The sequence below is a fragment of the Paenibacillus sp. FSL M7-1455 genome (assembly GCF_038004655.1).
Taxonomy (GTDB): Bacteria; Bacillota; Bacilli; order Paenibacillales; family Paenibacillaceae; genus Paenibacillus_AQ; species Paenibacillus_AQ cookii.
Window position 1 is genome coordinate 4,098,467 of sequence record NZ_JBBORO010000001.1, and the last position, 57,671, is coordinate 4,156,137.

Annotated in this window: 54 protein-coding genes and 1 other RNA gene (2 of these 55 running past the window's edge); 6 read left to right on the top strand and 49 right to left on the bottom strand. The window is 54.4% G+C overall.

What is annotated here, in order from left to right; translation table 11 throughout:
- From bshC to NYE48_RS19010, 9 genes are all read right to left on the bottom strand, one after another.
- On the bottom strand, positions 1-1,619 hold the 5' portion of the coding sequence (gene bshC / locus NYE48_RS18970; RefSeq protein ID WP_340999700.1) for a bacillithiol biosynthesis cysteine-adding enzyme BshC. Its footprint begins 13 nt before the window's first position; the window shows 1,619 of its 1,632 coding nt (coding positions 1-1,619); its start codon is at positions 1,617-1,619; the stop codon falls past the left edge of the window.
- Positions 1,620-1,869: 250 nt separating this feature from the next.
- The gene (locus NYE48_RS18975) at positions 1,870-2,799 is read right to left on the bottom strand and encodes an ABC transporter ATP-binding protein (RefSeq protein WP_036713511.1); all 930 of its coding nucleotides are present in this window, start codon (positions 2,797-2,799) and stop codon (positions 1,870-1,872) included.
- On the bottom strand, positions 2,796-3,791 hold the full coding sequence (locus NYE48_RS18980; protein WP_036713512.1) for an ABC transporter ATP-binding protein: 996 nt from the start codon (positions 3,789-3,791) through the stop codon (positions 2,796-2,798). The genes NYE48_RS18975 and NYE48_RS18980 overlap by 4 nt, the downstream gene beginning before the upstream one ends.
- Positions 3,792-3,805: 14 nt before the next feature.
- Positions 3,806-4,753 carry an ABC transporter permease gene (locus NYE48_RS18985; RefSeq protein ID WP_340999701.1) on the bottom strand — a complete coding sequence of 316 codons (948 nt, stop codon included), beginning with the start codon at positions 4,751-4,753 and terminating at the stop codon, positions 3,806-3,808.
- A 2-nt stretch (positions 4,754-4,755) separates the two neighbouring features.
- A complete protein-coding gene (locus NYE48_RS18990) occupies positions 4,756-5,688 on the bottom strand; it encodes an ABC transporter permease (RefSeq protein ID WP_212947170.1) in 933 nt (310 codons plus the stop codon).
- A gap of 211 nt (positions 5,689-5,899) precedes the next feature.
- Positions 5,900-7,555: a peptide ABC transporter substrate-binding protein gene (locus NYE48_RS18995; RefSeq protein ID WP_212947171.1), complete on the bottom strand. Its 1,656-nt coding sequence runs from the start codon at positions 7,553-7,555 to the stop codon at positions 5,900-5,902.
- Positions 7,556-7,698: 143 nt separating this feature from the next.
- Positions 7,699-8,088: a DUF3397 domain-containing protein gene (locus tag NYE48_RS19000; RefSeq protein ID WP_212947172.1), complete on the bottom strand. Its 390-nt coding sequence runs from the start codon at positions 8,086-8,088 to the stop codon at positions 7,699-7,701.
- 5 nt (positions 8,089-8,093) lie between these two features.
- Positions 8,094-9,071 carry a ketopantoate reductase family protein gene (locus tag NYE48_RS19005; RefSeq protein ID WP_340999702.1) on the bottom strand — a complete coding sequence of 326 codons (978 nt, stop codon included), beginning with the start codon at positions 9,069-9,071 and terminating at the stop codon, positions 8,094-8,096.
- A gap of 226 nt (positions 9,072-9,297) precedes the next feature.
- Positions 9,298-9,945 (bottom strand): RsfA family transcriptional regulator, encoded by a 648-nt coding sequence (locus tag NYE48_RS19010; protein WP_036713520.1) that lies wholly within the window; start codon positions 9,943-9,945, stop codon positions 9,298-9,300.
- Positions 9,946-10,303: 358 nt separating this feature from the next.
- Here NYE48_RS19010 and NYE48_RS19015 point away from each other — a divergent pair, with 358 nt between their 5' ends.
- Positions 10,304-10,540 carry a DUF2626 domain-containing protein gene (locus NYE48_RS19015; RefSeq protein ID WP_036713522.1) on the top strand — a complete coding sequence of 79 codons (237 nt, stop codon included), beginning with the start codon at positions 10,304-10,306 and terminating at the stop codon, positions 10,538-10,540.
- Between the two features lie 239 nt (positions 10,541-10,779).
- Complete coding sequence (locus NYE48_RS19020) at positions 10,780-11,880, top strand: coiled-coil domain-containing protein (protein ID WP_246536514.1); 1,101 nt, start codon at positions 10,780-10,782, stop codon at positions 11,878-11,880.
- Between the two features lie 15 nt (positions 11,881-11,895).
- Here NYE48_RS19020 and NYE48_RS19025 read toward each other — a convergent pair whose 3' ends face one another.
- Positions 11,896-13,143, bottom strand: a complete 1,248-nt coding sequence (locus NYE48_RS19025) for an extracellular solute-binding protein (RefSeq protein ID WP_212947174.1) — start codon at positions 13,141-13,143, stop codon at positions 11,896-11,898.
- A 183-nt stretch (positions 13,144-13,326) separates the two neighbouring features.
- Positions 13,327-14,658: a PhoH family protein gene (locus NYE48_RS19030; protein ID WP_036713526.1), complete on the bottom strand. Its 1,332-nt coding sequence runs from the start codon at positions 14,656-14,658 to the stop codon at positions 13,327-13,329.
- A 108-nt stretch (positions 14,659-14,766) separates the two neighbouring features.
- Here NYE48_RS19030 and NYE48_RS19035 point away from each other — a divergent pair, with 108 nt between their 5' ends.
- A complete protein-coding gene (locus NYE48_RS19035) occupies positions 14,767-15,339 on the top strand; it encodes a YhcN/YlaJ family sporulation lipoprotein (RefSeq protein WP_052147247.1) in 573 nt (190 codons plus the stop codon).
- 278 nt (positions 15,340-15,617) lie between these two features.
- Here the strand turns inward: NYE48_RS19035 and NYE48_RS19040 are convergent, their stop codons facing one another.
- The 5 genes from NYE48_RS19040 to NYE48_RS19060 all read right to left on the bottom strand — a co-directional run bounded on the left by NYE48_RS19040 (position 15,618) and on the right by NYE48_RS19060 (position 20,482).
- Entirely contained in the window at positions 15,618-16,694 is a 1,077-nt protein-coding gene (locus tag NYE48_RS19040) for an LCP family protein (RefSeq protein WP_340999703.1), read from the bottom strand.
- Positions 16,695-16,789: 95 nt separating this feature from the next.
- A complete protein-coding gene (locus NYE48_RS19045; RefSeq protein ID WP_212947181.1) occupies positions 16,790-17,086 on the bottom strand; it encodes a YlaH-like family protein in 297 nt (98 codons plus the stop codon).
- 51 nt (positions 17,087-17,137) lie between these two features.
- The gene (gene typA, locus NYE48_RS19050) at positions 17,138-18,979 is read right to left on the bottom strand and encodes a translational GTPase TypA (protein ID WP_212947183.1); all 1,842 of its coding nucleotides are present in this window, start codon (positions 18,977-18,979) and stop codon (positions 17,138-17,140) included.
- A 141-nt stretch (positions 18,980-19,120) separates the two neighbouring features.
- Positions 19,121-19,630: a hypothetical protein gene (locus NYE48_RS19055; RefSeq protein WP_036713540.1), complete on the bottom strand. Its 510-nt coding sequence runs from the start codon at positions 19,628-19,630 to the stop codon at positions 19,121-19,123.
- Positions 19,631-19,822: 192 nt separating this feature from the next.
- Positions 19,823-20,482, bottom strand: coding sequence for a TerC family protein (locus NYE48_RS19060; RefSeq protein ID WP_340999704.1), 660 nt, complete (start codon positions 20,480-20,482; stop codon positions 19,823-19,825).
- A gap of 131 nt (positions 20,483-20,613) precedes the next feature.
- Between NYE48_RS19060 and NYE48_RS19065 the strand changes: the two genes are divergently transcribed.
- Positions 20,614-21,306, top strand: coding sequence for a TerC family protein (locus NYE48_RS19065; RefSeq protein WP_340999705.1), 693 nt, complete (start codon positions 20,614-20,616; stop codon positions 21,304-21,306).
- Positions 21,307-21,386: 80 nt separating this feature from the next.
- Here NYE48_RS19065 and thiI read toward each other — a convergent pair whose 3' ends face one another.
- From thiI to NYE48_RS19090, 5 genes are all read right to left on the bottom strand, one after another.
- Positions 21,387-22,616 carry a tRNA uracil 4-sulfurtransferase ThiI gene (gene thiI / locus NYE48_RS19070; RefSeq protein WP_036712283.1) on the bottom strand — a complete coding sequence of 410 codons (1,230 nt, stop codon included), beginning with the start codon at positions 22,614-22,616 and terminating at the stop codon, positions 21,387-21,389.
- Between the two features lies 1 nt (position 22,617).
- Entirely contained in the window at positions 22,618-23,772 is a 1,155-nt protein-coding gene (locus tag NYE48_RS19075; RefSeq protein ID WP_212947191.1) for a cysteine desulfurase family protein, read from the bottom strand.
- A 127-nt stretch (positions 23,773-23,899) separates the two neighbouring features.
- The gene (locus NYE48_RS19080; protein WP_036712285.1) at positions 23,900-24,622 is read right to left on the bottom strand and encodes a lytic transglycosylase domain-containing protein; all 723 of its coding nucleotides are present in this window, start codon (positions 24,620-24,622) and stop codon (positions 23,900-23,902) included.
- A 203-nt stretch (positions 24,623-24,825) separates the two neighbouring features.
- On the bottom strand, positions 24,826-25,215 hold the full coding sequence (locus NYE48_RS19085) for a hypothetical protein (protein ID WP_036712287.1): 390 nt from the start codon (positions 25,213-25,215) through the stop codon (positions 24,826-24,828).
- A 44-nt stretch (positions 25,216-25,259) separates the two neighbouring features.
- On the bottom strand, positions 25,260-25,481 hold the full coding sequence (locus NYE48_RS19090) for a DUF1540 domain-containing protein (protein ID WP_036712290.1): 222 nt from the start codon (positions 25,479-25,481) through the stop codon (positions 25,260-25,262).
- Between the two features lie 235 nt (positions 25,482-25,716).
- Here NYE48_RS19090 and NYE48_RS19095 point away from each other — a divergent pair, with 235 nt between their 5' ends.
- Positions 25,717-26,676: a family 43 glycosylhydrolase gene (locus NYE48_RS19095; RefSeq protein ID WP_340999707.1), complete on the top strand. Its 960-nt coding sequence runs from the start codon at positions 25,717-25,719 to the stop codon at positions 26,674-26,676.
- 82 nt (positions 26,677-26,758) lie between these two features.
- Here NYE48_RS19095 and NYE48_RS19100 read toward each other — a convergent pair whose 3' ends face one another.
- Positions 26,759-27,265 (bottom strand): YpuI family protein, encoded by a 507-nt coding sequence (locus tag NYE48_RS19100; RefSeq protein WP_036712295.1) that lies wholly within the window; start codon positions 27,263-27,265, stop codon positions 26,759-26,761.
- 230 nt (positions 27,266-27,495) lie between these two features.
- Here NYE48_RS19100 and NYE48_RS19105 point away from each other — a divergent pair, with 230 nt between their 5' ends.
- Positions 27,496-29,385 carry a S8 family peptidase gene (locus NYE48_RS19105; protein ID WP_212947195.1) on the top strand — a complete coding sequence of 630 codons (1,890 nt, stop codon included), beginning with the start codon at positions 27,496-27,498 and terminating at the stop codon, positions 29,383-29,385.
- Positions 29,386-29,571: 186 nt separating this feature from the next.
- Here the strand turns inward: NYE48_RS19105 and NYE48_RS19110 are convergent, their stop codons facing one another.
- The 27 genes from NYE48_RS19110 to NYE48_RS19240 form a co-directional block, all read right to left on the bottom strand.
- The gene (locus tag NYE48_RS19110; protein WP_036712301.1) at positions 29,572-29,808 is read right to left on the bottom strand and encodes a hypothetical protein; all 237 of its coding nucleotides are present in this window, start codon (positions 29,806-29,808) and stop codon (positions 29,572-29,574) included.
- Between the two features lie 321 nt (positions 29,809-30,129).
- Positions 30,130-30,540: RNase P RNA component class A (rnpB, locus tag NYE48_RS19115), an RNA gene on the bottom strand.
- Between the two features lie 92 nt (positions 30,541-30,632).
- Positions 30,633-31,754, bottom strand: coding sequence for a Nif3-like dinuclear metal center hexameric protein (locus NYE48_RS19120; RefSeq protein WP_340999708.1), 1,122 nt, complete (start codon positions 31,752-31,754; stop codon positions 30,633-30,635).
- Entirely contained in the window at positions 31,730-32,506 is a 777-nt protein-coding gene (locus NYE48_RS19125) for a tRNA (adenine(22)-N(1))-methyltransferase (RefSeq protein ID WP_036712378.1), read from the bottom strand. Before NYE48_RS19125 ends, NYE48_RS19120 begins: the two co-directional genes overlap by 25 nt.
- Before the next feature lie 288 nt (positions 32,507-32,794).
- A complete protein-coding gene (gene rpoD, locus NYE48_RS19130; protein WP_340999710.1) occupies positions 32,795-33,931 on the bottom strand; it encodes an RNA polymerase sigma factor RpoD in 1,137 nt (378 codons plus the stop codon).
- A gap of 41 nt (positions 33,932-33,972) precedes the next feature.
- Positions 33,973-35,793, bottom strand: coding sequence for a DNA primase (gene dnaG, locus NYE48_RS19135; protein WP_340999711.1), 1,821 nt, complete (start codon positions 35,791-35,793; stop codon positions 33,973-33,975).
- A gap of 49 nt (positions 35,794-35,842) precedes the next feature.
- Complete coding sequence (locus NYE48_RS19140) at positions 35,843-36,301, bottom strand: YaiI/YqxD family protein (protein ID WP_036712307.1); 459 nt, start codon at positions 36,299-36,301, stop codon at positions 35,843-35,845.
- Positions 36,302-36,483: 182 nt separating this feature from the next.
- Positions 36,484-38,559: a glycine--tRNA ligase subunit beta gene (glyS, locus tag NYE48_RS19145; protein ID WP_340999712.1), complete on the bottom strand. Its 2,076-nt coding sequence runs from the start codon at positions 38,557-38,559 to the stop codon at positions 36,484-36,486.
- Positions 38,559-39,440 (bottom strand): glycine--tRNA ligase subunit alpha, encoded by an 882-nt coding sequence (glyQ, locus tag NYE48_RS19150; protein ID WP_212947205.1) that lies wholly within the window; start codon positions 39,438-39,440, stop codon positions 38,559-38,561. The genes glyS and glyQ overlap by 1 nt, the downstream gene beginning before the upstream one ends.
- 371 nt (positions 39,441-39,811) lie before the next feature.
- Complete coding sequence (gene recO / locus NYE48_RS19155; RefSeq protein ID WP_339324076.1) at positions 39,812-40,570, bottom strand: DNA repair protein RecO; 759 nt, start codon at positions 40,568-40,570, stop codon at positions 39,812-39,814.
- A 36-nt stretch (positions 40,571-40,606) separates the two neighbouring features.
- The gene (locus NYE48_RS19160; RefSeq protein WP_212947207.1) at positions 40,607-40,762 is read right to left on the bottom strand and encodes a YqzL family protein; all 156 of its coding nucleotides are present in this window, start codon (positions 40,760-40,762) and stop codon (positions 40,607-40,609) included.
- Between the two features lie 112 nt (positions 40,763-40,874).
- Positions 40,875-41,777: a GTPase Era gene (gene era, locus NYE48_RS19165; protein ID WP_339324075.1), complete on the bottom strand. Its 903-nt coding sequence runs from the start codon at positions 41,775-41,777 to the stop codon at positions 40,875-40,877.
- A 135-nt stretch (positions 41,778-41,912) separates the two neighbouring features.
- Positions 41,913-42,326 (bottom strand): cytidine deaminase, encoded by a 414-nt coding sequence (locus NYE48_RS19170; protein WP_036712313.1) that lies wholly within the window; start codon positions 42,324-42,326, stop codon positions 41,913-41,915.
- Between the two features lie 28 nt (positions 42,327-42,354).
- A complete protein-coding gene (locus NYE48_RS19175) occupies positions 42,355-42,738 on the bottom strand; it encodes a diacylglycerol kinase family protein (RefSeq protein ID WP_036712316.1) in 384 nt (127 codons plus the stop codon).
- Complete coding sequence (ybeY, locus tag NYE48_RS19180) at positions 42,738-43,235, bottom strand: rRNA maturation RNase YbeY (RefSeq protein WP_036712317.1); 498 nt, start codon at positions 43,233-43,235, stop codon at positions 42,738-42,740. The genes NYE48_RS19175 and ybeY overlap by 1 nt, the downstream gene beginning before the upstream one ends.
- A 3-nt stretch (positions 43,236-43,238) precedes the next feature.
- Positions 43,239-45,497 carry an HD family phosphohydrolase gene (locus tag NYE48_RS19185; RefSeq protein ID WP_340999713.1) on the bottom strand — a complete coding sequence of 753 codons (2,259 nt, stop codon included), beginning with the start codon at positions 45,495-45,497 and terminating at the stop codon, positions 43,239-43,241.
- A gap of 14 nt (positions 45,498-45,511) precedes the next feature.
- Complete coding sequence (locus NYE48_RS19190; protein ID WP_036712318.1) at positions 45,512-46,483, bottom strand: PhoH family protein; 972 nt, start codon at positions 46,481-46,483, stop codon at positions 45,512-45,514.
- A 6-nt stretch (positions 46,484-46,489) separates the two neighbouring features.
- Positions 46,490-47,689, bottom strand: coding sequence for a sporulation protein YqfD (yqfD, locus tag NYE48_RS19195; protein ID WP_340999714.1), 1,200 nt, complete (start codon positions 47,687-47,689; stop codon positions 46,490-46,492).
- Positions 47,686-47,979 (bottom strand): sporulation protein YqfC, encoded by a 294-nt coding sequence (yqfC, locus tag NYE48_RS19200; RefSeq protein ID WP_212947212.1) that lies wholly within the window; start codon positions 47,977-47,979, stop codon positions 47,686-47,688. The genes yqfD and yqfC overlap by 4 nt, the downstream gene beginning before the upstream one ends.
- A 206-nt stretch (positions 47,980-48,185) precedes the next feature.
- Complete coding sequence (locus NYE48_RS19205; RefSeq protein ID WP_340999715.1) at positions 48,186-48,737, bottom strand: hypothetical protein; 552 nt, start codon at positions 48,735-48,737, stop codon at positions 48,186-48,188.
- 14 nt (positions 48,738-48,751) lie between these two features.
- Positions 48,752-49,750 (bottom strand): flotillin-like protein FloA, encoded by a 999-nt coding sequence (floA, locus tag NYE48_RS19210; RefSeq protein WP_212947214.1) that lies wholly within the window; start codon positions 49,748-49,750, stop codon positions 48,752-48,754.
- Between the two features lie 97 nt (positions 49,751-49,847).
- Positions 49,848-51,134 carry an NfeD family protein gene (locus NYE48_RS19215; protein ID WP_373316193.1) on the bottom strand — a complete coding sequence of 429 codons (1,287 nt, stop codon included), beginning with the start codon at positions 51,132-51,134 and terminating at the stop codon, positions 49,848-49,850.
- A gap of 304 nt (positions 51,135-51,438) precedes the next feature.
- Positions 51,439-51,882: a GatB/YqeY domain-containing protein gene (locus tag NYE48_RS19220; protein ID WP_036712327.1), complete on the bottom strand. Its 444-nt coding sequence runs from the start codon at positions 51,880-51,882 to the stop codon at positions 51,439-51,441.
- A 16-nt stretch (positions 51,883-51,898) separates the two neighbouring features.
- Positions 51,899-52,072, bottom strand: coding sequence for a 30S ribosomal protein S21 (rpsU, locus tag NYE48_RS19225; RefSeq protein ID WP_036712328.1), 174 nt, complete (start codon positions 52,070-52,072; stop codon positions 51,899-51,901).
- 252 nt (positions 52,073-52,324) lie between these two features.
- Positions 52,325-52,684 (bottom strand): histidine triad nucleotide-binding protein, encoded by a 360-nt coding sequence (locus NYE48_RS19230; protein WP_036712330.1) that lies wholly within the window; start codon positions 52,682-52,684, stop codon positions 52,325-52,327.
- A 941-nt stretch (positions 52,685-53,625) separates the two neighbouring features.
- Positions 53,626-57,039: an SMC family ATPase gene (locus NYE48_RS19235; protein ID WP_340999716.1), complete on the bottom strand. Its 3,414-nt coding sequence runs from the start codon at positions 57,037-57,039 to the stop codon at positions 53,626-53,628.
- Positions 57,036-57,671, bottom strand: the 3' portion of a protein-coding gene (locus NYE48_RS19240; RefSeq protein ID WP_340999717.1) for an exonuclease SbcCD subunit D. It continues 543 nt past the right edge of the window; only the last 636 of its 1,179 coding nucleotides appear in the window; its start codon lies beyond the right edge, outside the window; it ends in the stop codon at positions 57,036-57,038. The genes NYE48_RS19235 and NYE48_RS19240 overlap by 4 nt, the downstream gene beginning before the upstream one ends.

Consider the following 57,671-nt stretch of genomic DNA (forward strand, 5'->3'; position numbering starts at 1 on the left):
ATTTGATGTTCCGCCGCGTAGCGCGTACAGCTGTCCATGAGGTCTTGGATCCATCCGAAGCCGTACCGGTTTATATAGTAGAAAACGTTATAGACCCGCTCCTGGGGTTTGCCGCTCGGGAACAGGGATGCGGCGATCGAGTCCCACTGGCGGAGCGCCGCCTCATGCCGCTTTTCAAGCGCCTGCTTTGTCTTGCGTTCGAGATAGGCGATTTGCTCGAGGATTTTGTCCTTGTTTTTCTCCCCGAGCGGCAGCAGCCCGGACTGGATCGTGCCAAGCTCTTGAATCAGCGGGTCATACAGCTTCTCGAAAGCCGCGCGCGCCTCTTCGAACCTCGGTTCGATATGCAGGTCCGCCTGGGCGTTCAGCCAGCGCTCGCGCGCCTCGGCAAAACGGTGCTGGACGTCCTGGAACGTCAGGCCGAAATGGTCCATGTATTTCCGCACCGATCCGCTAATAAACGTGAAGGACATTCTCGGGAGCAAAATCGGCATCTGCAATCCCAGCCCGGAAAAGGCTCCTTTCGTAATCGCCCAATACGAAATCTCACCCTGTCCGAGCACGGTACACAGCACCGGAAGCAAGGATTCCTGCATGAGCGGCCGCGTCAAAACGTTGTTGCTGAACCGTTCCGGGTGGTTCGCAAGCTCAAGCTCGAGTTGTTCCTTCGTGAAGCTGACGATGCCTTTGCGGTCCGCGAAGGTCCCGTTATGTTTATGCAGCAGCAGCCGGTTTCCTTCATAAACATAAAAAAGATTGGCGCAATCCGCCGTGACGTCGGCCTGAAGCGGATACCCCTTGCCCGTTATGTTCGCGGCGGCGGCTTGATACGTGTCGCCGAGCTCGTCATTGTGCCGGATGATGCGTTCGAAAACGGGGATCTCCAGCCGGCGCAGCTCCGGATCCGCCGAATCCAGCAAAATCAGGCCCCATTCGCCGAACAACCGGCCAAGCAGTTTGGCGAAAGCATCGCTCAAATTGCCGGAGGATTCCGCGGTTTGATGCAGCAGGTCCATGATGGCCGGTTTGTTGACGCTGTCGGGCAGCAGGTTGGCCAAATGGTCCAGCGATCGTTTCCATTGCTCCCCGGTTACCCGGATCTGGCTCACCGGCCCGCGCGGACCTGGAGCCGCGTCCATTTTGATTTTGGCGATTTGAAGTTCCGGCGTCATGACATGGGTATGGTTCACTTCATCCCAGTCATGGTCTTCGCCTGCAATCCAGAATACCGGAACGACGGGACGCTGCAGCCGCTCCGCCGCTTCCCTCGCGGCAAGCACGATGGTCAGCGCCTTATAGACGACAAGCAGCGAACCCGTAAACAGTCCGCTTTGCTGTCCGCCAACGACGGCAAGCGTACCCGCCCGCTCCAGCAAATCGAGCGACTTATGTACCTCTTGATGGTCGTTATGCTTCTTATTGTATTGTCGAAGACAGGCCGCGAGGGCTTTTCTGTCGATGCGGGTTTCTTCGGATGCATCCAGCCATTCCGCGCGGCGCGTCCAGGCCTCTTCGTCGCGGAAATCCGCGCCGTACAGATCCTGTACCTGCGCATAGCGGTTTATATAATCATCTGCAAGAGCCGAGCCGCTCTTCAGCGAATCCGATACTACATTCATGAGGTCTGCCTCCTATTATCGTACCTGTTTGAATCGTTCGTTTAATATGTGCATCCTTGCCAAAAATCTTCCTTGATTGTAACCAAAGATCCAGCATGCGTCAAAGAAATCGGAAGGAAGCTTCCATGCCTCCTGAGCAAATGCTTCCGAAATAGTTACAGTTTCATTATTATAACTCTTCTTTCTCCGGTATGCCATGCCCAAACGAAAAAAAACCGCCGGTTCAAACCGGCGGCAGCCTCATCGAAGCTTAGGCGTAAGGAGCGGCTACCCAATGGCCTTTGGATACTTCCACCAGCCGGGTGTCTTCCTCCGCCGCTGCATTTCCGTCCTTGGCCGAATGGATCGGCCCCGATAATCCGTCGTTCATCACGAGCCGCTTTTTGTTCTCCTCGATTTCCGGATCCGGAATCGGGATCGCCGACAGCAGCGTTTTGGTGTACGGGTGGATCGGGTTGGCATACAGCTCTTCGCTGTCCGCAAGCTCGACCATTTTGCCGAGGTACATGACCGCGACGCGGTCGCTGATATGCTTGACCATGGACAGGTCGTGCGCGATGAACAAATACGTCAAGCCGAGACGGTCCTGCAGCTCCTGCAGCAGGTTGACCACCTGGGCCTGGATGGAGACGTCCAGGGCGGAAATCGGCTCGTCGCAGATGATGAATTTCGGATTGACCGCAAGCGCGCGGGCGATGCCGATCCGTTGGCGCTGGCCCCCCGAAAATTCATGCGGATAACGCGTCGCGTGGTCCGGATTCAAACCGACCATGTCCAGCAGCTCCTCGATCCGCTTCTTCCGTTCCTTGCGGCTTCCCGCCATCTTGTGGATGTCCAGCGCTTCGCCGATGATGTCCGATACGGTAAACCGCGGATTCAGCGATGCATACGGATCCTGGAAAATCATTTGCATGTCGCGGCGCATCGCCTTCATTTTGCTTGGCGACAGCTTGTAGATGTCCGTGCCGTTAAACCGGACGCTTCCGGCGGTCGGCTCGTACAAGCGGAGAATGGTACGGCCGGCCGTCGATTTGCCGCAGCCGGATTCGCCGACCATCCCGAGCGTTTCGCCTTCGCGGATATAGAAGTTGAGATCGTCGACCGCTTTGACGATTTTGCCGTTTCCGACGTTAAAATATTTTTTCAAGCCTTCGACTTCGATCAAATGGTTTTCTTTCATGACGAACGAACCTCCTTCGCCATTTCATGCAGATTCCAGCAGCGCGCCGACTGGGTGTCGCTGAATACCGTTTCGCCCGGGTTGAGGCGCTCGCAGACCTTCATGGCCTCGTCGCAGCGCGCGCAAAACGCGCACCCGATCGGCGGCTTGATCAGATCCGGCGGAGTGCCGATGATCGGAATGAGCGGCTCGTTTTTCTTCTGGTCCAGCCGCGGCATGGAACGAAGCAGCCCTTTCGTATACGGGTGCTGCGGGTTTTTGAATATCTCCCATTTCGTTCCGGTCTCCACCACTTCGCCGGCGTACATGACGATGACGCGGTCGCACATGCCGGCCACGACGCCAAGGTCGTGCGTAATCAAAATGATGGAGGTGCCGAATTTTTTCTGCATATCCTTCATGACGTCCATGATTTGCGCCTGAATCGTCACGTCCAGCGCCGTCGTCGGTTCGTCCGCGATCAGCAGCGCCGGATTGCAGGCCAGCGCGATCGCGATCATGACGCGCTGGCGCATGCCGCCGGAGAACTCGTGCGGGTATTGCCCGAAACGTTCCTCCGGGTTTTTGATGCCGACGAGCTTCAGCATTTCGATGCCGCGCTCCTTGGCTTCGGCTTTCGTCATTTTCTGGTGCTTCATCAGCACTTCCGTGATTTGTCTGCCTACTTTGATCGTAGGGTTGAGGGAAGTCATCGGATCCTGGAAGATCATGCCGATATCTTTGCCGCGGATCGCTTCCATCTCTTTATTTGTCTTTTTCAGGATATCTTCGCCCTGAAAAATGATTTCACCGCTTTTGATTTGGGACGGCGGGGACGGAATGAGGCGCATGATCGTTTGGGCCGTGACGCTTTTTCCGCTACCGGATTCGCCCACGATCGCCACCGTTTCCCCTTTGCCGATTTCGAAGTTCATGCCGCGAACGGCTTTCACCTCTCCGCCCTTGACCTTAAAGGAGACATGCAGGTCTTTTACTTGTAAAATCGGATCCATGATCTCACCTCCTGTTATTTCAGTTTCGGATCGAGCGCATCGCGGAGGCCATCACCGAAAATATTAAACGCAAGCATAGTCAAGCTGATAATGATCGCCGGGAACAGCATCCGCCACGGATAATACATCCAGCCGGTCAACGCGTCGTTGATCATCGAGCCGAGCGACGCTCTTGGCGCCTGCACCCCGAGACCTAGGAAGCTCAGGAAAGCCTCGGAGAAAATCGCGTTCGGCACGGACAACGTCAGCGTGACGATGATCGGTCCCACCGCGTTCGGCAGCAGGTGCCGGAACAGCAGCCGGCCGGAGCCTGCGCCCATGGAACGGGAAGCAAGCACGAATTCCCGGTTCTTGAGCTGCATGATCTCGCCGCGGACGATCCAGGACATGTTGATCCACCCCGTAATCGTCAGGGCCAGAATGATCGTGCCGATGCTTGGTTCAAAGACCACCAGCAGCAAAATCGTTACGAGCATATAAGGAATGGAGTACAATACCTCCGAAAATTTATTCATGATAGCGTCGACGCGTCCGCCGAAATAACCCATGATCCCGCCGTAGATGACGCCGATCAGCAAATCGATCAGTGCCGCGGCCAGACCGACGATGAGGGAAATCCGCGTGCCCATCCAGGTCCGCACGAACATGTCGCGTCCCAAATCGTCGGTGCCGAACCAGTGCTCTTTGGACGGCGGCTGGTTCGTGTTCAGCAGGTCGTTGGTCGAAGAATCGAAATTCGCGAACTTCGGACCGAAAATCGCCGCCAGGACGATGAGCAGCAGCACGACAAGGCTGGCCATCGCCAATTTGTTTTTGCTCAGCCGCTGCCACGCGTCTTTCCATGCCGATATGCTTTCCCGTTGAATGATCTCGGCCTGTTTTTCGTCGACGCCGATTTTCCGGAAGTCCTCCGGCGTCAGCTCGGCGCTCACGCTCGTGAAAGTTGTCTCATTCGCTGCCACCGTTATCCCTCCTTCCCGCCGGTCAATTTAATGCGAGGATCAACCAGCACATAAACGATATCCGTAATGAAACGCGCCAGCATGAGCAGCACGCCGTAGAAAATGGTCACGCCCATGATCATCGTGTAATCCCGGTTCGTGATGCACTCGACGAACACTTTGCCGATGCCGCCGATGCCGAAGATTTGTTCGATGACGACCGAACCCGTAATGATGTTGGCGGTCATCGGACCGATGTAGGTCACCACCGGCAAAATGCCGTTGCGGATGACGTGTCTGAACATGATCGCCATCCAGTTCAGGCCTTTCGCCTTGGCTGTCTTGATATAGTCGGCATGCAGCACTTCAAGCATGCTGGAACGCGTCAAACGCGCGATAAAGGCAATCGGTTGCGCAGACAAAGCCGCGACGGGCAGCACATAATCGAGCGGGCCGTCGAAGCCCATGACATGGAACCATCCGAGCTTTTCGCCGAATATAAACTGGATGAGGGACGCAAGCACGAAGCTTGGTACCGCGATTCCCAAAACGGCAAGGATCATGGCCACGTTGTCAATCAGCTTTCGGTGGTACAGGGCCGCGAGCATCCCGAGCAAGATCCCGATGATGACCGATATGACGATCGCGATCAGGCCGAGCTTCAGGGAAGCCGAGAAGGTTTGCAAAATGATATCCGTAACCTCTTGGTTTTGGTGTTTCATCGATATGCCGAAATCCCCCGTGGCAATATCGCCCAAATATTTAAAATATTGCACATATACCGGTTTATCGAGACCGTACTGCTCCATGAGACGGGCTTGGATCTCAGGCGGAACCTTTTTCTCGGACATAAAAGGATCCCCAGGTATGGCTTTCATCAGAAAAAAGGTGGCTGATATCAAAATGAACAACGACACCAGCATGTAAAAGAACTTGTTGGCTACATAACGAACCATGCCCGATTTAACCCTCCCCGCATTTTTTTCTACATTTTTCGACAATTATCGATATAATTCGATTTTAAAGAATCCGAGGCGCTTTTGTCCAATCTATTTATTACTAATTGAAGAAATATCTACCTCAAGCATATCCCATGCAAAAAAAACGGGATATATATGGATGATCCACATATATATCCCGAATTACCTTCCCATTTTACACTAACATTTACTCGAAATAAGCGCGCGTAAAGTCTACGCCACCCGCGTAATCGATAATTACACCTTTAAGGTTCGGTTTGATCAGTGCTACGTTGGTGTAATAGTAAATCGGTAACAGCACTTGTTGATCCTGAATCAAAAGTTTTTCAGCTTTGACGAAATCATCCATGCGTTTTGCGTTGTCGGAGGAAGCCAAAGCATCGCTGACAAGCGCGTCGTATTCTTTGTTTTTGAAGCCGATGTCGTTGTTGCCGCTCTTCGAAGTCCACAGGTCAAAGAACGTCATCGGATCGTTGTAGTCCGGGCTCCAGCCGGCGCGTGCGATTTGGTAGTTCAGGCTTCTGCGGTTTTTAAGGAACACGCCCCATTCCTGGTTTTCCGTCTGAACGGTCACGCCGAGGTTTTTCTTCCACATGTCCGCCACGGCCAGAGCGATTTTTTTATGCTTTTCGCTGGAGTTGTAGATCAAGGTCACTGGCGGAAGCGTCGTGTAGCCTTCTTCCTTCATGCCTTCCTGCAGCAGTTTTTTCGCTTCGTCCATGTTTTCGGTGAAATAGTCGTCTTTATGCTCCGTGCGGAATTCTTCCTTTTCGCCCGCAATGCCCGGAGGAACGAATCCGAAAGCCGGCTTTTCTTCGCTTTGCGTCACTTTGTCGACGATTTCTTGACGGCTGATCGCCATGGCAAAAGCTTTGCGGATTTTCGCGTTGTCGAACGGCTTCGCGGTTACGTTGAACTGATAGTAGTACACGCTGCCGATCGGTTTCAGGTTCAGCTCGTTTTGCAGTTGTTTTTTCACGGCAGGCATTTGGTCGGTAGGAATTTCGCCGTTCGGCATGCCCGCGTAATCCAACTGGCCGCTTCTGTAGCTGGAAAGCTCGGTCGCGCCGCTGTTGGAAAGGGACATCGTGATTTTGTTCAGCTTAATGTCCTTGTTGTCCCAGTAGTTCGCGTTTTTCGATACTTCGATTTTTTGCCCGGTTGTCCAAGTCGTGAGCGTGAAAGGACCGTTCGAGATCATCGTTTTTGGATCCGCGGCCCATTTCGGGTTATCCTTCACCGATTGGTGAACCGGATAGAACGTGTAAAACGAAGTCAGGCCCAGGAAATAAGGCGTAGGGTTTTTCAGCGTGACTTCCAGCGTATGGTCGTCGGTCGCTTTGACGCCTACCTGGCTGAAATCGGTCATTTTTTTGTTGTTGTACTCTTCGGCACCTTTAATGTAATACAGCTGATATGCGTAAGGCGGAGCTGGAGTCGTGTTCGGATCGAGCACGCGCTGCCAAGCAAAGACGAAGTCCTTCGCCGTTACCGGGTCGCCATTGCTCCATTTCGCATCTTTGCGGAGGTGGAAAACATACTTCAGTCCATCGGAAGAAATATCCCATTTTTCGGCTACGCCAGGGACTGGTTTGCTGTTTTCATCCAAGCGGACCAGGCCTTCGTACATCATGTTGAGCACGGTATGAGCCTGGGAATCTTGCGCTTGCGCCGGATCGAACGTCGGCGGTTCTGCGCTGAGGTTCATGTGGAGTATTTGATCTTTGGCAGCGGAGGCGTTTTCCTTGGAGCCGCCGCCGGCATTCTTCGAGCCGCAGCCCGCAAGAACGGTTCCCACAACAAGGAGCATCGTTAGTAGGGTTAATAGTGTTTTCCTTCTCATGATGTAGTCCCCCTAAGGTTATTAAGTGTATGGTAAATGATTATACAACCAGTGTTCAAAAAAATCTATACCCAACACCAAAGTTAACACCTTGAATATCTAAGCATGATGCCGTTGTGGTCATTTTTATTTCTGCATATTTTCTAAGACATTGTTATGAATATGTATTTAACGATCCCAATAATTGTAAATAAAAGATAACTGAAGCTCATGATGACAAAAGACATCCGCCAGATCAGCTTTGCCATTTTTTGGACGTCGACCCGGCCTTTGAGGCGGTTCTGCGCGCTGCCCACAAGGCCGACGCCAATCAGCAAAAGCAGCAAAATGAGATAAAAACCGAAGCTGGAATTAAAAGTCAAATTAAAGAGCGCCGAAACCGAGATGATCAGGAACAGGGTCGTGACATCCATGGCCACTTTCAGGGAAGCTTTTTTGTTATGTTTCCACCGGTAGTGGGTAAAGTATACGAGCAAAAAAGGAAAAAACGGGAGAATGCTCAAAAAGATAAACGAATTTTTCAGGAAATCCAAATGAATCACTCCTCTCGAATCGACAGCCCTTTCACCAAACCGACCATAAGCTCATGAAGCGGAGCCCGCACGCCGGCCTGGTTCGCCAAACCGATCACCGCCCCGTTGATCCAGTCGATTTCGGTTTCCGCCCCGTTTCTGACATCCTTCAGCATCGACGAGATATTGCCGGCCGTGGCCCTGCAAACCTCCAGAATCTGGTCCCAAATGTCTTCTTCCCAAGCGATTCCGGATGCATCGTAAACGGCGAGCGCCTCTTGAAGCAGCATGCTCATCGTCCGCAATCGTTCGGATGAAGAGAGCAGTTCCCCGTTCGGAACATTCCACAGCGCGGTAAGCGGATTGATGACCGAATTGACCAACAGTTTACGGTAAATTCTTCTATCGATGTCATTCGCTAAAACTGCCGAAAATCCTGCTTTTTGCAGCATTTGGACCAATTCTTCGGGACGTTCCTCCATATGGCGCGCGTGCTCCCGTCCGGCCGGTCCGAGCCATGTCGTTCCCGCTCCTGCATGCACCACTTCGCAGGCGTCCGCCCGCTTGGCGCCCTCCGTCGTCACCGCCGCATACAGCGGCCAGCCGGGAAGCAGCTTTTCCAGCTTTTCCATATGCCCGTATCCGTTTTGGAAACAAACCACGCCCGGCGGATGATCCGTCGCCCGTTTTCCCGATGCCAGCCTGCCGGCCGACATCCGGCACGCTTCTTCGGTGTCTTTTTGTTTGGTCATAAGCAAAATCCAGCGTCCCGGCCTTGCGGTCCACGCCTCGGCAAACCCTTCCAACGGGCCCGCGAAAAAAGAGCCGGCTTTCGCTTGACTCTCGGTCCCTCCGTCCGCATCCCGAATCGTGATGCCCCGGGAAGCAAGCTTGGCCGCTTGCTCCGGCGTCCGGCACCATAACCGCACGTCGGCGCCTGCCGCCGCAAGTTTTCCGCCGTATAAAAGGCCGAGGGAGCCGCCCCCGATCAAATCGATCATCATCGTTTACCCCACCTGCTTGTCCTGTTTGTGTGTGTGCAGGGAACATGCCGTTCCTGCTACCGTCATTATATCCCATGGCCGCTCCCCGAAACGAGAAAAAAGTCTGATGCTTCTTCAGCACAGACTTCTTCGGTCTCCCCTTGCCGCGAAAATACCCGTTCGGCGCTGTTTTGACCCCAGCGGTTCCGGACGGGTGCTTCGGGTGACGGCTTGATGATGTTAACGCCTATTCAATCCGTTCAAGATTGCCGTTTGCGTCCATTTTAAAGCGGGTTTTCAGCTCTTCCTCTTCCTCGGTCAAGAAAGCAAGCCGACGCGCCCGGTCCATGATTTGGATCAGCGCCTTGTAATCGTCATTGACAACCCGGTAGTCCGTCTGGACCTCGTTCACTTCCTTGCTCAGCTGCTCGTTGATTCTTCTCAAATGGGCGATTTCTTCTTCTTTTTCGCGAAGCTCCTTCTCGAGCATTTTCAGCTGGCGGCCGTTCTCCTGCAAATTCCCCTTCCATTGGCGCAAAAAGCGGATGACGGCATCAATCGACAGCGACTCCTCGCTTGCGCCTTCCACTTTGTAATAACCGGCTTCGGCTTCGAGTCCCAGGCCCGCAACCTGAAGCCCGGTATTGGCGGGTTGTTTTTTGTAATAGCTTCGTTTTTGCCGCTGCGATTTCGCCAGGCTGATGGCTTCCTCGTACTTTTTGCGGACGCAGCTGTTCCAGCGGAATCCGCAAGCGGCGGGAGTTCTGCCGATTTTTTCGCCGACCTCTTCAAATGCGGCCAGCTGCGTGCTCCCCTCGCGGATATGCCTTAAGGTCACCTCCGCCAAAATAAGATCGTCTTCGGCACTCCACGCATCTTGTCTTACTGCTGTCATGCAACAAAACCCTCCTAACAACATCCTAAAATAACCGTCCTCAAACCCTTTGGTTTCCGTATGGTTTGATGAGGTATTACAGCTGCTTATTTCCATTTCTATGCTTCTCATAGAGTTCATAGAATCTATTTGATACTAAATTGTATTGCCAAATTTTAAGGGGCTCATACTCCTTCTGCCGGAAATTTGACTCTGCTTGCCGCTCCTTGAATACTTTCCATATCAATGATCACAATAAGGATGACGGAAGGAAAAAAGTTCACAATTGTTCATGACTTTTCGTTTACACCCTTTTGGGATAACGTTATAATGATGTGTAGTAAAGCTACGACCGTACATAAGAGAGGGGGATACCTGCATGGCACGCATGTTTCGAGTACTTGGCTTCTTTACGCTCGCGATCGGTTTGATGGCATATGCCGGAGACATGGTGGAGATGGCGCTGCTCTTTTTCGTGCAAACTGCCTTTTTCATGATTTTGGGTTATCTGAAATTTACGGAAAAAACCTATATTTACCTCTTCTGGGCCTACATGATCGTGACATTCACCGGTTTCAGCTACTGGACAGTCTTCAAAATGGGTCTGCCGCTGTAATTCGGTTCCCGATCAATCGGTATGAAGAATGATCAAAAAGAGACGATCCGACACCGTTGCCGGACCGTCTTTTTTCTTTGCTTCCCGTCCTTTTGCACTCGGGCCGCCAAGGCGCAACTTTCATTTTTGATCCGGTCGAAGCCTCGATCGGGATTATGAAATGGACTGCCCATGCATATAGTTGACAATGGGACTGGCAATCACGTTGTTTTAGGTCTTGCCTGGAGGGGGGAAAATCTGTGAAGGGCATCTTGAGGCAAAAACGGCTGTTGGTTCTGATCGTGCCGATTTTGCTCCTCTCCCTGCTGCATCCGCAGCGGACGCTACTAGCTGACCCCGGAATTCCGGAGGATGCGGAGCAGCAGCAATTGCTGCAAAAAGGGCTTTCGATCGTGGAAATCGACCATGAAATCGAGCGGATCGCAAGCCGGCAGGGAAAAACGCAAAAAGAAATCGACGAGCTTCAAATCCAGCTCGAAGAGAAAGAAAAACAAATCGAAAGCCGTCAAGAACGGGCGGGCGCCGTCGTCAGGGCTTATTATATGGGCGAAAGGGACAATCTGCTCGCCATGTTTTTGTCGGCCCAAAGCATCGGCGAACTTCTCGAAATATACGACTTTTACGACATGATCATGGATCAGGACAAAACGGTGCTGGATGCTTATCGGTCCCAGTACGCCGGCATTCAGGAAACGAAACGGCGGCTTGAGGATTCCTATCGCCAGCTGGAACAAATCAAAAACAATCTCATACGCCAGAAAGAACGCGTGCTTGCGCTCCAAAAGGAGCTAGACGGCGATCTGGCCGACAGCAGCGATCCGGAAGCGATGAAAAAAATGATTTCGGAGTTTACGGCCTATTGGGAAAACATCGGGATTTACGAGGTGAAGCGTTACTTCTCGGCGCTTGCGTCGGCCATGAACGATTTGCCCGAATTTATCCAGAGCAAAAAAGGCGCCATTCGGACGAACGGCACCACGTATACGATCGAAGTCCAGGAAAAAGACCTGAACGAATTTCTGGTCAGCAAAAACGAGCTTTTCAAAAATTTCGCTTTCCGTTTCCGGGACGGCAAAGTGGTGGCGGAAGGAAAAAGCGGCACGTTGACCCTGCAGGTCGAAGGGCATTACAGCATCGAAAACGAACCCGAAAACTCGATCCTGTTCCATGTCGACAAGCTCGTGTTCAACGGACTGGAGCTGCCCGACACGACCTGCCGCCAGCTCGAAAGCGAATTCGACCTCGGCTTTTATCCGCAGCAAATCGTATCGTTCGTCAAAGCGACGGAAGTCAGCAGTACGGATCAGGTTCTGCATGTGACCTTAAAGCTGTCCATGTAGATTGCCTCGGAGACATCATTCCGAAGCTTTTTCATTCGGGCGTCCGCCCATGGCCTCCCTGTACTGCACGTCGGTGCTTTTACCGGAAAGGAAAAGCTTCGCGGCAGCCGCAAAATCGTTCCATTTCGACTGCAGCGAACGGTCCAAAGCCCCGCCTTCGCTTGGCTGCAGCAGACGGTCGAGCGAAAGCGGCGGTGTGGCCGGCGGGAAACCGTCCTGCGCATACACTTTTTTACGGACCGGCAAATATCCCGTGGAATCCGTCCACAGGTTCAGGGACGTATCCGACGTCATATAGGCGATCCAGCCGGCGGCTTTGCCGGGATCCTCGATCTGCGAGGATACGGCGAAGGACCGCCCGCGCAGCAAAAACGGATTGGCCGCGTACAGCCGCTCCGGCACCCGGAACCCCATACGATCCACGTTCGCCTGGGAGGCAGCAGAGTAAGGTACGGACATCAAGGCAAGTCCCCCTTCGCTGAGGCTCGACCAGGCTTTTGGCATGTCGCCGCTTGGGATGAACCGGATGGAGGGCCGGAGTTTCATGATGGCTTCCATCGCTTCGTCCGAAGGATTGACCGGATTCTCCGTCCCGAAAGCCCCCATGAAAGCCGCAAAAGCATACGCGTCCCCCGAAGGAAGGGCGATCGTTTGTTTATCCTTGCGGCTTTCCAGCTTGGCGGCAAATTCCTTCCATTCCTTGTCTCCCGGCAAGGCGTCGCCGCTCCCCGGCAAAGCAGCTTGCCTCCGCCAAACCAGCACGTAAGGGTCCATGTCCAGCGGCACGCCCCACTGATAACCGTTCCATTCAAGCATTTGGGAAACCGGGCTGATGACGTCGCTCCCCGTCGTGCTGCTCTGATAGGATTCTGCAGGCAATATGTAACCGCCGAGCGCCAGCGGATGGATCCACGGACTGTTGACCAGCATGATATCCGGCCCTTCGCCGACCTTCAGCGCTGCCGTCAGCTGTCGGTAGGCGTCGGCATCCGGCATGTTTTTCAGTTCGACCTGTATTCCGGTTTCGCTGACGAAAGCCTTGTTCAAATCGAGCAATGTATTGAAATCGGATTCATTGACATGGGTGACGACCCGGATCGGCTTGGGGTCCGTATCCTCCGGCGAGGCAGGCTGCGGATTCCAGACGCTCGTTTTTCTCTCTTCGCCGCGGCTGCTGTCGGACGTCAAATTTTGGCCCTGCGACAAGCTCGTCAATGACAGCAGCAGGATGGCAAACAAAAACCAGTAATTTTTCCGCTTCAAATCAGCCCCGCCTCCTCGGAGAATTGCTTCATCCACCACTCATAGTTTATCAAAAAGGTAGGGCGCTTGTCCTACTTTTTGTTGGAAATGATTGACTCTTCCCGTTCAACATGATCAAAAGCCCTGGATCCTATGCTCCATGACGGGCAGATGATCCAGGACTTTATGCCGCTTTGCATTCCTCTACAGCAAATCCGCCGCCAATTGGGCCAGTTTGGAGCGTTCCCCTTTTTCGAGCGTAATATGACCGCTGATGTTTTCGGCTTTGAACTTTTCGACGATATAAGTCAGGCCGTTGCTGGATGCGTCCAGATACGGGTGGTCGATCTGTTCGGGATCGCCCATCAGGATGATTTTGCTTCCTTCCCCGACCCGGGATACGATCGTTTTGACTTCATGCCGGGACAAATTTTGCGCTTCGTCCACGATGATAAACTGCCCCGGGATGGACCGGCCGCGGATGTAGGTCAACGCCTCGACTTGGATGCTGCCGAGCCCCATCAGGATTTTGTCGATGTCGCCCGATTTTTTCGTATCGAACAAAAACTCCAGGTTGTCGTAAATCGGCTGCATCCATGGACGCAGCTTCTCGTCCTTTTCCCCGGGGAGATATCCGATATCCTTGCCCATCGGCACGACGGGCCTGGCGATCAGCAGTTTTTTGTACTTGTGCTCGTCTTCCACTTTCATCAGCCCCGCCGCCAGCGCCAGCAGCGTCTTCCCCGTGCCCGCCTTACCCGTGATGGTGACGAGCGGAATGTCGTCGTTCAGCAGCAGCTCCAGGGCCATGCGCTGCTGGGCGTTTCGGGCGCATATGCCCCACACGGGGTCGTTGCTCAAATACAGCGGCTCCAGCCGGGTGCCCTCGGCATTCACCTTTAACAACGCCGATTTCGTGCTGCCCATTTCATCCTTGAGAATGACGAATTCATGCGGATGAAGCGGATAGGAAAGCTGGAGCGGCTTGACCGGCAAAAAGCGGTACGAATAAAATTCGTCGATCACCGACGGATGCACCTTCAGCTTGAGGTTGCCTGCGTAAAGATCGTCCGGTCCCGCCGTCCGGTCCGACAAATAATCCTGCGTATTGAGGCCCAGCACGTCGGCTTTAATCCGGACCAGCACGTCCTTGCTGACGAGCACGACTTCGGAGGGATCCTCTTTTTCGCCCTCTTCCATATGATAATTCAAGGCCACGGCGAGTATGCGGTTGTCGTTGGTAATTTCCCCGAACATCTCCTGCACCTTGAGAAAACTTCGATGATTCAGTTCCACCTTCAGGCGGCCGCCGTTGTATAATTCAACCCCGCTGTGCAGATGCCCGACTTCCCGCAGCTGATCGAGCAAGCGCGACACGGTCCGCGCATTGCGGCCGATTTCGTCCGCATTGCGTTTTTTGGAATCGATCTCTTCCAGCACCACCGCGGGAATGACGACTTCATGCTCGTCGAAAGCATAAATCGCTTTGGGGTCGTGAAGCAGCACATTGGTATCGAGCACAAAAATTTTTCTCATACTTTCTCCCTCCACCAAACTCATAATGAACACATAAATTATTCCGTCATGGACATCCTAAGTTACAATTCGCCATTAGAATCTATGACCTGGAAAGGACGATCACATATGAGAATGCTTCTGCTTGTCGTGCTGGCATTGGCTGTCATTAGCGGCTGTAACAACGCTCAGAACAAAAACGCATCACCCTCTCCTCAAAATAAACAAGGTCCGGCGGCCACCTCTGCCAACGATAACCGGGTTAGGCTGCAATCAACCGACAATGCCGCCGATCATACGACAGACCATGCAGCGGATTTGTCGATCAAAAACCATCTGGAAGCTTTGGCCGAACGCGTGGCCGGCGTCAAAAAGGCGCATGCGGTCGTGTTCGGCAACACGGCGGTCGTCGGCATCGACGTGGACGGCAACCTTACCCGCTCCCGCGTAGGAAACATCAAATATTCGGTTGCCGAAGCGCTCCGCAAGGATCCGCGCGGGAAAAACGCGCTCGTGACCGCCGACATGGATTTGTCGCACAGAATCGCCGAGATCGGCGAGCATATCCGGAAAGGCGAACCCGTCTCCGGCTTCGCTTCCGAGCTGGCCGACATCGTCGGACGAATCGTTCCCCAGCTTCCTAAGGACGTCAAGCCGCGGAACAACGGAACTACACCGGCTGCTCCGACGCCTAACCGCTAATGACCCGAGGGAAAATTCCGCAAAACGCAACATTTTCCGCGCGAAATGAAGAAAAAGCCCAGTGAGATGCTCACTAGGCTTTTTCATTATTCGCATGCGGACGCAAGCAACGGCGTCCTGCTTAAGAACCGGCAGGCGGGCAGCTGCTGCTTTCGGATGGATGGCATATAACGGATGAGTGCAACGTGCAACTGCTTCGGACATCTTTACCGACCTCCTGTACAGGTTCCAGTGTACTCTATTATATTAGGTGGCTTCGCAAATATTGCACCCAAGTTTTAGGGATTCGCGTTTTCGGCGCCGTCCGCCTGGACAAGTTTGCCTTTCCCCGCCATTTCGTCTTTCAGCGCCTGTTTTGCTTTGTCAAGCTCCTCGTCGTTCACGTAAACGTAAGGACTTCTCCACGTGCCCGTAATCGGCATGAACTTGACGTCTTCCTTATTCACCTTCCAGTAGGTGGCGATCATGTTTTTAAGCTGATCGTTTTCGATGTCGGTTTCCATGTTTTTGTCCATGGCTTTCAGAACGCCGCCCAGGCTCGTTACGCCCTTGAAGGTTTGCATTTTGTCGATCAGCGCGTGCAGCACTTCGTTTTGCCTGCGGTTGCGGTCAAAATCGTCGGAAGCTTTCGTCTTCGGACGGCAGTTGGATTTGCGGTAACGCACGTAATCCAGCGCTTTTGTCCCGTCAAGCTTCTGCTCGCCTTTTTTCAGGTTAATATTCGTGCCGTCGGCGGTGTCGCGGTAACACATGTCGGCATCGACGTTGATGTCCACGCCGCCCAAAGCGTCCACGGCATCCCGGAACCCTTGGAAATTCAAAACCGTCACGTAGTCGATCGGAATGTCCATATACTTGCTCATCATCGTTTTCATTTCGTCTGTCGCTTTGACGCCGGATTCCTTCTCCTTCGACAGGAAAATCGGATAATAGGCGTTCGCCTTATTCGGCTTATAGCCTTTCAGCTCGATCTTCGTGTCGCGCGGGAGCGAAACGACCGTTACCGTTTTGGTATCCGGATTAAACGCGGTCACCATGATGACGTCGGACAGATGCGTGCCTGTTTTCGGACGGTAATCCGTGCCGAGCAGCAGCATCGTCACCGGCTTCACTTTAGCCGACTTTTCGGGCGGAACCGGATTGTTGTTTCCGGTGTTGAGCACGCCGTTTTCGGCTTCGAAATACAGGTAACCGGCGTAACCGCCTACGGATAGCACGGCCAAAATGACCACGCTCAACACAAATTTCAAAAATGTTCTTAATCCGCTTTTCTTTTTTCTCTTTTTAGGCGGCTGTTTGCTCTGTCTGCTGCCACTTTGAGATCGTGGAGGTAAATGATTATTGCTGGGACTCATCTCAAACACCTTTTTCATTTATTTTGAGTTATTCTCTCTATAAACGACGACGCCGCGAAAAAAGTTTCAAAAGAGCCGCAAAGGGTTGCAGCGGATTAACCTCTTTTTGCTGCTGCCTCCGCCTTCTTTTTCTGGCGGCCTTCCACGAAATACCGGACGCGCACCAGAAGCATCAGGGCTACCGCAACAAGCAGGCACTGGATGATCGGAAGCTTGTCATGCTGGAAGATGAGCAGCATCCCCGATCCGAGCGCCATCAGGATATACAGCAATATTTCCTTCAGCAGGGGAAGCTTCTGCTTGACGCGGAACACTTTATTGTAGACGTACGTAATCAACACGAAAATGATAATGTAAGACACGACTGGATGCGATGCAAACCAGGCTTGCATGTGCGGTACACTCCTTTCGGCAACGGGCCGGCGGACCGGCCCATTCGTTCATTACAGATTGGCGTCGGCCATTTTGCGGTGCTTCTCGGCACGTTCGCGTTCGCTTTTGTTCAAAATTTTCTTGCGGAGACGGACCGACTTCGGCGTAATTTCGCAATACTCGTCGTCGTTCAGGTACTCCAGCGCCTGCTCTAGCGAGAAAATGCGCGGCGTCTTCATTTTTACTGTATCATCTTTTGTCGCCGAGCGCACGTTTGTGAGCTGTTTCTCCTTGCAGATGTTGACGACGATATCGTTATCGCGGTTATGTTCGCCGACGATCATGCCTTCGTAAATTTCGGTGCCCGGCTCCAGGAACAGGATGCCGCGGTCCTCGACGCTCATCATGCCGTAGAACGTGCTTGTCCCGGTCTCGCTGGATACGAGCACGCCTTGGTGGCGTCCGCCGACCTGGCCGCTGTGCAGAGGTCCGTAGCTGTCGAATGCGTGGTTCATCACGCCGTATCCGCGCGTCAGCGTCAGGAAATGGGTGCGGTAGCCGATCAGGCCGCGGGCAGGGATCAGGAATTCCAAACGCACCTGTCCGTTTCCGCTATTGACCATGTTCACCATTTCCGCTTTGCGGGAACCGAGGCTTTCCATGACCGCGCCCATGCTTTCTTCAGGCACGTCGATCATGAGGCGTTCGATCGGCTCCATCTTTTTGCCGTCGATTTCGCGCACGATGACTTCCGGTTTGGATACCTGCAGCTCGTATCCTTCGCGGCGCATGTTTTCGATCAAGATGCCGAGGTGAAGCTCGCCGCGTCCGGAAACGATGAACGCATCCGGGCTGTCGGTTTCTTCCACGCGCAGGCTGACGTCCGTTTCAAGCTCCTTCATCAGACGTTCGCGCAGTTTGCGGGAGGTGACCCATTTGCCTTCGCGTCCCGCGAACGGGCTGTTGTTGACGAGGAACGTCATTTGCAGCGTCGGCTCGTCGATTTTAAGCACCGGCAATGCTTCCGGATGCTGCGGGTCGGCAATCGTTTCGCCGATGTTGATGTCTTTGATGCCGGCGATGGCCACGATGTCCCCGCCTCCGGCTTCTTCGATTTCGATCCTTTTCAAGCCCTGGAAGCCGAACAGCTTCTCGATGCGGGCCGTCTTGCTTTTGCCGTCGCGCATAATGACCGTCACGGATTGTCCTTGCTTGATGATGCCGCGGTTGACGCGTCCGATCGCGATGCGGCCGAGATATTCGTTGTAGTCCATCAAAGTCACGAGAAATTGCAGCGGCTCATCCACTTTTTCGGTCGGAGCCGGAATATGGTCGATGATCGTTTCGTACAAGGCAAGCATGTTTTCATCCTGCTTTTCTGCATCCATGCTTGATGTGCCGTTCAGGGCGGAAGCGTACACTACGGGGAAATTAAGCTGATCGTCGTTGGCTTCGAGTTCGATGAACAGATCGAGCACTTCGTCGATCACTTCCGCCGGGCGCGCTGCCGGACGGTCGATTTTGTTGACGACGACGATCGGGGTCAGGTTTTGCTCAAGCGCTTTGCGAAGCACGAATTTGGTCTGAGGCATGCAGCCTTCATAGGCGTCAACCACCAAAAGCACGCCGTCGACCATTTTCATGATCCGTTCCACTTCGCCGCCGAAGTCGGCGTGTCCCGGGGTATCGACAATGTTAATCAAATAATCTTTATACGTAATCGCCGTGTTTTTGGCCAAAATGGTAATCCCGCGTTCCCTCTCCAAATCGTTGGAGTCCATAGCCCGCTCCTGCAAATGCTCGTGCTCCCCGAAAATGCCGGATTGCTGCAGAAGCTGGTCTACCAGCGTCGTTTTACCATGGTCAACGTGGGCAATAATTGCAATGTTGCGGATTTTATCTCTTGAATGCATGACGTTTATCCAGATCCTTTCCCTTTCAAATCAATGCGGAATGTCTTTCACCAAAAGAAGCGCCGGGCGGTAATGCCGACGCTTCAACATATCCCTTATATTATAGTGAAATTTCAGAAAAAAACAAGCTTTTTGTATTTACTACCAGCCCCGGTTCCACTTGTTGCCGCGGGATCTCCCTTTGCCCGAAATGAACCATATGCCCAGCGCGATGAGCAGGACGGCCAGCACGTAAATCGCCCCGGTATGCAGCAAAGTAAAGAAAAGCAGCACCAAGGACACGACGCCGAGAAACAGCGCGATCAGCAGGACGCCCTCCGGTTTGGGCGACTCGAACATATGGTATTCGTACACGCCCACGGCAATGCCGAGCAAAAACATCGGCCAAAGATACGACAGCAGGTCGAACCCCCAAAAATTGCAAATGGCGAACAGCAAACCGTATACGACCAGCGCGCCGCCCGGAATCAGCACGTACGCCCGCGCCCTTTTGCCGAAAAACAGCAGATGAAGCAGCAGGCCGACGATGATGATCGCAAACGGCCATAAGGTGCGTCCCAAAAAACCGAACACGCCCAATTTCCCCAACAAAATGACAACCCCGGCAATCACGATAAACAGCCCAAGCCTTACATCGTTTTTGGAGGACATTTTCTCCACCCTCTTTTCTCCTGTACCTTTGCGTTTCGTTTCTGCAGCAAACGACATCTTTTCACCATTAGTTTATCTGAAATAGAACGAAAAAACCATATTCGTCCCGTAAATTTTTTACAGCCGAAGTGATGGAAATTGTAAAAATCCTCAAACAAAAAAAGCCGGTATGAACCGGCTTTTGCGGGTAAGCTATGAACGGCGGAGCGACAGCCTCCGGAACCCTCCGGCGGCTATGATCAGCGCCGTCAGCAGCGCGGGTACCAGCTTGTGCAGCTCGGGCATGAGGGACGAAAGCAGCATTCCCGTCCGGGAGTCCTGCAGCAGCATCTCTCCGGCGGTGTAGCCCAGGATGCCCGCCCCTAAATAAACGAGCACGGGATAACGGTGCAGCAGCCCGACGATCAAATTGCTCCCGAAAACGACGATCGGAATGCTGATCGCGATCCCGATGACGAGCAGGGCCAAATCACCGTTGGCCACGCCCGCCAGAGCCAGCACGTTATCGAGGCTCATGATGAAATCCGCGGCCAAAATGCTGCGCACCGCCTTCCACATCGATGCGGAGTCGCCCATCCGGACGTCCTCTTTGTCGTCTGCAAGGAGCTTGTACGCGATCCAGAACAAAAGCGCGCCTCCTCCTGCCTGAACGAACGGAATCTTCAGCAGAAGGACGGCGACGAACGTCAGGACGCATCTGAGGGCGACCGCGCCGAGCGTGCCCCACCATACCGCCTGCTTCCGCTGCCGCGGCGGCAAATTTTTGCTCGCCAGCGCAATGACGACGGCGTTATCCCCGCTTAGCACCAAATTGATCATCAGGATTTGGACAAGCAGCCATATCGAATCCAACGGTCAACACCCCCACACTTACTCCTATGCCTTCGGCGTCCAAGCTATGCTTGACTATCGTTCAAAAATTATCCTATAATGAATCCGATTTATCAGGCTCCGTTTACAGTCATGACGAGGAGTGACCCGATGTGGAAGCTGTACTGCCTTTTTTGGCCAAATTGGTCAATATCGTGTTTTTGGATCTCATTTTAGCTGGCGATAACGCCATCGTCATTGGCCTGGCTGCGAGGAACCTGCCGTCCTCGACGCAGAAAAAGGCTATTTTTTATGGAACCGGAGGCGCTGTCCTTCTTCGAATCATCGCGACCATCGTGGTCGTGTGGCTGCTCAAAATCCCGTGGCTGCTTCTGGTCGGCGGCATCCTGCTGATCGGCATCGCCTACAAGCTGCTGGTGGACGATGACGACCACACCGATATTAAAGCGGGGCGCACGCTGTGGGGAGCGATACGGACGATCATCGTGGCGGATGCGGCGATGGGACTGGACAACGTTATCGCGGTTGCCGGTGCAGCTGAGCAAAATATCGTGCTCGTCATCCTCGGCCTGCTGGTCAGCGTGCCGATCGTCGTATGGGGCAGCACGCTGTTCATCAAATTGATCGAACGTTTCACCTGGATCATCTATCTGGGATCGGCCGTGTTAGGGTTTACCGCGTCCAAAATGATCACGGAAGAAAAACGGATCCATCCCTTCTTCGAAGACCATCCGGCGATCCGGATCGCATTTATGGCGGTCGTCATTATCGGCGTGCTGACAGCCGGATTTTTGAAAAAACGGTCGGACCAGCGGAAAAAGAAAAACGAAAATTCATTCGGTTGAGTACGCGAAAGCAAGCCGCGTTTGACGCAAAAAAGCCGTCCCAGGCATACGCCCGGGGCGGCTTTTGGCATATAGGAAGCTTAAAACCAATCTTCCTGGATGGTTTCCTCGTCGCGGTCCGTTTCAATGACCGACCTTGGCGTCAGCACGACCGATTCGGTGCGCCGTACCGCATCCTCCAGCATGGCCGGCAGATTCTCCAGCGAAGCCTCGATCCTTTCGACCACGTGCAGGTTCGGGTTGGTCGTCGGAGACTTCGGCACAAAAAGCGTGCAGCAGTCTTCATACGGCAGGATGGAAAGATCATACGTGCCGATTTGCTTGGCGATGTCCATGATTTCGTTTTTGTCCATCGTGACCAGCGGACGCAAGAGCGGAAGCTCCGTCGCGCGGCCGATGACGTTCATGCTCGGCAGCGTCTGGCTCGCAACCTGTCCGAGGCTGTCGCCGGTCACGATCGCAAGCGCGCCTTCTCGTTCTGCCAGCATGGTGGCGATCCGCAACATGGAGCGTCGCATCAGCGTTATGATCAAATTATCCTGGCCGACGGTCGTAAAAGAGGTCTGGATTTCGGTAAACGGAACGAGATGGATTTTGATTCGGCCCGAGTAGCCCGAAAGCACCTTGGCGAGCTCCATCACTTTTTCTTTGGCCTTCCGGCTCGTGAAAGGATAGCTGTAGAAATGGACGGCCTCCACTTCCAAGCCGCGGCGCATCGCGGAATAACCGGCGACGGGGCTGTCGATGCCCCCGGAAAGCAGCAGCATGGCTTTGCCGTTGCTTCCGCGCGGAAAGCCGCCGGCCGCGGGAATCACTTCGCAGAAAATATACGTGCCGGTCTCGCGGATTTCTATCCGCAGCTCCAATTCGGGATCCTTCATGCTGATTTTGAGCTGTTCGAATTCCTGAAGCAGCGGAGCTCCCACCAAATGGTTCATTTCATGCGAGGAGTAGGGAAACTTTTTCCATACCCGCCGGGCCGAAACCTTGAAGGTCGTGCCGTCTTTCAGCGGCATTTGCTTCAAAAAGGAGGTGCTTGTCTCGACGATGGCGTCCAGCTCCGACGGACAGACGATAACCGGGCTGACCGAATAAAGGCCGAACACTTTTTTCAGCTCCTTGATCATCGACTCCGAGTCCTCGCCGTTGATCACGATGTACAATCTGCCGTATTCCTTTTGGATCGTTGCGGCCGGAAACGGGCGAAGCACCGATTTGACGTGCTTTAACACCGTATTTTCAAAACGGTTCCGGTTTCTTCCTTTTAACGTAAGCTCTCCGAAACGGAGAAGCAGCATATCGTATTTCAAATTAATTCATTCCTTCCTGTCTTAACGGCTGCAGCCGGTTTACCGCATCGCTTAACGCGCGGATCAGCTGCTGCAGCTCCTCATGCGTATTGGTCAATCCCATGCTGATCCGGACGGCGCTCGAAGCGGCATCCGCGCTCCGCCCCATCGCCAGCAGCACCTTGCTGGGCTCTGCCGTTTTCGACGAGCAGGCGGATTTGGTCGAAACGAGCGCCCCGTGCTCCTCCAGCGAGTGAAGCAGCACTTCGCCTTTCATCCCCGGAAAAGACATATTGACGATATGCGGAGCCCCTTCCTCGAAGCTGTTCAGCTCAAGGCAGGGCTGGGTGCGGATCCAAGCCATAAGCTCGTCCCGCAACGCCCCGACCCGCGCCATAAACGTCTCGGTTTGCTCGGAGGCCATCCGCATCGCCTTCGCCGTCGCCACGATGCCGGGGATATTTTCGGTCCCGGCCCGCATGCCCGATTCCTGTTTACCTCCCGTCAAAAGCGGATGAAGGGAAATCCCTTCCCGCTTGTACAGGATGCCCGTTCCTTTCGGACCGCGGATTTTGTGGGCCGATAACGTATAAAGATCGGCTCTCCACGCCTCCAACCGTACCGGCAGCTTCCCGAATCCTTGCACCCCGTCGATATGGAACACCGTCAAAGGGTTGGCTTCTTTTACCGCCCGCCCGATCTCCTCAAGCGGTTGAACGGCTCCCGTTTCGTTGTTCACATGCATGACGCTGACCAGGATCGTGTCCTTCCTGACCGCGGACGCAACCTCGGCCGGATCGACCCTTCCCTTGCCGTCGACGGGCAAAAACGTCACCTCGAATCCCTGACGCTCCAGCGCAAGGCAGCTGTCGTAAACGGAAGGATGCTCGATGGACGTCGTGACGATATGTTTGCCGCGGCCCGCGTATTGCATCGCCGCCCCTTTGATGGCCATGTTGTTGCCTTCGGTCGCGCCCGAGGTCCAAACGATTTCGGATGGTTTCACGCCGAGGGACGCCGCGCATACCTCCCGAGCCCTTTTGATCAGCTTCGCCGCGTCTTCCCCCATGCGGTGGATGGAGGATGGGTTGCCGTAATGTTTTTTCATGACCTCGGCCATCGTTTGGATGACCTCGTCATATGGCGGCGTGCTGGCCGCATGATCCCAATATACCATGTTCACTCACCCTCCCATGCGTATTTTCCGGACAATATAAAGAGATCAAACGGAAGGTTCGTTTTGCCAAATGAAGTCCGTAACCCGTTTTCCCCCGTTTGATCCCGTATTGAGTTTGCCTATCGTTTTATGCTTCGTATTTTAAGCGCGCATCCGCAACCTTGCGGATATATTTTCTCGTCTCCAGCGGAAGCATGTCAAGTTTGTCCATCAGCTGCGCATCGGTCGATACCCCGAGCTTGGCGAGCCGGTTCGGCCCGGCGTTGTATGCGGCCAATGCCATGTTCACCTGTCCGTCGAACCGCTTGATCTGATAAGAAAGATAACGCGTGCCCGCATCGATGTTTTGGGCGGGATCGAACGGATCGGTGACGCCGAGTCCGGCGGCGGTTCCGTCCATCAGCTGCATCAGACCCTTCGCCCCGGCCGACGACACGACGTTCGGATTAAAAGAAGACTCGGTGTCGATCACCGCTTTGATCAAAGCTTCATCGACGCCGTATTTGCGGCTGGCCTCCCGGATCAGGTCGTCATAGGCCGTCGGGCCCGACTTTTGCACGGCATGCCGGCTTTCCGGGCGGATGTCCGAGGCCTCCGCGTTTGCCGACGGGCTTAGCTGCTGCCACAACAATCCGTCGCTGTACGTCACGCCGGGCGCCTTGGGGTGAACCGACGCATCACTGCTTGATGTACCATCTATAGACGACTGCACGTATTGCTTCAACATGACGTCAAAACCGGAGCCGCTCCCGCTCTGCAGAATCTCTTGGATAAGCTCGTCCCGATTTTGAATACGGCTGGTATCCTGAAGCGAAGACGGCTGCTTCGCGGTTGCCGAATCGATCTGCATGCTAACATAACCTCATTTTCATCAATGTAATGGAATGCTTTACGTTATTTTATCATGCTACCGGCGATGTACGCCATATTTCCGCGAAATATTATGTATTTTGACAATTCTCCTTCTTCCATCCGAAAACGGATCAACATCCATAAAAAAGCGCCCCTCTGCTGCTTGCAGCAGGAAGGACGCCTTCGGTCTTGGCCGGCAAATTATCTTGCGTACGGAATAAGGACAAAATAGCTGATCGTGGCCAAAATCCCAAGCCCCATGCCCCAGGCTCCCCACGCTTTTTTTCCTTTGGAGTAAGCGTAGAAGCCGGTTGCCGCGGCAATCGGTCCGAGAACGATGGACCACATAAACAGGGATACGACGCCGCAAGCTACGCTGATGTAGCCGGCTGTTCTGCCCCAAGTATCTTCCTGCTCCCCATCGGTGCTCTCGTCGATTTCGTAACGGGTTGACTTCGGCGGCGCAACTTCGGCGGCATATTCCTCCCGGTGGTTGTCGCGGCGCGGAAAATCCTGGCGTTCCCGTTTCGGCTCAAGCTCTTGTTCCTTTTGCGGCTGCTCTTGCTCTTCATGTTGGCGTAAATCGTCCATCGGAATACCTCCCTGCAACTGGTTGGTGAAAATGCGGACTGCGGTTAAGATGATTTCGGTTTGAACGTCAGGCAGCAGGTAGCGGAAGAATTCGGAGCATAGTCCTTATGCTCGGCGAAATGCTCGTGCCCGAACTCTTCGCTGTACTTCGCGGAAGCATGTTTGTCGATTTCAATCAAAATCTGTTCGGCTTTGCAGACGTTTTGCTCGCCCCAATAACTGCAGTTGCTGACGCTGCATCGGACAATGGTTCTTGGATCATTCATGTTTAGGTCACCTCACTACCATTGTCTCCTTGCGATCGGTCATATATACCGCAAAGCCCTTGTCAGTTGCTGGCCGGAGTATATAAATCAAGGATGGCCGGGGCATGTATGGCAAGGAAAGACGGAACTTCATTTTATCGTTGACAGCGTTTCCAATTTGATGTAAATTTCAATAAAGATTAAATCATTTTATATTTTAGTAAAGTATCTAAAAACGGAAAGGAGTCTTGCCAACATGCCGAAAAAGAAAAAAATCATTGCCTCTTTGTTATTGTCTGCCATGCTTCTTCTTCAAACGATCGTTCCTGTAAGCGCTTCAACCTGGAATTTGACGGGGGACACCAACGTTCACGACCCGGCCTACATCGTGGAGAACGGCACGGGAACCCACTGGGTTTTCAGTACCGGATCAGGCATTCAGGTCCTCTACTCCACCGACGGGAAAAACTATCAGCGCTCGCTCCCGATCTTCAAGGAAAAGCCGGCCTGGTGGAGCAATTATGTGCCGAATCAAGCGGGATTGGACGTTTGGGCGCCCGACATTTTTTATTACAACGGGACGTATTATTTGTACTATGCGATCTCCACGTTCGGTTCCAAAGTATCCGCCATCGGACTCGTCACGACAAATTCGATTTCCGGGGGGATATGGAAAGACCAGGGACTCGTCATGTATTCGAATGACGCTTCCAGTTACAATGCGATCGACCCCAACGTGACGCAGGACGAAAAAGGAAACCTATGGATGGTATTCGGCTCCTGGAGCAACGGAATTTATATCACGGCCATCAATAAGGATACGATGAAACCGACGGGCAATTCCTACCGGATCGCCACCAAATCGGGAGGGATCGAAGCGCCGAATCTCGTATACAACCGCGATACGGGCTATTATTACTTGTTCGTATCGATCGGCAAATGCTGCTCCGGCCTAGACAGCACTTACAAAGTGGCGGTCGGCCGTTCCAAAAGCGTGCTTGGACCGTTCTACGACAAAAACGGGGTCGATATGAAAAACGGCGGGGCTACCGTCATCGACAGCGGCAACACCGCTTGGATCGGGCCCGGTGGACAAGACGTGAACGGCACGAACGTCATCGCCCGGCATGCGTACAGCGCGGCGGAGAACGGGGCGCCGAAGCTGCTCATCAGCGATTTGTACTGGGATGCGGACGGCTGGCCGTATTATAATTGAGGACTTAGCGTCGGGCATACAAAAAAGCGAGTCTCGGAATTCCCCGGGCTCGCTTTTGCATGTTCGCACTCGATTGGCGGTTTTATGCATGGGAACGCTGGTTTTGCATTCTGCGCTCCGTCAAATAGTCGCTTTCATAATAGGTAAGGTCGTCTCTAAGGTCTTCGAACACTTTCGTAATGTCCAGAATAATGTCCCGCACCGGACGCACAGGTTTCACGCGGAAACGGATCGCGTCTTGCCCGGTGTAAGCGTAGCGGCCATCCTCGGAATAGCTTTCGCTTTTCGGGTAAAAAAAGTTATTCACGCAGTGGTGATATACGTTATAGAGAGCTTTCTCAGCGAATTCGGCGTCGAAATTGGCGCGGCGCAGCGCGACCCCAAGCTTCTCCGAAGAAACCTCGCAAAATACGAGCAGATGGCGCAAATCCGACAAAAACCCTTTGTAAAAATGAACCGTTTCCTCGTTGGCGTCTGCGGCCAGCTGCGGAAGCGAATGTTCGTTCAGAAATACCTCCAGCTTTTCGATCGCATACTTCAGCTTCTCCTTCGTCGTCTCACACAACTTTTGAACATTACCTGCTGACATCGCTAATTTGCTCCCCCTTAATGGTTCCTTCAGTCCAAATACTGGCATCATACAAATAAACCGCTTTACAGCATCATTTTTCCATGTACTATCCTAACACAAATCATGGTAAAGCGGTATCCCTTTTGAAGGAAACGCCCCGGACAAAAACAGCCTCCCCTGAACGCAAGAATAAAATGCCCCTTCTTTCCTCACGATAAAGGTAATTTCATTTTCAGGAGGTTTATCTTATGTCCCGTCGCACTTGGGCGGGCATCGGCATTGCCGCAGCGGCCGCAGCGCTGCTTCTCGTGATGCAGGTGCCCCATTCCGCCGATACCCATACCCGCAAGCAGGCTTCGGAGCCGGTCGTACCGAACCCGAAGCAGGAACATATGTCAAAGCATAGCTTGATGGCGCAAGACATCGATTCAACGGACCGGTTAACCCGCCTGGACGCCAAGCAGCATTTGGTTTCGATGATCGAAAGACTCGGCGATGCGGGTCCGGCGCAAATTACGGACGATATCCGAAAGCTGCAGAAATCGCATGATCATTTTACCATGATTATATGGCAGGAAGCCAAACACGGCAAACAGCGCGTATACGACGCCGCCAAAAACGACTGGAGCGCCGATGACAGGAAAACGCTGAAGGGATATTTGAGCAAGGCGGAAAGCAGCATCCATCAGCAGCGTTCCTACGAATCGCCTTCCTTCAAACTGGACGGAAAACAATATTTCGTGATCGCCGAACCCTCCAAGAACAAGCCGAAGCAAGGCGTGATCGCCCTGATGAACCAAAAAATATTGACCGAAGTGGCCAACCACCAGAAAAAAAACCTGCGGCTCATCCCGTACCCGAAAGAGGGAAAATACAAGGTGGAATCGGTTCATGCCGATACGCTGCGGGACATTACCGTCCGTACGGGGCACGACAACGAAAAAGCGAGCCATTTTTATGAAAACGAAATCGTCGTTCGTTTCCGCCAGGATCCTACCCGGCAAGAGATGAACCGTATCATGGGTGAGCTTCGCGCGGAATCCTCGCGCAAACTGGGTTACGCTTATGTGTTCCATGCCAGCGGCATGGACTACAGCCAGCTCAAATCGTACTTTTTGAAAAACTGGAATCCGTTATATGTCGAACCCCACTATTTGTACATGACCAACGACAAAATCAAGGAGAAAACAAGCAGCCTGCCCAACGTGCCGAACGACCTGCTGTTCGCAAAATACCAATGGAACCTGCCCGCCATCGAAACGAACCAGGCCTGGGATCTGTCCCGCGGCAGCAGCGACGTGATCGTGGGGATCGTGGATACCGGCGTCGATTTGGATCACCCCGACCTGCAGGGCCAGCTGATGACCGGATACAACGTGATTGACCCGGCATCCGACCCGATGGACGACGTCGGCCACGGAACGCATGTCTCGGGCATCATCGGCGCGCTGGTCAACAATAACGAAGGCGTTGCAGGCATCAGCTGGTACAACAAAATGCTTCCGGTCAAAGCGCTCGACAAATCGGGTTCAGGCACGACCTATTCGGTTGCCGAAGGCATCATCTGGGCGGCCGACAACGGCGCTAAGGTCATCAACATGAGCCTGGGGAACTACGCGGATTCGCAGTTTCTGCACGATGCCGTCAAATACGCCTTCGATAAGGACGTCGTGCTCGTCGCCGCCTCCGGAAACGACAATACGGAACGTCCGGGCTATCCGGCAGCTTATCCGGAAGTGCTCGCCGTTGCGGCGACCGACTCCAACCTGAAGCGCGCATCGTACTCGAACTACGGGGATTACATCGATGTGGCGGCCCCCGGAACCAGCATTGCCAGCACCTATCCGGGGAACCAGTATGCGGCCTTGTCGGGAACTTCGATGGCAAGCCCGCATGTCGCTGCCATGGCCGCCTTAATCCGTTCCCAGAATCCGGACCTCACCAACAAACAGGTGATGGACATCATGCGCAGCAGCACCGTGGATCTTGGACCCAAAGGAAAAGATAAATATTACGGCTACGGATTGATCGACATCTATAAAGCGCTGCAAGCCGCAGGAACGACGGAAGCGCCGCTCCAGTTCTGGCCGCAGCATGTTCAAAAAAAGATGGAGTCTGTCGTTCAACCGAGCCCGTAAGCTTGGAAGCGGGTTACGGAATCCGCATGCGCCTACACGGCTTTCAAAAAAAAGCAATCAGCCCTTCACGGCGGATTGCTTTTTTTGTTCATATCTTATTCGGACCAAATCGATGTTTCGGGTGGCAAAACTTGAAGTCAAGCCCGGCCGTTTGCCAGGTCAGCCCATCGAATGCGGAGTGCGGGGTTAACGTCTGCCGCCCCGAGAATTGCGTTTCATGCTTGTCGTCACAGGGCCCGTATATTCGTCTTTCACGACATAATTGCAAATATGCTTGGGTACGGGTACGCAATGATGTCTTTTCACGATTTGAACCGTGTGGACGACAGGAACGATTTGAGGATAATAATAATCCTGGTAAACGACGGATGGATCTGTATAAACCGGGTCCGTTGGCGGACAGTGGAAGCAGTTGTTATACATGGATAAGCAGCTCCTTTCGTGATTTAGTACAGTTTATTATGGTTGATTCGCCTCTGTTTGTACTAATGCCCTTGTTTACGAGGTGTTTGACTAAATCAGGCTCGTCTTTCAGACCCGGAAAAGAAAGCAGCATAAAAAACCCGCCGCAATGGGGCCCTTGGCTTCCTAGCCGACTCAGGCTCCCCGCGGGGGTACGAAAATGATAAATGGTTATAAATCAGAATGTTGCAAAATTCCATCGGACATAAAAAGGCGGCATTCCGGTACAACCGGACATGCCGCCTTCAAACGAGTTCAAATGAATGATACAGTTGTTGCAGTTTGGAAAGTTTTACGTAAGCCGGGTTCTGTGCTCGTTGCGGTACGGACGGGAACTACCCTCCCGCAGATAAGCGACAATCATCTATCTAGGCCAACCATTGCTGATTGGCTCAAGCGACCAACCCGAACGCGCCTCGGGCAAAGGCTGCTTCAGTAAGAAGCTGCGTTCCATTAGGTCTTGCTCCAGGTGGGGTTTACCAGGAACGATGTCACCAGCGTTCCTCGGGGTCTCTTACACCTCGGTTCCACCCTTGCCTGATCCGCTCGGATGAGCGGCCATCGGCGGTCCATTTCTGTGGCACTATCCTTCAACTCGCGCTGACTGGACGTTATCCAGCACCCTGCCCTATGGAGCCCGGACTTTCCTCTCGCGGCGCCTTACGCGCCGCCAGCGATTGTCTGTCAAACTTTCCGGACAACTATATTATAGTATACTAGGAATTCGAATTCGTTTCAATCCTCAACTGTCTGGAAGCATTGGAGGATTTCGCCTGGATGCGAATTCACATGAAGCGGAACGGCTCGGTATTGACGGCCGACGCGATCACTTTCGTGTCGTACCGATGTTTGCCCAGCTGCTCCTGCAGCCAATCCGCAACCTTTGCCTTCATGATTTTTTCGGCATTGTGCCCCGGATCGATCAAAGCGATCCCGGCAGCCAATGCATCCTGCGCCGTATGGTAGTCGACGTCGCCCGTGACGAGCACGTCGGCCCCGCGGAAACGGGCCGCCTGGTAATATCTGCTGCCCGATCCGCCGATAACGGCCGCCTTTTTGACGATCCGGTCGGGATCGCCGACAACGCGGACATGAGGCACGTCCAGCTTTTCCTTGACGACCTGCGCAAACGCGGCCAGCGTCATCTCCGACTCCAGCTTCCCGGTTCGGCCAAGACCGTATGCCTTCCCTTTCAAATCAAGCGGGTACACGTCGTAAGCGACCTCTTCGTAAGGATGCGCTTTAAGCATCGCCTGAATGACGCTGCCGCGGATGCCGTGCGGCACGATCGTCTCGATCCGCACTTCCGCGGCCTGCTCCATTTTGCCGACGGAACCAAGGAAGGGGTTCGTACCCTCCTGCGGCAAAAAGGTTCCGGTACCGTCGACGTTAAAGCTGCAGTGGCTGTAGTTCCCGATCGATCCGGCACCTGCATTCAGCACCGCCTCACGGACCTGGTCGGCATGGGTCGCCGGCACGAACACGACCAGCTTGTACAGCTGTTCCCGCTGGGTTTCGTCGACAGGCACGGGGTTTTGGATGCCAAGCGCTTCCGCCATCCAATCGTTCATGCCCCATTCGGCGTTGTCTAGATTGGTATGCGCGATGTATACGGCTATATCATGCTTGATGAGCCGCTCATATACTTTCCCTGCGGGAGAATCGGTTTGAATATGCCTTAAAGGACGGAAAATGATCGCATGGTGGGCAATGATCAAATCGGCCCCCGCTTGGATCGCCTCATCGACGACCTCTTCGTTGACGTCCAGCGCGACCATAACCGTGCGGATTTCTTTCTGCAGCGTTCCAAGCTGGAGCCCGATCCGGTCCTTGTCGTCCGGATAAGCCAAATGTTTGGGAGCCAGCTGCTCCATATATTGAATTACGGTCTGTCCTTTTGCAAACATGCGAGTACCTCCTTGATCTGATCCATCTCCATCTGCACCTGTTTTGCTTTTAGTGCCGCGGATTCCAGTTTCGAGACGGACAACGAGTCCAAAATGCCCTGCAGCTTATCCAGCTCTTGGTTCCATTTGTCGATCAAAACCGGCGTCGGCTCCTTGAGCAGCCAAGGCCCCATGCGCAGCAGAAGGTCCCGGGTCACCGTAAAGGTGCCTTCGCCGCCGCTTTTCGGCCATTCCTGGTCTTCATATAAAAGGCGATTGCTGATTCGCTGGTCCGAAAGTTCGGGAACCGCGGTCAAAATTTCATATATCTTCCCGTCTTCTTCCAAAATGCATTCGGACGTCAGCAGCCAGCCATGTTCCATGAGCCACCGGCGGAGAATGTCCTCGCCGACGTTCGGCTGCAGGATCAACAGTTCGACTTGTTCGAGCTTGTCCTCGCCGCGATCCAGAATGTTCGCGATCAGGCTGCCCCCCATGCCCGCAATCGTCACGACGTTGGCCTCACCCGCTTCGATGACCGCCAAGCCATCGCCCTTGCGGACCGAAATGACGTCCGTAAGGCCGGCTTCCGCCACTTGTTTGGCGGCGGCTTGCAACGGCCCGTCGTTCACTTCTCCGGCCACGGCCCGGACGGCCCGCCCGGATTGCACCGCGGCCACGGGCAGCAGCGCATGGTCCGAACCGATGTCCGCCAGCGCGCATTCCTTTGGTATGAGCTTCATGATCGTCTCTAGTCTTCTTGATAATTTCATATCGCACCCACGCATCTTTTTTTGGTTTTTATATCCTTTTTATACCGTATCAAACCCGTGCGCATCCTGCAAATGCACGAAGCCGAAAGGATCGGCTCTAGTAGGGATGGCCCAGAGTCATCGGGTCATCTCATTTGCATTGGCTTGGAAAAAGCGCTAAAATAAAAACAACAAATAAAGGAAATAGTTCTAAAAGAAAGAAAAACCGCGAATCCTATTTTCCTTTATCGGCAAAAAGGCGGAAAAAAAGACCTGTCTGCGCATGCGGCAGAAGGTCTGAACATGGACTTATTCGAGAAAATCTTTCAGCCGTTTGCTGCGGCTAGGATGGCGCAGTTTGCGCAGCGCCTTGGCTTCGATTTGGCGGATGCGTTCGCGCGTGACGCCAAACACTTTGCCCACTTCCTCCAGCGTTCTCGTCCGGCCGTCATCGAGGCCGAAGCGGAGACGAAGAACGTTTTCCTCGCGTTCCGTCAACGTATCGAGCACGTCCTCCAGCTGTTCCTTCAGAAGCTCGTAAGCTGCAGCGTCCGCTGGAGCGAGCGCTTCCTGATCCTCGATAAAATCGCCAAGATGCGAATCGTCTTCTTCGCCGATCGGCGTTTCAAGCGATACCGGCTCTTGGGCGATTTTCATGATTTCCCGAACCTTCTCTACGCTGAGCTCCATTTCGGCCGCGATTTCTTCCGGCGTCGGTTCGCGCCCCAATTCCTGCAGCAGCTGACGGGATACCCGGATCAGCTTATTGATCGTTTCCACCATATGAACCGGAATCCGGATCGTTCTCGCCTGGTCCGCAATCGCGCGGGTAATCGCCTGACGGATCCACCAGGTTGCATACGTACTGAATTTGAATCCTTTATTATGGTCGAACTTCTCGACCGCTTTGATCAGGCCCATGTTGCCTTCCTGAATCAAATCGAGGAACAGCATGCCGCGGCCGACGTAACGTTTCGCGATGCTGACCACCAAACGCAGGTTCGCTTCCGCAAGCCGGCGTTTCGCTTCTTCGTCCCCGTTCATGATCCGTTTCGCCAGTTCCACCTCGTCGTCTGCCGAAAGGAGCGGCACGCGGCCGATTTCCTTCAGATACATCCGGACGGGGTCGTTGATTTTGATGCCTGGCGGCAAGGACAAGTCGTCGTCAAAGTTGAAATCGTCACTGTCTCCGTTGTCGTGATCATCGGACGGATGGTGAAGAGGGTTGTCGTCTTCATCACTTTCGTTGACCACTTCAATGCCCAGATCGCCGAGCTGTTCATAAAATTCGTCAATCTGTTCAGCGTCCTGATCGAATGGAGAGAGTTTCTCCATAATGTCTTTGTAGTTCAAAGAAGATCTTTTTTTACCCTGTTCAATCAGCTGGTCTTTTACCTGATCAAGCGTAAACTCTGTCTCTAGTTCAGTATGCTGATCATTCGCCATAACTCGACTCCCTCCTCCCTAGAAACATTCAAGCCTGTTCTTTATTGTCTCTCTAGGGCTATAATCTCACTTGCAATTTGTGCAGCACGCAAAAAGTCCCCTGAACGCTCGGCAATGATCATTTCTTCTCTTTTCTTGTCGATCTGTTTTTTCTGCGGAACTTTCTGTACTTCCCGGATGCAATCCTCAAGCTCCTGCACGTTCCACTCCGGCGGAGTATCCATCATGGAGATGGAGCTAACGGTCTTCTCCAGGCGGTCATCGTGCAAAAACGACATGAAGCGGCTGATATCCGGGGGTTTGCCCTGTGCGTAATAGGCATATAGATAAGCAGCAATCGCTGCATGATCATCAATGTTAAATGCGTCGCCGAGCCTTTTTTGCACGTAGCTCGCGGCTTCGGCATCCTGCAGCATCATGGCCAAAAGGCGCCGTTCTCCAGTATGGTATGCCGGCAGTAAAACAGGTGCGGACACCTGCCCTTTTTTATGCCTACCATTATTCCACCTTTTGTCGTTATTATCCCCATCCGGCGCGTTTTTTAACATGGATTGGCGGATCTCGTTGCAATCCTGCTTCAGGCTTTCGAAGGAAAGCTCAAGCTCCGCGGCAAGCTCCTTTAAATAAACTTCCCGCTCGGTCGATGAAGGCAGTCCCGCGATAATCGGAAGCACTTCCTTCGTATACGCGATTTTCCCGTCTTCTTCTAGCAGTATATGGTTTTTTTTCAGATATATAAGCTTAAATTTCGTCGTTGAAACCGCTCCGTCGATGATCTGGCGTTGAAAGCGGTCCCCGCCGTATTTCCGGATGAATTCGTCCGGATCGAGGCCTTCGTTAATGACGGCGATTTTCACCCTCAGACCGACTCCCTCCAGAAGAGGAATGGTCTTCATCGCAGCAGCTTGTCCGGCCCGGTCCCCGTCGTAACAAACGACGACCTCCTCCGCCATCGTTTTCATCATGGCCGCATGGCTTTCCGTGAGCGAGGTGCCCATGGTGGCCACGCCGTTTTGCACGCCTGCTTCCCAAGCCGAAATCACGTCGCCGTATCCTTCGAACAATACGATTTGCCGCAGCTTGCGGATGGACGGTTTGGCCTGATGAAGATTGTACAAAATCCGGCTTTTGTTGAACAGCTTGCTTTCGGGCGAATTCAAATATTTCGGCTGTCCGTCGCCGAGCACCCTGCCCGCAAAAGCGATGACTTTGCCGTTGCGGTCCGAGATCGGAAACATGACGCGGCCCCGAAAGCGGTCGATATAATCTTCCCCGTCGCTTCGCTTGGACAACAGCCCGCCTTTTTCCATCTCCTGCAAATCGAAGGATCGATTGGTCAGAAACTGAACAATCGTATTCCAACGGTCCGGGGCATAGCCGATCTGAAACTGATCGATGATTTTGTCGTTAAAGCCGCGCGAACGCAAATAGTCCATCGCCGCTTTGCCATGCTCCGTGTTTTTGAGCAAATAGTGATAAAATTTGGCAGTCCACTCGTAGGCCTGTAGCAGACGGTCTCGCTCCGGATTCGGAGGAATCACGACAGCCCCTGGTCCTTCCGGCAGTTCGATATGACTTTCTTCCGCCATGAGTTTGACGGCCTCGGGAAAGGATAACCCTTCGATTTCCATCCTGAATTTGATGGCATTTCCACCCTTGCCGCAGCCATAGCAGTAGAAAATCTGCCGATCCGGCGTCACCGTAAAAGAGGGGGTTTTCTCCGAATGAAACGGGCAGAGGCCTTTCATGTATTTCCCCTGCTTGGTCAGATGAACGTACCTGCTTACCGTATCGACGATATCATGCTTGTCCAGCACCGCATCGATCACTTTTTCCGGTATATTGCCATGTCCGGCATTCATCCAAACCACCTTCATCTCTTTTTGGCACGTAAAATATTATTCGCTACTGTTAAACATTCTCCTGCAATCTGCGCAAAAGTTTTGTCAGTTTCTGTTGAAAAAGCAATTTGTCCGCCTGCGTCATCGGTTTCGGGCCTTTGCCGTAGCTGCCTCTTCGCCTGGCCTTGGCCTGATGATGGCGCCGATCGAGCATGAATTCGATATTTTCCCGCGTATAGCTTTGCCCCCGGAACGATATCGCATGGCAGCCTTTCGCAAGGGCAAGCGCGGCCAAACCGTAGTCCTGCGTGGCGACGACGTCCCCGGCTTGGATGTGGTTGGCGATGTACAGGTCCGCGCTTTGGTCGCTGCGGTCGACCTGGATCGTTTGGACGCCCTCTTCGGCCTCGATAAAATGGTCATAAGAAGAAACCATCAGCACAGGAATGCGGAAGGCTCTAGCTGTCTCGCCAATTTCACGCTTTACGGGACAGGCGTCCCCGTCGACGACGATGTGGATCGTATGCATATCAGCCAGAATATATCACCCTGTAATCATGGTTTGCCATACTCGTATATACGTAATATACGCCCAATGGGATGCGAAAATCCTTCTTGCGGCCCAATAACAACTTCTGACAGCTTTCCGAAAATACGGAACAGGCCAGCACTGGGTGCTTTCCCGTTCCGTACGTTCGGCGAATCTATATCCTACCAGACAAGCTTGTTAAAATCGGCAAACTGCTTTAAGCCCTGATCGATCTGCGCGAGAAGTCCCAAGCGGTTGGCCCGGACTTTTTCGTCTTCGGCCATGACCATGACGGCATCGAAGAAATTCGTGATGGCCGGTTTCAGTTCGCCCAAAATGCCCAGCGCCTTGGCCCCGTCCCGCTGTTCAAGAGCGGTGGAGTACGGCTTCTGCACTTGCAGCCAAGCGGCGTACAGTTCCTTTTCCGCCTCTTCCTGAAGCAAGCTTTCGCTGACCGCAGCCTTGGAAGCCTTCGCGGCGAGATTGCTTACCCGGTTGAAGGACTCGACCGTCGTTTTGAACTCGTCTCCGCCTCCAACAGCGTTCATCAGCGCATCCCCGCGGGACACGATGGACATCACGTCGTCGAATCCTGCGGCAATGACGGCGTCGACGACGTCGTAACGGAGGTTTTCGGACAGCAGCTTTTTCACGCGCAGGCCGAAAAATTCCTCAAGGTCCTTGCGGATTTCGCTGCCCTGGCGTTTCATCTCCCGGAATTGGGCATGAACGTCGGTGGCGATGCCGAAAATTTGCGAAAGCGTCAGCGGCATTTGCTTCGCGAGCAGAATTTGAACGATCCCTTGGGATTGGCGGCGCAGGGCGTACGGATCCTGGGATCCCGTCGGGATGATGCCGATCGAGAAGCAGCCCACGATCGTGTCGATTTTATCCGCGATGCTGATGATCGAACCTACCAGGGAAGCAGGCAAATCGTCCGACGCGGAACGCGGCTGGTAATGCTCGAACACCGCTTTGGCGACCGCTTCGTTTTCTCCGGCCTTGCGCGCGTAGTCTTCGCCCATAACCCCCTGCAGTTCCGGAAACTCGTATACCATTTGCGTCACGAGGTCGAATTTGCAGATGTCCGCTGCGCGGCTGACGTATTCCTGCTCCGTTCCGGAGATTTGCAGCGCTTCGCCCAGCTGGTCGGCGATTTTGCGAATGCGGCGGACTTTGTCGCCCACCGTGCCGAGCTCTTCATGGAAGACGATGCTTTCCAGCTTGGACAGCGCGTCCTTGATTTCAAGCTTTTGGTCTTCGTCGTAGAAAAATTTCGCATCGGACAGCCGTGCGCGCAGCACCTTTTCGTTCCCTTTGGCAATGACGTCGAGCGAACGGTCGTCGCCGTTGCGCACCGTCACGAAAAACGGCAGTAACTTGCCCTGTTCGTCAAGCACCGGGAAATAACGCTGATGCTCCCGCATGGAAGTAATCAACACTTCCTGCGGAATGTTCAGGAACGACGGATCGAACGTTCCGAACAATACGGTCGGCGTTTCGACCAGGAAAAGAACTTCCTCGAGCAAATCGTCCTTGATGGCGATTTTCCAGTTTTTCTCCTGCGCGAGTTTTCCGATTTGTTCCAGGATCATGTTTTCGCGTTCCTTCACGTCCACGATGACATGCTGGGAACGGAGGGCCTCCCGGTATTCGGAAGCATCGGAAAGCACGGCTTCGGTTCCGAGGAAACGGTGCCCGCGCGTCACGTTGCCGGATTTTACGCCGGTCACTTCCAAATCGATGACGTCGGAGCCGAACATGGCGACGAGCCAGCGGATCGGACGGACGAATTTATAGTCGTAGCTTCCCCAACGCATGTTTTTCGGGAAGTTCATCGAAGACAAAATGCCAAGCAATCCTTCGGCCAAAATGGATGCCGTATCGACGCCCGTGCTGCTTTTGGTCACGTAGATGTATTCGACGCCGTTCAGTTCCTTAAAGGTAAACTGTTCCGGATTCACGCCTTGCCCGCGCGCGAAGCCTAGCGCCGCTTTGCTCCAGTTTCCGTTTTCGTCCTGGGCGATTTTGCGGGAAGGGCCCTTGACTTCTTCCTCCACGTCGTCCTGTTTCTCGGCCACGCCCTGCACGAGCACCGACAAACGGCGCGGGGTGGCATAAGCCTCTACGGCACCGTGGGACAAACGGGATTGTTCCAGCCATTGAACCGTTTTTTCCTTCAACTGCTCCATTGCGGCCCGTAAAAAGCGCGCAGGCACTTCCTCCAGACCGATTTCAAACAACAGATCCTTAGCCATTACAGGTCGCCTCCTTTCTTCAGCAGCGGGAAGCCGAGCTTCTCGCGTTCCTCCACGTACGTCGCCGCGACCTGGCGGGCCAGGTTGCGCACCCGGGTAATATAGCCGGTTCGCTCGGTAACGCTGATGGCGCCGCGGGCATCGAGAAGGTTAAAGGTGTGCGAGCATTTCAGCACATAATCGTAAGCCGGGAACACGAGGTTTTGATCCATCGCTTTTTTGGCTTCTTGTTCGTACATGTTGAAAAGGGTAAACAGCATTTTGACGTCGGACACTTCGAACGTGTATTTCGAATGCTCGTATTCCGGCTGATGGAACACATCCCCGTAAGTGATGCCGTCCACCCATTCCAGATCGAACACATTTTCTTTTTCCTGAATGTAGGACGCGAGGCGTTCCATGCCGTACGTGATTTCGACGGATACCGGATGCGTCTCGATCCCGCCCACCTGCTGGAAGTACGTAAACTGGGTAATTTCCATCCCGTCAAGCCATACTTCCCAGCCAAGGCCGGCGCAGCCGAGCGACGGGTTCTCCCAGTTATCCTCGACAAAGCGGATGTCATGGTGCAGCGCATCCACGCCCAGCGCCTTCAAGCTTTCCAGGTACAGTTCCTGGATGTTATCCGGCGAAGGTTTGATGATGACCTGGAACTGGTGGTGCTGGTACAAACGGTTCGGGTTTTCGCCGTAACGTCCGTCGGAAGGACGGCGCGAAGGCTCGACGTATGCCACCTTCCACGGTTCAGGTCCCAGCGACCGCAAAAAGGTCATCGGGTTCATCGTGCCGGCGCCTTTTTCCGTGTCGTAAGGATTCACGATAATGCAATTCTGTGCTGCCCAAAACTGCTGCAGGGTCAAAATCATCTGCTGAAAGTTCATATGAGCCTCTCCTTTACTAATCATGGCATTGCAATGGTTGTCAGCTTGCTTCATCCGCTGCAGGCCATCACCGGGACATCAAAAAGCTCCCGCCCATGCCTGCAAACACAGACATAGGGACGAGAGCTGTCATTCCCGCGGTTCCACCCTACTTGACTGCCGTTCCCGTTACCGGAGAACCGCAATCCACTTTTTAGCCGATTTCATCTCATGCTCCCGGCTGCCTTTCATGAATCCGTTCCACCGGGCTCGCACCGTCCCCGGTTCGCTGCTGGGAATCCGAAATCCACTACTCTTCCGTTCAACGCATGTCAGACAATGAATAGAAACTTTATATATATTACCGGATTCCCAAAGAGAAGTCAACATCGTTACAGTCCGTACTTTTCCATCTGATCCAAAAAGCTTTGCGACTTCAGTTTAAGTCCGAGCTGCATGTCCATAAAAGCGCGCATAACGGCTTTAAGCTCGGCTTTCGTTTCGTCTTTGACGTCGACGTGGCCCAGTCTCCGAAGGTCGAGCCTGGCGAACAGCCGCAGCAGTTTCAAACTCTTGGGCGACAGGTTCATCGCCGGCGGATCCAGATGCCTGCAGGAGCGGCACAATACGCCGCCCAATCTCGGGCTTACGGACGCATGGTCGTCTTCGCTCAAATCCTTGCCGCAAGAAATGCAGGAAAGGAGTTCGGGTCCGTATCCCGCCGTCTGAAGAATTTTCATTTCGTACAGATTGATGATAATTCCGGGATCTTTGCCTTCCTCCAGCGCATTCAGGCAAGCCTTTAACTGCTGATACCAAAAGCTTCCCGTTTCCTCGTCCTGCAGGACCTTGTCAAGAAGCTCGCAGGCATAGGACGCATACGCCGCCAAAATCAAATCCTGCCTCAGGCCGTGATGCGAGTTCATGATTTCGCCGGAATTTAGCGTTCCAAGGCCCGTTCCGTTCCTGAAAAAGACGTATTCCGCTTCCGTAAACAGCTGCGTTAAAGCAGCGTGGCGGCTTTTGACTTTTTTGGCCCCGCGGACCAGCACGCCTACTTTGCCCGAGTTTTCGGTGCAAATCGTAATGATTTTGTTCCCTTCGCCGTAGTCCATGCTGCGGATGACGATCCCTTCCACCCTGTATAGCATGCCTCTTCCCCCAGCCATTCCCGGAGCAGCCACAAATCATTCGTTTTCTTCATAATTCCCCGTCTCTTCCGCTGCCGCCATCTCCGGCGCCGCGGCCGCTTCCTCTACCGACATGCCCGCGTATTCCTTATAGAGCAGGTAAGCATCCACATCTCCAGTCATCGCAAAATACTTCCACGAAAAGTCTCGCATTCGTATTCATCCTTTCTTTGGAAATGGCGTCTGCATCTTCAAAAATAGGATGCGGCGAACGAACCGGATCTATGTAAAGCAATTCCTGCCAGATGAGGGCGGGCGCCGCCGGTTAGGCGTCGCGGTGGAAGCCGAGGTCACGAAGCACGCGTTCCTGGTTGCGCCAGTCTTTTTTTACTTTGACCCACAATTCCAAAAATATCTTCGAACCCAGCAAATTTTGAATGTCCTGCCGGGCTTGTTTGCCGACTTCCTTGAGCAGGGCGCCTTGCTTCCCGATGATAATGCCTTTTTGGGAATCCCTTTCGACGAAAATGACGGCCGAAATGTATACGACCCCGTTCTCCTGCACGCGCATGTCCTCGATCGTTACCGCAATCGAATGCGGCACTTCCTCGCGGGTCATATGCAGAATTTTTTCGCGGATCAGCTCGGCGCAAACAAATTGCTCCGGATGGTCCGTTACCTGGTCGGCCGGATAATACTGCGGGCCTTCGGGCAAGTACTTTTCCACCTGTTCAAGCAGGCGGTTCACGTTATTGCCGCTCAAAGCCGAAATCGGCACGATTTCCGCAAACTCATGCAGCTTGCTGTATTCGTCGATGATCGGAAGCAGCGCATCCGGCTCGATTTTGTCGATTTTGTTCAGCACGAGAATGACCGGCGTCTTTACGCCCTTCAGCTGTTCGATAATAAACCGGTCCCCGCCGCCCAATCCTTCCGAAACGTCGGCCAGGAATAATACGGCCTCCACTTCCTTCAGCGTATTGAGCGCGGTTTGGTTCATGTAATCGCCAAGCTTCGATTGGCGCTTATGAATGCCGGGCGTATCGAGAAATACGATCTGGGTTTCCTCGGTCGTGTATACCCCGTGGATTTTATTGCGCGTCGTTTGCGGCTTGTCGGACATGATCGCGATTTTTTGTCCGATGACCTGATTCATCAGCGTGGATTTGCCTACGTTCGGCCGGCCCACGATTGCCACAAAGCCGGATTTGAATGCCGGTTTCGCCATATTGACACATGACCTCCTTCAATGATCCTCCCGCATTTCGCGAAAGACCGTCCGGGGCCCTGAATCCGCGAAGGCCGGGACGGACGAACCGAACCCGGCCGCGGAAACGGGCCCCAAAAAAGAATGCTGCTTATATTACTTCTTGGCACGATCCAGATCCGAAGGACCAAAAGCCCCCGGAAGCAGCTCGCTTACCGTCGTTTCCATCATGTCGCCTTTCAGGTTCCCCAAGATGACTTTCATGTCCGGCTTGCACAGTTCGAGCAGCACCTGCCGGCACACGCCGCAAGGGGAAATCGGCCCTTCGGTATCGCCGACGACGGCAATCGCCTGAAAGCTTCCCGCTTTATGCCCGTCGGCGATCGCACGAAACAATGCCGTACGTTCCGCGCAGTTGGTAGGCCCGAACGCCGCGTTTTCGACGTTGCAGCCATGGTGGACATGTCCTTCCTGATCGAGCAGCGCAGCGCCGACGCCAAAATGGGAATACGGCGTATAGGCGTTCATGCGCGCTTTAATCGCTTCTTGCAATAACAATGCTGATTCCATGGATGATCCTCCTTCGAATTCCGAAAAACTATTGATGGGTTCCGCCCCAGCCTAAAAGCCCAACCACCGGATGATAAAACACGATCACCCCGGTGATGGCGGCAAAAACAGCTGCCAGCAGCACTGCGCCGGCAGCCGTATCTTTGGCCGCTTTGGCCAGCGGATGGAGTTCGGGCGACGCCAAATCCACCACCGATTCCAGCGCCGTGTTGACCAGTTCCAGGGCCATGACGAGCGCAATCGCAAACAAAAGCGCGACCCATCTTTCCCACGATACATGCAGCAGCGCTGCCGCCGCTATGACGGCCACGGCCGCCGCCGCATGGATTTTCATGTTGCGCTGCGTCCGCAGCGCGTAAACAATCCCTTGCGCCGCATATCCGAACGCGGCCCAAAACGTCCTTTTCGGCATTAACGCGTAAGCCCCACTTCGGCCAGGACCGCTTCCTGTTTGCCCATCATTTCGGCTTCGCTTTCTTTGTCCTGATGGTCGTAGCCCAGCAGGTGCAGGAATCCGTGAACGAACAGAAATCCGATTTCACGTTCCAGGGAATGTCCATATTCTTCGCTTTGCGCCTGCGCGCGATTCACGGAAATGATAATATCCCCGAGCATTTCGGGCAGATCCGCGAGCTCTTCTCCCTCTTCCAGCTCGTAAACGATGTCCAGCTCTTCGTCCGTATGTTCGTTCATGGCAAAGGAAAGCACGTCCGTGGGGCGGTCGATGCCGCGGTACTCCTTATTCAATTCATGAATTTGTTGGTCATCGACGAACGTCAGCGCCACTTCGCCTTCCCGGATGCCTTCGGCCTCCCCCGCTTTTTGCAGCAGCAGCTCGAGCGTCGCGATCAGTTCGTCGCCGATTGCAAGCTCCTGCTGCTCGTTCGTCCATGCTAGCTGCAGTCCCATGTTCTAACCGCTCCTTCTCGTTTCTTCAGTCGTTTTGTTCTTTTTGATTTCTTCCGGATATTCGATCCTGGAATGGAAGATCCCCATGACGCTTTCTTTTAGCGTTTTGGCAATAATGTCCAGTTCCTTCATCGTCAAGTCGCAGTCATTGAATTGGTGATCGTCCAGCCGGCTTTTGATGATTTTTTCGATCATCGATTCCACCTGATCCACTGTCGGGTTCCGCAAGGAACGCACCGCCGCTTCCACGCTGTCGGCAATGCCGATGACGGCCGATTCCTTGGACTGGGCTTTCGGGCCGGGATAACGGAAATCCTCCTCGGTAAAATCGGGCTCCTTGCCCTGCTCTTCCGCCAGGCGGAGCGCCTTGTGGTAGAAATACTGGAGGAACGTCGTGCCGTGGTGCTGCTCGGCGATATCCCGGATCGGCTTCGGAATTTTATATTCCTTCAGCATTTCCACCCCGTCCCGCGCATGGGCGATGATGATCGATTTGCTCATTTTCGGGTCCAGGTTATCATGCGGGTTCCCCATATTGTTCTGGTTTTCGATGAAATAACTCGGCCGTTTGGTTTTCCCGATATCGTGGTAATACGAACCCACGCGGCAGAGCAGCCCGTCCGCTCCGATCGCCTCCGCGGCGGCTTCGGACAGATTGCCGACCATCACGCTGTGGTGATAGGTGCCCGGCGTCTCCGTCAGCAGCTTCCGCAGCAGCGGATGGTTGGGGTTGGACAGCTCGACCAGCTTCAGCGCCGACAAAATGCCGAACGTGACTTCGAAAAACGGCATCAGCCCGATCGCCAAAATGGCGGTGAGCAGGCCGCCGGCAAAAGCGAAACCGATCGCGTAAAGCGTCTGGATCTGATTCCATTGGCCGCCGCTTCCGATCACGGTCATGATGAATACCGACAGCGAACCGAACAGGCAGACCATAATGCCGCCCTTGAGCAGCGTGGACCGCTGGCTCGCGCGGTGGATCGAAAAGATCGCCACCACCGATGCGACCAGCGAAAAAAATCCGAAGGTAAAGTCGAACATTTGTCCCTGATGCACGTTCAAAATGACGCTGGCCAAAATGCAGAACAACATCGAGCAAAAATACGCCAGCGTCATGTCCAGCAGCAGCGTCACGAGCGTAGCTCCGATCGCCACGGGCGCGACGTATCCGATGTAAGGCCTTTCCGTGCTTTGCAGGATGCCGGCCAAATGCATGGTGATGACGGTAATAATAAAGATCAGTACAAGCATCAGAAGCTGCGAGTTGTTGTACTTGAATTTGTTCGGGTCCGTCTGCCGGATAAACAGCAGCAGGCCCCCGGACATCAGCAAAGACAGCAGGAGCAGCCCCAGCTGAGGCCAATAATTGACTTCGTTTTTAAGCAAACCGTTGTCGTCGAGCAGATTGTACAAATCTTCCGTGATCAGCTGCCCTTTCGCGACCAGCACGTCGCCCTGCTTGATGTACACCGGCTGGGTGTTTTCCCTCGCTTGCACCTTGGCTTCCTTGGTCGCTTCCTCATCGTAGAATTTGTTCGCCGTGATGGCAAGCTTGGACAGCTCCTGCACGACCTCCCGGGCCGTCCGCTGGTTGAGCGTGCTGGCGCTGACGAGCTCCGCCACTTTCGCGCGGGCCGCCTGCGCCTCGACGACCTGGTCGTTGGTCAGGCGGGATACGATCTCCCGGGCGACGGGTTTCATTTCGGCGATGTCCTGGGAAGTGAGCCGCGGAATTTTGATGAACGTCTCTTCCGGAATTTTATAGCTCTGCTGGTTGGTCACCTTCAGCATTTCATCCAGCAGCTTGTCCGAGTAGTTCGCCGACGACCGGTTGGCATTGACGAAATTTTGAATAAAGTCCTTGGCCCGCTGCGGGATTTCAAGCTTGTAGATGGCGATTTTATCTTCGCGGGATACCTGGTCATCCTGGTTCAGCCGGTCGATCCGATCCAAAATGGACACGACCAGATTTTCGTTCGGCACCGTCACGATCGTATAAATCGGCTGCACGCGTTCCGCTTCCTGCTCCTGCGCCTTCAGCGTCGCCTTATTGTTCGGGATTTGCATCGGCGCCCGGATTTCTTTCTCGCTGCGCGCCCCTACCTGTATGTTGTACCGTTCCGGGAGCAGATTCGGAGCCAGACTGACATAAAACAGCACAGCCAGACATAAAAAGAGAACATAGCGGGTCCCTGCGCTATGTTTCCAGCCGACATGTTTCATTGAGAAAGATTTGCCTGATGACGTTTCTTTCGAAGTCATAAAGATAATCCCCTCTAATCTTGATTTTCTGCAGCTTTGTCGTAAGCAGTGATTATTTTTTGAACGAGAGAGTGACGGACGACATCCTGCTCGGCGAAATGAACGAAGCCGATCTCCTCGATGCCTTCCAGTATATGTTTCGCCTCGATCAGCCCGGATTTTTTGCCCCGCGGCAGGTCGATTTGCGTCGCGTCGCCGGTGATGACCATTTTCGAGCCAAAGCCGAGACGGGTCAAAAACATTTTCATTTGTTCAGGGGTCGTGTTCTGGGCTTCGTCCAAAATGATGAAGGAGTCGTCCAGCGTACGGCCGCGCATATACGCGAGCGGCGCGATTTCGATCAGTCCTCTTTCGAGCGCTTTGGCCGTCTGCTCCGGGCCCATCACATCGTACAGGGCATCATAAAGCGGACGCAAATACGGGTCAACCTTTTCCTGTAAATCCCCCGGCAGAAATCCGAGGCTTTCTCCCGCCTCGACGGCCGGACGCGTGAGCACGATGCGTTTGACGGCGCCTTCCTTCAAAGCGGCAACGGCCAACACGACCGCCAGATAGGTTTTCCCCGTACCGGCAGGCCCGATTCCGAACACGATGTCCCGCTTGCGGATGGTCGTTACATAGTGCTTCTGGCCGATGGTTTTGACCCGGATCGGCTTGCCGCGAAACGTGGTCGTGATTTCTCCCTTGAACAGATCGAGCAGCTGGTCGGCCCGAAAATCCTTGGCAAGGTCGATGGCATAGGCGACGTCCCGTTCCGAAAGGATATAACCGTTCCGGACGAGCTCAAGCAGAACTTCGAACAGATGCTCGACCACCTGCACGTCCCGCAGTTCCCCGCGGATCGTGATTTCCGCCTCCCGGGAGACGATCTGGGCCGGGATCTGCGCTTCGATCATCTTCAAAAACATATCCTGAGGTCCGAAAATGGACAGGCCTTCGCCTGCACTATGCAATGAAATTTGCGCGCTGTGGTTTTTTTCTGACAAATAGCCTCATTCTCCTTGACTTTGAACTATGGGAAGTTCTTCGGCAATCTTTTCTTCCACCTCAAAAAGCACTTTCATATAAACTTTACCATTCTCTCTCTTCTCATGCAAAATTTTTTGGCTGATGATCTGCGAATCGTTGCCGTATTTCGCCAAAATATCGCGTATTGCCGCTTCAAGCCCCAACTTTTTCGCCTCTTCGGGCTGCAGCGTCTCCTGCGTTTCCGTAACCTCCATGACCTTTTCCGTCATCCAACCGATCGGAAGGGCGATGGAACGCCAAGTGAGCGGATCGCGTTCGGTGAGCGTCTCGGATTTCGCAAACGGCTCTTTCCCGTAACCCCACAGCTGGATGGCGCGGTTTCCGAGGACGAGGTAACTTTTGTCTTTCCTTTCTCCCGTATATATTTTCCGTTTCTGGACGAGCGGTACCTCCAGCTGATATTCATGCCATACGAGGCCTTTCACTTCGCCTTTGGCTACCACGACCTGCGAACGGGCCTCCCCGTCGCCCAAAATGCCGGATATCAGCACTTGTCCTTTTTTGACGCGCGTGTTTTTTTGAACGAGCGGACGCCCCTGCTCGGCATAAATGCTCGTGATCACCGCATCCGACTTGCTCACCAAATGGCGCGGGCTGGCAAGCGGCTCCTTCGCCGGCTTTTCGGCTTCCACGACCTGGATAGTGATCGTCGTTCCTTTTCTTTCCACCCCGATCCAGGACGTTTCAGGCAGCTTGAGGCTGAGCGCGCGCGACAGCTTGTCCGGTTCCTTCAAACGGAAAATCCACTGGTAAGGCCGGACGCCTTCCTCTTTCGCCGCCTTCAAAATATCTTCGGTCGGAATTTTCTCGTTGCCTACCACGTTGATGTTCCATACCAGGGAAGAAAGAACGAACAGCAGCAGGAAAAACGCGCCGATGCCGGCCGCGAAAAATTTACGCTTGTACAGCTTGGCCAAACGGAAAGGCAGACCGATCCGGCGGGCGACATGCATCCTGCAGCCTGTCCGCTTCAGCAAGGGGCGAAGAGCATGAAAATCCCTCAGGAGCAGCTTCATGTCTGCCGTTTGGTTGTTGCTGGCGGGCCGGATATCCCACACGGGAATGCCCGCTTCCGCCAAAGCGTTGATCAAGCGATTGATTCCTTCTCCCCTGACCGTGATCTGTACGCATCCGCGCACGCCGGAAAGTGTAGGTATTTTCATGAGCTCTCCCCCATTCCTGTATATTTTATATTGCGGATGATCCCTTCGATCATGACCTCCTGCGGCAATATCGCCCGGATCATGAGTTCGGCGCCTTCGATTTCGAGCACGCCCTGATTTAAGGAAAGAATCATTTTGTTCTCCGAAAAATGACGCACGCCCTGGTGATTCTCGACGGTCAACTCCTTGTTTCCAACCAGGGTAATCCGCGGCAGGTCAAGCAACACGTCCTGCGGCAAATCCAGCACTTCATTTGTCCATTTCCGCAGCCTGCGGCTGATCCGGGTCATACGAAGGCTTCCCCCTTCCTGTACTTTACAACTTATGCCCGGTCCGGCCGATTTATGAGAGTTTTCAGGCTGTTTCACGGAAACGGACAAGATTCGTACGCATGCACGAAAAAAGCCTTTTCCGCCCCGGATCCGATTGCTGATCGGATGCCGATAAACAGAAAAGGCTTTTTAAATGAAAGGTTTAGGCTCGATGCCCCTAAGGTTTACTTTGGCCCGCCGTAGGGCCGTTTCGACCGGGGCGGACCGAGAATTTCGGCCCAGACCACGCCGTTCCGGGCTTCCTTCGCCAGGCGCGAGACCAACCTCGGCTGTTCCGCCTGCCGGTCTAAAGACGGCGCTGGCTCCGTCTGCTCAATCCGGTCCAGCGAGGCGTTGACCCGATCCAGGTGCATCTGCATGGCCGCATTGGAATCTTCGAGCGTTTCCGGCCGACCGTCCTGCCACATTTCGGACACGCCCTCGCCGGTGTCATCATCCGGGCCGGACGCCTCCGCATGCCGCCGACGCGAAAGGTTCGCGTCGCCCGCGGCAGTTCCGCGGGAATCGGCCGCTTCGCGGGTGCCCGCAGCGTCAGGGGAGCCCGAAAATCCCCTTGGCTCCTTCCGGGCGTCCCTGCGATCCCTGCCGTTGCCTCCGCCGAACGTCGGCATGCCCCGCGGATTTTGTTTTTGCTTGGATTTGCCGCTTTTGCTTAAAGCGGAGACGACCGCAAATAAGATAATCAGGATCCAATAGAAATTTTCCAAGATCCACATGGATGCATCATTCCCTACTTGTTATTTTGGGAGCCGTTCTGATCTCCCTCGCCCAGCTTGCCGAGCGAGCCTCTCATTTGCGTATCCGCCTCGATATTTTTCAGGTTCATGTAATCCATCACGCCGATTTTGCCCGACCGGAGCGCTTCGGCCATCGCCAGCGGAACTTCGGATTCGGATTCGACGACGCGCGCCCTCATCTCGACGACGCGGGCTTTCATTTCCTGCTCCTGCGCAACGGCCATGGCGCGGCGTTCCTCCGCTTTCGCCTGGGCGATGCGCTTATCGGCTTCAGCCTGCTCGGTCTGCAGATAGGCGCCGATGTTTTTGCCTACGTCCACGTCCGCGATATCGATGGACAAAATCTCGAACGCCGTTCCCGCATCCAGCCCCTTGGCAAGCACGGTGCGGGAAATGCTGTCCGGGTTCTCCAGCACGTCCTTATGCGCGTCGCTGGAACCGACGGTCGTTACGATCCCTTCGCCGACGCGGGCAATAATCGTTTCCTCCCCCGCGCCGCCGACAAGGCGGTCGATGTTGGCGCGGACCGTTACACGCGCTTTAACTTTCACTTCGATGCCGTTTTTCGCCACGGCGGCGACGACCGGCGTTTCGATCACGCGCGGGTTGACGCTCATTTGCACGGCCTGCAGCACGTCGCGGCCCGCCAAATCGATCGCTGCCGCACGGGTGAACTCCAGCGGAATGTTCGCGCGCTGCGCGGCGATCAGGGCGTTGACTACCCGGTCTACGTTACCGCCGGCCAGATAGTGGCTTTCCAATTGATTGATATTCAACCCAAGCCCCGCTTTCGTTGCTTTGATCAGCGGATTGACGATCCGGCTTGGCGTTACCCGGCGGAGCCTCATGGCCACCAAGGTGATGATGCTGATGCGGACGCCCGCGGCCAAGGCCGAAATCCACAGCGTAAGCGGAAAGAAGCTGAAAAATACGCTTAATACGATGATTGCCACGACTGCGATCAGCAGAATCGGGATCAAAGAACTTGTCATAACATAGAATCCTCCCATTGTTTTTGCGGTGATCAGGTTTGACACCGCGATTTTCCTGCAGTTACCATGTTACACCATTCGTCGCAAACGAAGGGATTTATTTCGGTTTTACGACAATGCGCGCGCCTTCGACATGAATCACGGTCACGGCGGTATCCGTCGGCACGAACTCCCCTTCCGTCACCACGTCCACCCGTTCGCCGTCGATCAGGACCGTTCCCGCCGGACGCAGCGGCGTGACGCTGACGCCTTCCTTGCCGACCAGAAACTCCCGGGCTTCGGTAGGCACGTATCCCTGTTCTTTGGTCAGGGATTCTTTCAGGATAAAGCGGTTCCAGATGCCGCGCTCTTTGAAGATGAACGCTACGATCACCACGACGATCAAGGCCGCAATGAAGGCGATCCCGAGCGATACCATGGCATGGCTCGTGTCGTAGGCGGCCCGGACCACGCCGGCGACCAGGCTGATGGCGCCCAGCACGCCCAAAATGCCGAAGCTTGGAACGAACATTTCCAAGATCATCAAGATCAGGCCCACGATAAAGAGCAGCCAAGTTTCGTTGCCGGCGAAACCCGCGACGTAATTCCCGAAGAAATACAACACGAAAGCCGCGACTCCGACGATGCCCGGGACGCCGAATCCCGGAACGATCAGTTCGATCACGATGCCGGCGATGCCGAGGAACAGCAAAATCGTCATCACGACGGGATGGGTCAAAAACGCCGCGATTTTTTCGGCGCCCGTACGCTCTACCTGGATCAGGTCATCGTTCGCGTATCCCATCCATGAGACGACCTCCTCCGGCGATGAAGCAATTTTGTCGGCGTATCCGACCTTTAGCGCCTGCTCGCTGGATAATGCGATAATTTCGCCTTTTTCTTTCGTTTCCCCGATCTCCGGCATGTCGACCACCATGTTGATGTCCGCCATGCCAGCCGCGATTTTGGCGTTTCTGCCGCTTGATTCGGCGGCTGCCGCCATTTCCGACTTCCAGGCGGCCACCAGCTTCGGGTCCTCCACCCGTTTGCCCGTGCCGTCCACCATCGCGGCGGCGCCGATCATGCTTCCCGGGGACATCGCGATTTTGTCGGCGTTCAAGGCGATGTAACTTCCGGCGGAAGCTGCATTTCCGCGTATGTATGCAACCGTTTCGATTTTGCTTTCGCGGATCATTTTTCCTATGTTCTGCGCCGTCGATACCAGCCCGCCGGGCGTATTGATATCGAGAACGATCAGCCCCGCATTCATTTTTTCGGCTTCCTTAAATCCGCGTTTCATGAATTTTTCGAGCCCGGTTTCGATTTTTTGGTCCACCGGAATCACGTAAACGGGCGCGATTTTCGCCGATTCGGCCCCTGCCTGGCTCGGAAACGATGCAGCCATTCCCAAAACCAGCATGATTAAAAGAAGCAGCCACCTGTGAAACCTGTTCCCGTATTCGGATCGTTCCAACCAAGTTCCCCCCTTTCACCATGATTATAATATACTGTCCAGCATATGGTACTTATTACGCAGCAGAAGGCTTAACGTTTCAGTTTATGAACAAAAATGCCCGCCAAACCATGGAGTCATAAAGACTGCTCGCGGGATCCGCGGCGCTTTTTCGACCATCGAACGGTCCTTTGCCGCCGGCATCCTCCAAACACGAAAAAACACCCCTTAAAAAAGGGGTGCTTTGCGTTATGTTTTATTGCAGAAATTGCTGAACCACTTGGTTCACAACTTTTCCGTCGGAGCGGCCTTTGACTTTCGGCATTAGCGCGCTCATCACTTTACCCATGTCGGCTTTCGAAGAAGCACCGGTTTCCTGGATGGTCTGCTGTACAATAACTTTTATTTCTTCTTCGGAAAGCTGTGCGGGAAGATACTGACCGATAATCTCAATTTCTGCTTCGACATTTGCTGCAAGATCGTCTCGATCCGCTTTTTTAAATTCTTGGAGGGCATCTTTGCGCTGTTTAATTTCACGACTGAGGATATCAAGCACTTCGTTGTCATCCAAAGTTCTTTTCAAATCTATTTCAAGATTCTTGATCGTTGAACGAACCATTCGAATAGTGGAGAGCTTGAACTTGTCTTTGCTCTTCATCGCTTGTATCATATCTTCGTTCAATCGTTCGCTAAGACTCATGATAGTTCAGTTCCTCCTAAAACTTTCTCTTACGAGCAGCCTCGGACTTTTTCTTGCGCTTTACGCTTGGCTTCTCATAATGCTTGCGTTTCTTCACCTCAGCCAATACACCATCCTTAGCGATGGAACGCTTAAAGCGGCGAAGTGCAGCATCAATAGACTCGTTTTTGCGAACTTTAGTTTCAGACACCAGTTTTCCCTCCCTCCGACCAGACCGTCCAAGAGCAATAACACGGTTCATCAAATTTAATTATAGGTGAAATAGAAATAGGGTGTCAACCTTGACGCCCATTTTTTCAGAAAAACCCTTTCACGCCGCTTTCATCCATCCGCAACCGCAGGCAGCCGGGCATTTCCCCCGCAACAAAAAAACGGCCCGGTCCGGCCGAAACCGAACCTCCATTTGGGGTCAGCCTGCCGGACGGTTCAAGAAACCTTCCGTTTAGGCGTGCGAGTCCGAAATGCCCGTCAAAGCGCCCAATTTGGCCCCTCCGAGCAGATGGTAATGGATGTGGTACACCGCTTGTCCGCTGTCCGGCCCGCAGTTGTTGATGAGACGGTAGCCGGTGTCCGCCACGCCGAGCTCCTTGGCGATCTGCTGCGCCGCCTTGTGCATTTCCGCGACCAGCGGAAGGTCTTCCTCCGCCACGTCGTTCATCGTCGCGATATGTTTTTTCGGAATGATGAGCACATGCACGGGCGCCGCGGGTTGAATGTCCTTGAACGCCAAAATTTGTTCGTTTTCAAAAACCTTTTGGGAAGGAATGCTGCCTTCGACGATTTTGCAAAAGAGACAGTCCATCGTTTTTCGCCTCCGTTATGTATTGTTTGATTTACACCTATCATACCGGATTTTGGGGGAACCCGTCCATCGCAGGCAAAAAATGCCGCCTTCGGCCCTGCAGGTTCCGCGCGGTTCGCTGCTGCCGATGCCTGCCAAAAAAGCCCTCCATCGTGGAGGGCTTTTTTACCCGCGTTCCTTTTGACTGCAGCATTTTTCGGAACGTCGTCCGGCATGAAGCCTCCGTCCAAGCACCTGCTTTGAAACCCGGCCCCTTGAAGCAAGGCATTTTGACTTGAGCTATCCGGATGTATTCCTGGAGCTTAGCCCCCGGCCTGTTTTCAATAAAACGGCAGCAGGGAAAGCGCCGTCAGGGCGAATAGCGGCAACGCCAGGCGCCAAAAACGGCGTCCGTACGGATAACCATAGAAAGGATATCCGAAGCCATAGCCATAGGGAAAATACGGGAAGAACGCCCGGGCTTCCTGTTCGGGAACACGGTAACAGGGATCCCAGCAGTCCGCGTAAGGACTCGCATATCCATGATGGTAAGGCATGTTTTCATGGCCGCGGAACCGCAAGGTACACCTTTTCTTAGTCCACATGCTCGATAAAACCGTCGTGGACGCTTCCGTCCGACATCGTGGCTCTGACATACCGGTACATATGTTTTTTGCATACTTCTTTGGCCTCAAGTTTCTCCACTTTCATGATCCTCCCCAGTCAGCGATTTACAGGATCATCATATTCACGACTGGGCGAACGGCTACTGCCTACGAATAGCGGACAACCAAAAAAATAAAAAAAGAAACCCCCGCACCGAAAACATGCGGAATGTCGTCCGTGTGCCGGAGCAAACGATTCGCGCGAATCCGGAAAGGGGCTTCCAGGAAAAAGAGAAGGTCGGCTTGTCCACAACCGATATTAACAGCCATTCGCAGGAGCCGCTGTGAAATGGATCACTACAGCTGCTCCAGGGCAATTCTGGAGCCTCCGCCGGCCTGGTCGGCCGGGATGACCACAAGCTTGCGCGGAAGGCGGGCCCGCAGCTCCGGAACGTGGCTGATGACGCCCACGGAAAGATGGTCGTTATGCAGCCGCTCCAGCGACGTAATGACCGTCTCGAGCAGCTCCGGGTCCAACGTGCCGAAACCTTCGTCCAGGAAAAAGAATTGAAGCGGATATTGGCCGCGAAGCTGGATTTGGGCCGACAAGGCCAGAGCCAGCGACAACGACGTCAGGAAGGTCTCGCCTCCCGATAACGTGGATACCGGCCTGCGGACGCCTCCGTTCGCGTCGTCCCGGATCAGGAAACCTCCGCCGGAATCGACTTCAAGCGCGTACCGCTGCTTGGTCAAAAACGCCAGGCGCTGGGATGCGGACTGGCTGACCTGCATCAGCTGCTCCTCGGCGATATATTCGACAAAAGCGTTGCCGCGCAGGCAGGATTGCAGTTTGGCAAGCTTTTCGGCCTCATGTTGGCGCTGCATGCGCAGCTTTTCGAGCTCCGTCCAACGGAGGTGACGCTTTTTGACGTCCTCCAGATCGCGCTCGGCCCGCGCCTTCATCCGAAGGGCTTCTTCGTCGGCCTCCCGGGCCGCCGCGAGCTCGCCGCTCACCTGCAGCCACTCTTCTTCCGTCAAGGAGCTGCCCGCCAGCTGCTCTTCGATATGGCGGATCGCCGCCAGCAAATCGCGTTCTCCTTCCCGATGCTGCCTTACCTTCGCGGCAAGCTCTTCGGCCTCCGAAGGAGAGAGGTAAGACTCTTCCACTTCGGCCGCCGTGGCGAACGGGGAATCCTGCAGCAGCGCTTCCCAGCGCCGCCCGGCAGCTTCATGATGCGCCGCGGCCGATTCCGCGGCCTGCTTGGCCATGGCAAAAGCCTTTGCGCTTTCGTGTTTCGCCTGCTCTGCCGATTGTCTCAGCCGCTTCGCCTCGGCAGCCGTTTCCCGCAAAGCTTTCAGTTCGCCCAGGCAGGCCTCCAAAAGGGCTTCGGCCCGACGGTCTCCGATCCAGGCTTGAAGGCGCTCCTCTTTTTCCGCCAGCAGCTCCTCTTTGCCCCGGAGCTCGGCATCGAGCTGAATATGCCGCTTCTCGGCCTCAAGCAAATTCCGTTCGAGCGACTGGACCGCCTGCTTTTTCTCGTCGAGGAACGGCACGCTGCGGCGCAGGCGCTCTTTCACGTCCTCTGCCTCGCGGTCTTTCTGCTGCAGAAGCGACCAACGGCTTTCGACCTCGCCGATCGGCAGCTCCGGCAGTTCCTCCGACCATCTTGCGTTCAGCTCGCCGATCTCGTCCGACAGCTGGTTCACGTTGTCTTCCAGCCGCTTCAGCAAGGCGGCGTCCGCTTCGGCCGCGGCTTCTTGCTTCAGCGCTTGCCGGCGCAGCGTTTCGCGTTTTTCGCTAAGCTCGGACGTCTCTTGTTTTACGCGGAGCAGCGCCGCGCCAAGCGATTCCCGTGCACGTTCCAGTTCGTCTGCGCGCTCGGCCCAGGCGGTAACGGCGGCGAAATCATCTGCGGCTTCAGCCGTCTCCTCTTCCTTTGCAGCCGCGGCGAGAGCCGTGCCAGAGTCTGCCAGGGAAGAGGCGGAAGCGCCCGGAAGGCCTGAAACTTCGTGAATCAGCTGCCGCAGGGCATACCTTACCTCCTGCAGCCGGCTTTTTGCTTCTTGAATCAGCTGCAGCGAATGCTCCTCTTGTGCAGCATCGGCGTCCTCCGCCAAAACGGGCGCCGGATGCTCCAAGGAACCGCATACAGGGCAAGGCCGTCCATCATGCAATTCCGCCGCGAGCGCGGCCGACAGGCTTCGGAGCTGGCGATGCTTCAGCTCCTCCCGGAGCCGATGCTCGGCATGTTCCGCATCGCGCAGCGATTGCTCCGTCTGCCGGCTCGCCTGCTCCGCCTGCGACAGCAGCGAGGACATGCCGGCCGACAACTGCCGTTCGCGCTCCTGCAGCATAACGAGCTCGCGTTCCGCCTGACGCCGCTGCTCGTTTGCCGATGCCGCCTTAGTTTGCTGCTCCCCGTATTCACGGCGGGCTTTCATCAACCGGTCTTCGGCGGAACGGAGCAATTGCCGGAGCTCCAGCGCCTTATGCAGCAAGGAGCGTTCTTGGGCGGTCACTTCCAACTCGCCCAGCTTTTCCTGGAGATCCGCCTGCTTCTGTTCGCCCCGTTTCAACAGCTCCTGCTCCTTGGATAGCAGCTGGCGGAGCTCCAGCATTCCGTCCTGCGCTTCCTTCCGCTGGCGATGGAGCCGCTCGTACAGCGACTTGAGCTCGTCCCTTTCCTTCTGAAGCAGAACTGCCTGCTCCAATTGTTCCTTCCGCTGCAGCAGCTTCGGTTCCCCGGCTGCCAGCGCTTGCTGGGCCGCATCGTCGGATGCGCCGGCCTGCTCCGCTTCCCGCTGCGCCTCGGCGGCCGCCCTTTCCAGCTCCGCCGCAAGCGCCTCTTTTTGCTTCCAATCCTGCAGGCTTTCCCTCCATAAAGCGAGCGACGGCATCATGGACGACGACGCGGCCGATTTCGCCAGCTTTTGTTCGAGCCGCTGCATTTCCGGTTCCAGAGCCTGCAATTGCTCCAGCTTGGCCTGCTTCCGTTCTTTTTCGAGCTGACGCTCGCGGATTTTCCCTTTTTTTTCGGCTTCCGCGTTCAGCTCCTGTAGTTTGTTCCGGGTCGCTCCCGCATGCCTTACGGCCTCGCCCAAACGGTCTTCCGCCGCTTGAAGGGCTTCTTCCCCCGCTTCGCCAAGCCCCTGCTGCTCCGCTTCCACGGCTTTCAGCGCGCCGTCGTTTTCCTTGATCCGGCGGCTCAGCTTCATGCCCAGCTGGTCCCCGTACTGCTCCAGGTGAAAAAGCCGCTGCAGCATTTGCCGGCGTTCGCTGCCTTTCAAGGAAAGAAACTCCGCGAATTTGCCCTGCGGCAGCACGACGGCCCGCGTGAAATCGTCCATTTTCAGTCCGATTCTCTCTTCCACGCAGCGCGTGACTTCGGCCAATTTGTCGGCAACGACTTGCTCGCCTTCCTCCGTGACCTCGATAAACCTGCTGAGCGTGTTGCTGACGGAAAGGTCGCCCGTCCTTTTGAACCTGCGTTCGACCCGGAAGCGCCGCTTGCCTTCGGCGGAAGCCAGTTCGAAACAAAAGGAAACGAACAGGGAATCCTCCGAATGGTTCATGATCCCCTGCGTCCCGTTCGCCGCCCGTTCGACTTTGCCGTACAGGGCGAGGGTCATGGCGTCAAGCAGCGTGGATTTGCCGCTTCCCGTCGGCCCGAAGATGCCGAACAGCCCCATGTCGCATAAATCCTCGAAATCGATCTGCTGCATCTCCCTGTAACTCTGCAGCCCGGACAGCTTCAATTGAATCGGCTTCATTCGGCCTCACCTTCCTTCGCGTTCCCGTCCTCCGCCACGAGCTCGAGAAACAACTGCACCAATTCGTCCTCCGGCTCGGCCCCGCCGGTCTGCCGCTGGTAAAACCTGCGGAACAGCTCGGACACCGGGAGCCCGGAACGTTCCTGCCGAAGCTCTTCCCGCTCCATTTCCGGATAGATCGGACGGATATGTACGAAGCCGTCCCGGCTTCTGCGCAGGCGCTGGATCTCTCCGAGCGACAACGACTCGTTAAGGGATATTTCAAGATCGATAAAAGCGTCGGCATCCCTGCCTTCATCCAGCCACCGGTGCACTTCTTCGAGCCCTCCCTTGGCTTTCCACCGCACAAGCGGGCGGCCGCAGGACAGATGCACCTCCTCCAGCGCAGGCGCGCCTCCAGGCGCAACGTCGATCATCATGACCGACTTGGCCTGACCCGCTTCCGAAAAGCTGTAAGCAAGCGGAGAGCCGCTGTACCGGATGATGCCCTCCCCTTTCACCGCCTGCGGGCGGTGAAGATGACCGAGCGCCGTGTACTGGGCCCCGATCGACAAAGCCGACGGGTCGACCGTATACGCGCCGCCTACCTGGATCGGGCGTTCGGAATCGCATTCCAAGCCGCCCAGCACGTA

Coding starts and splice junctions, on each gene's coding strand:
- NYE48_RS18975 (WP_036713511.1), bottom strand. CDS start 2,799: ATGAAAGAAAACCATTTGATCGAAGTCGAAGGCTTGAAAAAATATTTT.
- NYE48_RS18980 (WP_036713512.1), bottom strand. CDS start 3,791: ATGGATCCGATTTTACAAGTAAAAGACCTGCATGTCTCCTTTAAGGTC.
- NYE48_RS18990 (WP_212947170.1), bottom strand. CDS start 5,688: ATGGTTCGTTATGTAGCCAACAAGTTCTTTTACATGCTGGTGTCGTTG.
- NYE48_RS18995 (WP_212947171.1), bottom strand. CDS start 7,555: ATGAGAAGGAAAACACTATTAACCCTACTAACGATGCTCCTTGTTGTG.
- NYE48_RS19005 (WP_340999702.1), bottom strand. CDS start 9,071: ATGATGATCGATTTGATCGGGGGCGGCTCCCTCGGCCTTTTATACGGC.
- NYE48_RS19010 (WP_036713520.1), bottom strand. CDS start 9,945: ATGACAGCAGTAAGACAAGATGCGTGGAGTGCCGAAGACGATCTTATT.
- NYE48_RS19015 (WP_036713522.1), top strand. CDS start 10,304: ATGGCACGCATGTTTCGAGTACTTGGCTTCTTTACGCTCGCGATCGGT.
- NYE48_RS19030 (WP_036713526.1), bottom strand. CDS start 14,658: ATGAGAAAAATTTTTGTGCTCGATACCAATGTGCTGCTTCACGACCCC.
- NYE48_RS19035 (WP_052147247.1), top strand. CDS start 14,767: ATGAGAATGCTTCTGCTTGTCGTGCTGGCATTGGCTGTCATTAGCGGC.
- NYE48_RS19040 (WP_340999703.1), bottom strand. CDS start 16,694: ATGAGTCCCAGCAATAATCATTTACCTCCACGATCTCAAAGTGGCAGC.
- NYE48_RS19045 (WP_212947181.1), bottom strand. CDS start 17,086: ATGCAAGCCTGGTTTGCATCGCATCCAGTCGTGTCTTACATTATCATT.
- typA (WP_212947183.1), bottom strand. CDS start 18,979: ATGCATTCAAGAGATAAAATCCGCAACATTGCAATTATTGCCCACGTT.
- NYE48_RS19055 (WP_036713540.1), bottom strand. CDS start 19,630: ATGTCCTCCAAAAACGATGTAAGGCTTGGGCTGTTTATCGTGATTGCC.
- NYE48_RS19075 (WP_212947191.1), bottom strand. CDS start 23,772: ATGGTATATTGGGATCATGCGGCCAGCACGCCGCCATATGACGAGGTC.
- NYE48_RS19080 (WP_036712285.1), bottom strand. CDS start 24,622: ATGCAGATCGATTCGGCAACCGCGAAGCAGCCGTCTTCGCTTCAGGAT.
- NYE48_RS19085 (WP_036712287.1), bottom strand. CDS start 25,215: ATGGACGATTTACGCCAACATGAAGAGCAAGAGCAGCCGCAAAAGGAA.
- NYE48_RS19090 (WP_036712290.1), bottom strand. CDS start 25,481: ATGAATGATCCAAGAACCATTGTCCGATGCAGCGTCAGCAACTGCAGT.
- NYE48_RS19095 (WP_340999707.1), top strand. CDS start 25,717: ATGCCGAAAAAGAAAAAAATCATTGCCTCTTTGTTATTGTCTGCCATG.
- NYE48_RS19100 (WP_036712295.1), bottom strand. CDS start 27,265: ATGTCAGCAGGTAATGTTCAAAAGTTGTGTGAGACGACGAAGGAGAAG.
- NYE48_RS19105 (WP_212947195.1), top strand. CDS start 27,496: ATGTCCCGTCGCACTTGGGCGGGCATCGGCATTGCCGCAGCGGCCGCA.
- NYE48_RS19110 (WP_036712301.1), bottom strand. CDS start 29,808: ATGTATAACAACTGCTTCCACTGTCCGCCAACGGACCCGGTTTATACA.
- NYE48_RS19120 (WP_340999708.1), bottom strand. CDS start 31,754: ATGTTTGCAAAAGGACAGACCGTAATTCAATATATGGAGCAGCTGGCT.
- NYE48_RS19125 (WP_036712378.1), bottom strand. CDS start 32,506: ATGAAATTATCAAGAAGACTAGAGACGATCATGAAGCTCATACCAAAG.
- rpoD (WP_340999710.1), bottom strand. CDS start 33,931: ATGGCGAATGATCAGCATACTGAACTAGAGACAGAGTTTACGCTTGAT.
- dnaG (WP_340999711.1), bottom strand. CDS start 35,793: ATGAATGCCGGACATGGCAATATACCGGAAAAAGTGATCGATGCGGTG.
- NYE48_RS19140 (WP_036712307.1), bottom strand. CDS start 36,301: ATGCATACGATCCACATCGTCGTCGACGGGGACGCCTGTCCCGTAAAG.
- glyS (WP_340999712.1), bottom strand. CDS start 38,559: ATGGCTAAGGATCTGTTGTTTGAAATCGGTCTGGAGGAAGTGCCTGCG.
- glyQ (WP_212947205.1), bottom strand. CDS start 39,440: ATGAACTTTCAGCAGATGATTTTGACCCTGCAGCAGTTTTGGGCAGCA.
- recO (WP_339324076.1), bottom strand. CDS start 40,570: ATGCTATACAGGGTGGAAGGGATCGTCATCCGCAGCATGGACTACGGC.
- NYE48_RS19160 (WP_212947207.1), bottom strand. CDS start 40,762: ATGCGAGACTTTTCGTGGAAGTATTTTGCGATGACTGGAGATGTGGAT.
- era (WP_339324075.1), bottom strand. CDS start 41,777: ATGGCGAAACCGGCATTCAAATCCGGCTTTGTGGCAATCGTGGGCCGG.
- NYE48_RS19170 (WP_036712313.1), bottom strand. CDS start 42,326: ATGGAATCAGCATTGTTATTGCAAGAAGCGATTAAAGCGCGCATGAAC.
- NYE48_RS19175 (WP_036712316.1), bottom strand. CDS start 42,738: ATGCCGAAAAGGACGTTTTGGGCCGCGTTCGGATATGCGGCGCAAGGG.
- ybeY (WP_036712317.1), bottom strand. CDS start 43,235: ATGGGACTGCAGCTAGCATGGACGAACGAGCAGCAGGAGCTTGCAATC.
- NYE48_RS19185 (WP_340999713.1), bottom strand. CDS start 45,497: ATGACTTCGAAAGAAACGTCATCAGGCAAATCTTTCTCAATGAAACAT.
- yqfD (WP_340999714.1), bottom strand. CDS start 47,689: ATGAAAATACCTACACTTTCCGGCGTGCGCGGATGCGTACAGATCACG.
- yqfC (WP_212947212.1), bottom strand. CDS start 47,979: ATGACCCGGATCAGCCGCAGGCTGCGGAAATGGACAAATGAAGTGCTG.
- NYE48_RS19205 (WP_340999715.1), bottom strand. CDS start 48,737: ATGTGGATCTTGGAAAATTTCTATTGGATCCTGATTATCTTATTTGCG.
- floA (WP_212947214.1), bottom strand. CDS start 49,750: ATGACAAGTTCTTTGATCCCGATTCTGCTGATCGCAGTCGTGGCAATC.
- NYE48_RS19215 (WP_373316193.1), bottom strand. CDS start 51,134: ATGGCTGCATCGTTTCCGAGCCAGGCAGGGGCCGAATCGGCGAAAATC.
- NYE48_RS19220 (WP_036712327.1), bottom strand. CDS start 51,882: ATGAGTCTTAGCGAACGATTGAACGAAGATATGATACAAGCGATGAAG.
- NYE48_RS19230 (WP_036712330.1), bottom strand. CDS start 52,684: ATGGACTGTCTCTTTTGCAAAATCGTCGAAGGCAGCATTCCTTCCCAA.
- NYE48_RS19235 (WP_340999716.1), bottom strand. CDS start 57,039: ATGAAGCCGATTCAATTGAAGCTGTCCGGGCTGCAGAGTTACAGGGAG.